General features: G+C 49.7%; 42 protein-coding genes and 2 tRNA genes (1 of these 44 running past the window's edge). 28 read left to right on the top strand and 16 right to left on the bottom strand.

Annotation, left to right across the window (positions count from 1 at the left end; genetic code table 11):
• A protein-coding gene (locus tag B7988_RS10660) for a cellulase family glycosylhydrolase (RefSeq protein WP_088657921.1) crosses the window boundary here: on the bottom strand, positions 1-787 show its 5' end (the start). 1442 nt of this gene lie to the left of the window's left edge; only the first 787 of its 2229 coding nucleotides appear in the window; it begins with the start codon at positions 785-787; the stop codon falls past the left edge of the window.
• Between the two features lie 95 nt (positions 788-882).
• Positions 883-3006 (bottom strand): glycosyl hydrolase family 8, encoded by a 2124-nt coding sequence (locus B7988_RS10655; RefSeq protein WP_212668316.1) that lies wholly within the window; start codon positions 3004-3006, stop codon positions 883-885.
• 318 nt (positions 3007-3324) lie between these two features.
• Between B7988_RS10655 and B7988_RS10650 the strand changes: the two genes are divergently transcribed.
• The 3 genes from B7988_RS10650 to B7988_RS10640 all read left to right on the top strand — a co-directional run bounded on the left by B7988_RS10650 (position 3325) and on the right by B7988_RS10640 (position 6899).
• Positions 3325-4251: a T9SS type A sorting domain-containing protein gene (locus B7988_RS10650; RefSeq protein WP_088657891.1), complete on the top strand. Its 927-nt coding sequence runs from the start codon at positions 3325-3327 to the stop codon at positions 4249-4251.
• A 165-nt stretch (positions 4252-4416) separates the two neighbouring features.
• Entirely contained in the window at positions 4417-5898 is a 1482-nt protein-coding gene (locus tag B7988_RS15405; RefSeq protein ID WP_088657890.1) for a glycosyl hydrolase family 8, read from the top strand.
• A 113-nt stretch (positions 5899-6011) separates the two neighbouring features.
• Positions 6012-6899 carry a BatD family protein gene (locus B7988_RS10640; protein ID WP_088657889.1) on the top strand — a complete coding sequence of 296 codons (888 nt, stop codon included), beginning with the start codon at positions 6012-6014 and terminating at the stop codon, positions 6897-6899.
• 19 nt (positions 6900-6918) lie between these two features.
• On the opposite strand, the gene B7988_RS10635 is transcribed toward B7988_RS10640, so the two are convergent.
• Together B7988_RS10635 and B7988_RS10630 are read right to left on the bottom strand one after the other, a co-directional pair.
• Positions 6919-9003, bottom strand: coding sequence for a hypothetical protein (locus B7988_RS10635; protein WP_088657888.1), 2085 nt, complete (start codon positions 9001-9003; stop codon positions 6919-6921).
• A gap of 442 nt (positions 9004-9445) precedes the next feature.
• Entirely contained in the window at positions 9446-10513 is a 1068-nt protein-coding gene (locus B7988_RS10630; protein ID WP_088657887.1) for a Fic family protein, read from the bottom strand.
• Between the two features lie 269 nt (positions 10514-10782).
• Here B7988_RS10630 and B7988_RS10625 point away from each other — a divergent pair, with 269 nt between their 5' ends.
• The gene (locus B7988_RS10625) at positions 10783-11121 is read left to right on the top strand and encodes a TfoX/Sxy family protein (protein ID WP_088657886.1); all 339 of its coding nucleotides are present in this window, start codon (positions 10783-10785) and stop codon (positions 11119-11121) included.
• 51 nt (positions 11122-11172) lie between these two features.
• Here the strand turns inward: B7988_RS10625 and B7988_RS10620 are convergent, their stop codons facing one another.
• On the bottom strand, positions 11173-11469 hold the full coding sequence (locus tag B7988_RS10620) for a type II toxin-antitoxin system YafQ family toxin (RefSeq protein ID WP_088657885.1): 297 nt from the start codon (positions 11467-11469) through the stop codon (positions 11173-11175).
• A complete protein-coding gene (locus B7988_RS10615) occupies positions 11463-11744 on the bottom strand; it encodes a type II toxin-antitoxin system RelB/DinJ family antitoxin (RefSeq protein WP_163453639.1) in 282 nt (93 codons plus the stop codon). Before B7988_RS10615 ends, B7988_RS10620 begins: the two co-directional genes overlap by 7 nt.
• Before the next feature lie 183 nt (positions 11745-11927).
• On the opposite strand from B7988_RS10615, the gene B7988_RS10610 reads away from it, so the two are divergent.
• From B7988_RS10610 to B7988_RS10540, 15 genes are all read left to right on the top strand, one after another.
• Positions 11928-13118, top strand: a complete 1191-nt coding sequence (locus B7988_RS10610; protein WP_088657883.1) for a hypothetical protein — start codon at positions 11928-11930, stop codon at positions 13116-13118.
• 93 nt (positions 13119-13211) lie between these two features.
• Complete coding sequence (locus B7988_RS10605; protein WP_072807678.1) at positions 13212-14195, top strand: MoxR family ATPase; 984 nt, start codon at positions 13212-13214, stop codon at positions 14193-14195.
• Positions 14196-14577: 382 nt separating this feature from the next.
• The gene (locus B7988_RS10600; protein WP_072979041.1) at positions 14578-15861 is read left to right on the top strand and encodes an adenylosuccinate synthase; all 1284 of its coding nucleotides are present in this window, start codon (positions 14578-14580) and stop codon (positions 15859-15861) included.
• A gap of 26 nt (positions 15862-15887) precedes the next feature.
• Positions 15888-16598 carry a Crp/Fnr family transcriptional regulator gene (locus B7988_RS10595; RefSeq protein WP_073055298.1) on the top strand — a complete coding sequence of 237 codons (711 nt, stop codon included), beginning with the start codon at positions 15888-15890 and terminating at the stop codon, positions 16596-16598.
• Positions 16599-16637: 39 nt separating this feature from the next.
• On the top strand, positions 16638-17411 hold the full coding sequence (locus B7988_RS10590; protein ID WP_088657882.1) for a PASTA domain-containing protein: 774 nt from the start codon (positions 16638-16640) through the stop codon (positions 17409-17411).
• Positions 17412-17418: 7 nt separating this feature from the next.
• Positions 17419-19347: a hypothetical protein gene (locus B7988_RS10585; RefSeq protein ID WP_141225640.1), complete on the top strand. Its 1929-nt coding sequence runs from the start codon at positions 17419-17421 to the stop codon at positions 19345-19347.
• A gap of 124 nt (positions 19348-19471) precedes the next feature.
• Positions 19472-20248, top strand: coding sequence for a hypothetical protein (locus B7988_RS10580; RefSeq protein WP_170930634.1), 777 nt, complete (start codon positions 19472-19474; stop codon positions 20246-20248).
• A 27-nt stretch (positions 20249-20275) separates the two neighbouring features.
• Positions 20276-21736: an FISUMP domain-containing protein gene (locus tag B7988_RS10575; protein ID WP_088657879.1), complete on the top strand. Its 1461-nt coding sequence runs from the start codon at positions 20276-20278 to the stop codon at positions 21734-21736.
• A 39-nt stretch (positions 21737-21775) separates the two neighbouring features.
• On the top strand, positions 21776-25156 hold the full coding sequence (locus B7988_RS10570; RefSeq protein ID WP_088657878.1) for an FG-GAP-like repeat-containing protein: 3381 nt from the start codon (positions 21776-21778) through the stop codon (positions 25154-25156).
• 24 nt (positions 25157-25180) lie between these two features.
• A complete protein-coding gene (locus B7988_RS10565) occupies positions 25181-26089 on the top strand; it encodes a formylglycine-generating enzyme family protein (RefSeq protein WP_088657877.1) in 909 nt (302 codons plus the stop codon).
• Positions 26090-26135: 46 nt separating this feature from the next.
• Entirely contained in the window at positions 26136-26660 is a 525-nt protein-coding gene (locus B7988_RS10560; protein WP_249268960.1) for a copper resistance protein NlpE N-terminal domain-containing protein, read from the top strand.
• A gap of 1 nt (position 26661) precedes the next feature.
• Positions 26662-27429, top strand: a complete 768-nt coding sequence (locus B7988_RS10555) for a LytTR family DNA-binding domain-containing protein (RefSeq protein WP_073319119.1) — start codon at positions 26662-26664, stop codon at positions 27427-27429.
• Positions 27430-27481: 52 nt separating this feature from the next.
• Positions 27482-28885 (top strand): signal peptidase I, encoded by a 1404-nt coding sequence (lepB, locus tag B7988_RS10550; RefSeq protein WP_088657876.1) that lies wholly within the window; start codon positions 27482-27484, stop codon positions 28883-28885.
• A complete protein-coding gene (locus B7988_RS10545) occupies positions 28885-30666 on the top strand; it encodes an Ig-like domain-containing domain (protein ID WP_088657875.1) in 1782 nt (593 codons plus the stop codon). Before lepB ends, B7988_RS10545 begins: the two co-directional genes overlap by 1 nt.
• A gap of 33 nt (positions 30667-30699) precedes the next feature.
• Entirely contained in the window at positions 30700-33426 is a 2727-nt protein-coding gene (locus B7988_RS10540; RefSeq protein ID WP_088657874.1) for a helicase C-terminal domain-containing protein, read from the top strand.
• A 12-nt stretch (positions 33427-33438) separates the two neighbouring features.
• Here B7988_RS10540 and B7988_RS10535 read toward each other — a convergent pair whose 3' ends face one another.
• Both B7988_RS10535 and B7988_RS10530 read right to left on the bottom strand, forming a co-directional pair.
• Entirely contained in the window at positions 33439-34590 is a 1152-nt protein-coding gene (locus tag B7988_RS10535) for a GGDEF domain-containing protein (RefSeq protein WP_073319126.1), read from the bottom strand.
• Between the two features lie 100 nt (positions 34591-34690).
• The gene (locus B7988_RS10530; protein WP_073319128.1) at positions 34691-35851 is read right to left on the bottom strand and encodes a GGDEF domain-containing protein; all 1161 of its coding nucleotides are present in this window, start codon (positions 35849-35851) and stop codon (positions 34691-34693) included.
• A gap of 71 nt (positions 35852-35922) precedes the next feature.
• Here B7988_RS10530 and glmM point away from each other — a divergent pair, with 71 nt between their 5' ends.
• Positions 35923-37263, top strand: coding sequence for a phosphoglucosamine mutase (gene glmM, locus B7988_RS10525; RefSeq protein WP_088657873.1), 1341 nt, complete (start codon positions 35923-35925; stop codon positions 37261-37263).
• Between the two features lie 254 nt (positions 37264-37517).
• On the opposite strand, the gene B7988_RS10520 is transcribed toward glmM, so the two are convergent.
• The 3 genes from B7988_RS10520 to B7988_RS10510 form a co-directional block, all read right to left on the bottom strand.
• Positions 37518-39038: an esterase gene (locus B7988_RS10520; RefSeq protein ID WP_088657872.1), complete on the bottom strand. Its 1521-nt coding sequence runs from the start codon at positions 39036-39038 to the stop codon at positions 37518-37520.
• Positions 39039-39241: 203 nt separating this feature from the next.
• A complete protein-coding gene (locus B7988_RS10515; RefSeq protein ID WP_088657871.1) occupies positions 39242-40783 on the bottom strand; it encodes a carboxypeptidase regulatory-like domain-containing protein in 1542 nt (513 codons plus the stop codon).
• Between the two features lie 247 nt (positions 40784-41030).
• On the bottom strand, positions 41031-41402 hold the full coding sequence (locus B7988_RS10510) for an Hsp20/alpha crystallin family protein (RefSeq protein ID WP_073319137.1): 372 nt from the start codon (positions 41400-41402) through the stop codon (positions 41031-41033).
• Between the two features lie 274 nt (positions 41403-41676).
• Between B7988_RS10510 and B7988_RS10505 the strand changes: the two genes are divergently transcribed.
• The gene (locus B7988_RS10505) at positions 41677-43398 is read left to right on the top strand and encodes an MATE family efflux transporter (protein ID WP_088657870.1); all 1722 of its coding nucleotides are present in this window, start codon (positions 41677-41679) and stop codon (positions 43396-43398) included.
• A gap of 18 nt (positions 43399-43416) precedes the next feature.
• On the opposite strand, the gene B7988_RS10500 is transcribed toward B7988_RS10505, so the two are convergent.
• Positions 43417-44718, bottom strand: a complete 1302-nt coding sequence (locus B7988_RS10500) for a TolC family protein (RefSeq protein WP_088657869.1) — start codon at positions 44716-44718, stop codon at positions 43417-43419.
• Positions 44719-44845: 127 nt separating this feature from the next.
• Positions 44846-44918 (bottom strand) — tRNA-Val (locus tag B7988_RS10495).
• 120 nt (positions 44919-45038) lie between these two features.
• Here B7988_RS10495 and B7988_RS10490 point away from each other — a divergent pair.
• On the top strand, positions 45039-46073 hold the full coding sequence (locus B7988_RS10490) for a site-specific integrase (protein WP_088657868.1): 1035 nt from the start codon (positions 45039-45041) through the stop codon (positions 46071-46073).
• Positions 46074-46975: 902 nt separating this feature from the next.
• Here B7988_RS10490 and B7988_RS10485 read toward each other — a convergent pair.
• Positions 46976-47836 (bottom strand): zincin-like metallopeptidase domain-containing protein, encoded by an 861-nt coding sequence (locus B7988_RS10485; RefSeq protein WP_088657867.1) that lies wholly within the window; start codon positions 47834-47836, stop codon positions 46976-46978.
• A gap of 781 nt (positions 47837-48617) precedes the next feature.
• Here B7988_RS10485 and B7988_RS10480 point away from each other — a divergent pair.
• Genes B7988_RS10480 through B7988_RS10455 form a run of 6 tightly spaced genes read left to right on the top strand, consistent with a single transcriptional unit; the run spans position 48618 to position 56151 of the window.
• Complete coding sequence (locus B7988_RS10480) at positions 48618-50168, top strand: type I restriction-modification system subunit M (protein WP_088657866.1); 1551 nt, start codon at positions 48618-48620, stop codon at positions 50166-50168.
• Between the two features lies 1 nt (position 50169).
• Positions 50170-50766 (top strand): HEPN domain-containing protein, encoded by a 597-nt coding sequence (locus tag B7988_RS10475; protein ID WP_141225638.1) that lies wholly within the window; start codon positions 50170-50172, stop codon positions 50764-50766.
• On the top strand, positions 50763-51932 hold the full coding sequence (locus tag B7988_RS10470; protein WP_088657864.1) for a restriction endonuclease subunit S: 1170 nt from the start codon (positions 50763-50765) through the stop codon (positions 51930-51932). The genes B7988_RS10475 and B7988_RS10470 overlap by 4 nt, the downstream gene beginning before the upstream one ends.
• 38 nt (positions 51933-51970) lie before the next feature.
• On the top strand, positions 51971-52555 hold the full coding sequence (locus B7988_RS10465) for a restriction endonuclease subunit S (protein WP_088657863.1): 585 nt from the start codon (positions 51971-51973) through the stop codon (positions 52553-52555).
• Positions 52556-52572: 17 nt separating this feature from the next.
• Complete coding sequence (locus tag B7988_RS10460) at positions 52573-55752, top strand: type I restriction endonuclease subunit R (protein ID WP_088657862.1); 3180 nt, start codon at positions 52573-52575, stop codon at positions 55750-55752.
• Between the two features lie 54 nt (positions 55753-55806).
• Positions 55807-56151 carry a hypothetical protein gene (locus tag B7988_RS10455; RefSeq protein WP_088657861.1) on the top strand — a complete coding sequence of 115 codons (345 nt, stop codon included), beginning with the start codon at positions 55807-55809 and terminating at the stop codon, positions 56149-56151.
• Positions 56152-56221: 70 nt separating this feature from the next.
• Here the strand turns inward: B7988_RS10455 and B7988_RS10450 are convergent, their stop codons facing one another.
• Complete coding sequence (locus tag B7988_RS10450; RefSeq protein ID WP_170930629.1) at positions 56222-57268, bottom strand: tyrosine-type recombinase/integrase; 1047 nt, start codon at positions 57266-57268, stop codon at positions 56222-56224.
• Between the two features lie 330 nt (positions 57269-57598).
• Positions 57599-57671: transfer RNA gene (locus B7988_RS10445), tRNA-Val, on the bottom strand.

Raw genomic sequence — 57671 nt, 5'->3', positions numbered from 1 at the left:
CGGTAATGAACACGGCGTTACCGGAGCTCTTGGCCTGGGTAGCGCGTCCACCGTAGGTTCCGACACCATGGGTGCCTGCATAGAAGTGGAGCACGTAGCCCACGTTCGTGCCGCTGACGCCACCGTACTGGGTCATCTGAGACCAGCTCGGGGTGCCGACCAGCACCAGGTTTTCGGTGCTTGCGCGAATACCGGGGATAACGGCATTGGCATAGCTCTGGATCTGGCTCCAGCCCTGGTTCACGGGTTCGTTAAAGATTTCGTAAATGACGTTAGGAACGTCTTTGTACTTTTCCGCCATCTTCTTGAAGAAATCCTTGGCGATGCTTTGTTCGCTGTCGGCGCGGTGGCTGTGCCAGTCGAGAATGATGTAGATGTCGTTTTCGATAGCGGCTTCCACCATTTGGTCGATCGTGGTCATGTATCCTTCGGGTGCGCCCGCATAGGAATAACTCTTGTCGAGGGCATTGCTAGTACCGCCATTGCTGTCGTAATAGTTAATACCCATGGCGAAACGGAAAACGTCCATGGGCAGGTTTTCGGCTGCCCAGCTAATGACGTTCTTGTTGTAGTAGGGTATACCTGTAGCGTCGGACCAGAAAAGGCTCATGCCGCGGATCACGGCTTCTTCGTTGTTCTTGGAACCGATGATTTTACCACCACTGGTGTGAAGTGCTCCGTAGTAGCTTACGGGGCCAATACGTTTTGGGGTTGCATTTGCTGCAGCGGCCATTGCAGGAATGGCTGCGAAGGCGAGCAGGCAGGGGAGTAATTTTGTAGCTTTCATGAGTTTTCCCTTATAGATTCCCATACTTTTTCCCATCGATGTTAAAGATACCTTAATTACGGAGAAATTGGGGCTATTAACCCTTAAAATAATGTTTACCTGCGAATACGGAGACTTTTTTGGATGCCTTCGCCCTTGATTTGGGCGATGTAGTTGCCCTTGGCGTGAACAAGCTGGTCAATAGCCAGGGAACCGGACTTCTGGAGGCCCGTCGAGGCGATTTTGTTGCCGTTCATGTCGAAGATTTCGAGCTTGGCGTTGCCTGGCATATTGCTGAAAACGATGTTTTTGCCCTGAATTTGGGCATTTTGGGCGTTTACGGCACGTTTGGGGCTAATGGCGTCGAAATTCCCGTTCGTAAGGCGGGTAATCACCTGACCCTGGGCGTCCAGGAGCTCGAGGGCGTAAATGGTGATGGCACCGAAGCCGCCCTTGCTCATTTTGGGCTCGAATTTGAGTCCGCGGACAGCCTTCATGACCATATCGCGGTCGTTTCCGCCGCCGCTTACCCAGGAGGGCGTTACAAACTTGTCTTTCAGGTAGTCTTCGTAGCTATAACCGAAATCGTTTTCGGTGACACCGATGTTCACGGTCGTGCCTTCGGCTGACGGGTGCAAGAAGAACCCGGGTTCGCCCCCTTCGTTTTGGTCAATGATGGTCTGCTGGTCCAAAATGGCCAAGCGGATAACGCCCTGGCTCGTGTAGGTGAGCCTGATGGCGGCAAGGTCGGAGAGGTCGTAGTAACCGTCCTGCTTGTCGAAAGAAAGGGCGACCCCTGCAAAGGGGTAAATCAAGTCGGCACCGGCTTCGTAGGTGGGTTCGGAGGCGATTCGCATTTCGGCGCTCACGATGTATCTGCCATCGGCCATCTTGTAAACGCCCGAGCTGCCGGAATCGGGAACCATGACCGTGACGCCGTACTTGTCGGCGTAGGTGCCCCAGTTTTCGTAACCCCATACGGCTGCGCCGGAATTGACCGGCATCAAGGTGGCGTTCGGGGCGGTTGGCATGCGGGTCTTGGTCAGGGTGTACTTGGTAAGCCCCGTCATGTCGTATAGGTTGGGCATGTTGCCGCTCATGGAGAGCATGTACAGAATATTGAGCGTGGCGGGGTAGTACTTTTCGCCCTTGTAGGCGCCGGCCTTCTTAGCGCCTTCGGAGTTTGCAAGAACCGTGTAGACGGATTCCAGGTAATTCTTGGGGTCGTCTGCCGAACCCATGGCGAGTCCGAGGCCCCCGACATAGGTAGATGTGGTAAAGAAGGCGTAGGGGCAGCTTGCTCCGTCAAGAGAGTAGCCCGGCCAAATCATATTGGCGTCGCCGTAAGTCGATTTTTCGAGCCACGGGACAATCTTGTCGTTTACCTGCTTTGCTTCCTTGATTCCGTACCAGTTGTAGGCCATGGCCATGCGCCAGGGGGTGCGTGCGGCGTCATCGAAGAATCCGCCCTTGCCGCCCGAAACGGCGGCTCCCGTATTGTCGGCGGCCTTGTGGCTGCTCCAATCGCACCAGTCGGGCATCAGGCCCGAGGTTGCATTCTGGCACTGCGAAAGGTGTTTGAGGTTTGTGCTGACGGCGGTTTCCCAGAAGGAATCTCCGGTGACGTCGGCAAAGAGCTTGAATGCGGCGGGAATCACGTAGCTGGGGTTCAATGCCGGGTTCCAATTGCTGCCGGCCTTGACGCGACCGTCGCTTTCCATGTCCTTGGATTTCATCCAGCTGATAAGGGTCTTGGCGTCGTTCAAGTAGGTGGTGTTGTTCCACTGCTTGGAGGCCATGATCAAGGCGAATGCGGCATCGATGTCTGCGTCAGAAGCTGAACCGTTGTCGGCGTTTCCGTTCTTGTTGTTCACATGCCAGTTCATGCCCGCGGCAGAACCGCCGGCGTACTTTTTCCAGTAGGCCCACAGTTTGTCGAATTCGCTTTGGTGGTCGGCTTGGGTGCTCGACATGTAGACCATAATCATCATGCCGTAGGCAATACCTTCGGACACCGACATTTCGGTACTGTCGTTGGGACTGATGATTCGTGCGGTTCCGTTGCCCATGTCTTCGTACCAGGCACTTTTCCAGTCGTTGAAATGAGTCTGGATGACGTTTGGGTCGACATACGTTGCGGTGTTGCCGTACTTATATGTCATTTGCTGGGGGAATGGGTATTGAGGTGCTGCAAAAGCCTGCGTTGCAAGGAGCGTGGCGATAGATGCTGCAGCAAGCATATTATGTAGAGTCTTTTTAGGCATAGCGGTAAAAATAAGTTTTTTTCTCTTTTTGGCACTTTTATGAAAGAAATAAAAAAGTTGAGCATGTGCCAAGTGTGATGTAGCTAACATTTGGAATTTGAACGAATTTAGGGGGTTCTTGTAAATTTTTGTAGACTTGTTTGCGTTTTTCGCGAAAATTAGGCGTTTATTGCAAGCCTAGTTAACAAATGCCGTAAAATGAGAAAAAATCTTTGACAAGGGGGCGAAAAAAAAGATATATTAAGGGGCAAACCGCTCATTTTGAGCTATCACATTAAAAAAAGAGAGAGAATTATGAACAAGAAAATTCTTACTGCTTCTGCCTTCCTGGCCGCAGCTTCGATGTCTTTCGGCTTCGAAACTTGGATTGGTGACTCTATGGTCTACCAGGTCAACACCGAACTCGACGCCGGTGGCGAAAAGTCCGGTTACTGGTTCAACTACGGTGACGATGCCGATGGTGGTGCTTCCACTGTTACTTGGCCGGTTCCGAAGGGTACTGAATGGTCTAAGGATGCACTCGACCCGATTATCGACCACTGCGCCGGTGTTTGCGGTACTTTCAAGTTGAGCAAGGGTACCTTGACTTATGACCCGTTCGTTGGTATCGGCTTTAACGTTGCCGGTAGCACGGACGCTGATTCTGACGTGATGGTCGCTGCTGACGCTACCGCTATGGGCGGTGTTTGCATCGGTTACTCCGTTGACGTGGGCGCAACCCTCGAAATGGGTCTCGGCGACGCAGAAGACAAGGTTATCGGCTACGATAACCCGTTTGTGACTCTCGCTAAGTCTACTGCCGGTACCGTGAAGGAATTCGCTTGGTCCGGCTTTAAGCAGGCTGGCTGGGGCGACGGCAAGATTACCGGTGAAGAAGCTGCCGCTAAGCTCGTTGCTTTGAAGTTCAAGATCCAGGCTAAGGATGGTACCTCTGGTAGCTTCAACATCATGTCTATCGGTGCTAATGGTGGTGGCTGCGTTACTACGGTTCCGGGTGAAAACGCTATCCGCGCCAAGGCTATCGCTGGCTCTCTCAAGGCTCAGCTCTCTGGCCGCACCCTCTCCTTCGGCAAGACTGTTGCCAAGGCTGAAATCGTGAACCTCCAGGGCCAGGTCGTGATGGCTGCTTCCTCCGTGAAGACCATGGACCTCTCCAAGCTCCAGGCTGGTGTCTACATGGTTCGCGCTGCGGGTCTCTCTCAGCAGATCATGCTGAAGTAATCTTACTTCGGTAAAATCTTAAGAAAAGGTCGCGCATAGCGCGGCCTTTTCTAATTGTATACGAAATTGTGATTTAGACCATACCTATTATAATTTTTGAGGGTTATTTTTCCGTATAGGGGGAATAAAATATATATTTAACTCAAAACTATAAATGAGGCTATTATGCAGATTAAAAAACTTTTAGCTCCGATGTTTGCCCCTCTGGTTTTAAGTGCGGCATTTGGTTTAATGGCTTGTGGCGATGATTCGTCGGCAGCTCCTGCTAATCCGGTTGTAGATCCTTCGACCGCCCCTTCTTTGATTCCGACAGACCCCTCCACGAATCCGTCTGTGAATCCGACGGATCCCAGCACGAATCCGACTGTGACTCCGACCGATCCGACGCCGCCGCCGGTGGTTGTTGATCCGACGGCTCCGTGGACTCCGACGGTGGCTCTTGCCTCTACCGCCAATACGGCTTATCCGGCAACGGTTTACCAGGCTTGGAAGCCTTTCCACTTTGTCACGTTTGAAGAAGAATCTGTTTATTATGCTGACATTGCCCAAGACTATGCGGACATCTTCCTCCCTGAATTTCTGCCTGCGGGTCGTGTCATTTGGTCTTCCCAGACTACGGGCTATTATGCCAAGCAATGCCAAGACAAGAACTCTACTGTTCCTGGCATGAAGGCCCGTGGTTGCACGGTGTCTGAAGGTACGGGTTACGGCATGTTGTTGACCTACTTCAACGGTGATGAAGATGCATTCATTCGCTTGTGGAATTACTCCAGGGCTTATCGTGCGTACAATTCTACATCGACAGTTCCGGTTTATTTGACTCCGTGGATTACGTTCAGTTTCCACTATAACGAAATCGACAATTCCAGCGCGACAGATGCCGACTTGGATATCGCGACTTCGTTGGTGTTGATGTACTACAAGACGCTGAACCAGGCATACCTTGCCGATGCCTTGAATATCATTGGCGCTATTTGGGATCACGAAGTCAACAAGACAAGCCTGCTGCTCTTGTCGGGCGACACTCCCATGTGGGACGGCTCCACGGGCCCGATTGTCTACAACTTGAGTTACTTCTCTCCGGTGGCGCTCCGCTTGTTCGCCATGGTTGACCCGAACCACAACTGGGCTGGCGTGCTTGATGCCATGTATAACTACATGGCTACGGTGCAGGCTGCGGGTACCGGCGTGTTCCCTGACTGGAGCGATGCCGCTGGCGCTGCTGCAAAGCCGGCCAATGGTTCTGCCGATAATACTTACTGGACGTTCAACAAGGAATCGGTGCGTATTCCGTGGCGTATTGCGTGGGACTACTACTGGTTCCAGGATCCGCGTGCTCTCAGTGTGCTGACCACGCTGAATACCTTTATTGTCGGAAAATCCGGTGGCGACCCTTCCAGTGCGGCTCTTGCAATCAACTACTCGTGGGATCCGGCCAAGAAAGATGCTAATACTTCGACAGTTCCGGCCCATTGGCTTTCGGCTTGGTGCGCAACTGGCCTTGGCAACAACCCGGCTTGGCTTGAGTCTTGCACGGCCTTGGTCAACGCGAAGGTCCCGAGCAACAGCGGTAGCAGCTACTTTACCGATATTTTGCTTGGAATGTATAGCGCCTTGCTGAACGGAGCCTTTGTAAGACCGTTTTAAATAGAGATTCGGGGACGGTTATAAGATTGCATTGGCGTAAGCCAGCGTCCCCTCATCGGCATAAGAAGCCCTTGACTAAACGTCAAGGGCTTCTTTTTGTATATTCTACATGTATGGAAAACGATTCTTTGAATGTGGAAAGTGTGGCGGCGGATTCGGTACAGTCTGCTGGTGCTGGCGATAGCGTTGTCGCAGCGCCGGAGATCGAAATGCCGACGCCGGAACAGCTCGGGATTTCGATTTCGGCAGGGCCGCAGGGTGGAATGCCCGCGGTGACCGTGGGCGACACGTTTGAATTTCCGGTGACTGTTTCATGGGGCGTGCAAGGGAGTGCGCTTTTGGTGGTGCCGACGGGCTCGGCGAATGCGAAGGGCCTGACACAGGTGGGCATGTCGCAGGAATCGGCGCGGTCGGTGAAAGACGGCAAGGAAGTCGCCTCGATTACGTTTACCTACAAGATTTTGGCTGCCGATACGGGCGACTTGCATATTCCGGCGATGCGGTTTGAAATTCCGACGCAAATGGGGCAACCGCTCGATTTGCGCAGCGAAAGCGTCGATGTGCGTGTGAATGAGCCTTTTAACCCGCTTCCGCTTGGTGTGGGGCTTATTGTGGCTGTTTGCGTGCTTTTAGCGGGCCTGTGGCGCGTGAAACGCCGTGCTGCCGTGCGAGAGGCCGTTGCGGCGAAAAACGCCGCAGAAAACGCCCTGCGCGAACAAATGCTGGTGCTCAAACAGCGCGTGAATACGGCCGACAGTCGCGAATGGCTCCTGGAGCTCGAAAGCATCTGCAAGGAATACGTGGCCGATAAATTCGGAATGGCCGCCTCCGCGGTCAACCTCGATACGCTTGTAAAAGATGGCAAACTCGAAGGCTGGGAAACCCTTGTAGAAGAATTCGCACACGCCCGCTACGGCGGCGGCAAGCGCGATGGATTCGAGAATCGTGAAACCTGGAAAGGCGCCATGACGCTCATGGGCATTTCCGAGGAAGAAGATTAGCGCTAGAATAGCGCGCGAATTATTCGTGAACCTTTATCGGTATTACCTGGTTGTTCAAGCGCAAAATATAAGAGCCTGAGCAGGGTACGTTTATGAAGTCGTTCGGACGGATTGTCTTTTCAAGAAGCAGGCGGCCCTGCATGTCGAAAAGTTGCGTCTTTGCAACCATGCTGTTTTGGATGCTGATGGTGCGGCCTGCGACATGGATGGCGGGCTTGCTTGTTTTCAAGGTGGCGAGTATTACCGGCTGCTGCGTCGTGTCGATTCCAAGAACGTTATAAAGCTTGGCAAGTTTGCCGTCTTGGGTTAAGAACTTGATGTCCTGGATTTCGATAGAGGCGTAGCCGCCCGGAGTCATCATGGGTTCGAAAGCAAAGCCCTTGACTTTGCCCATGGTTTCTTTTTCTATTTCATGGTTGTCGATCCAGAAGCTTAAGGTTGTAAAATTTTCGCTGGGGTTAATGGGGCCCCCTTTCCAACAGGGAATCCCGAGCCCATCTTCGTTTTTGCCGTAGCAAAGTGCAGAAACTTCGATTACGCCTTGCGTCTTGAGTGTCATGCGGATGGTATCTACATCGCTCAGGTCTTGGTACTTGTCGTCCAGATAAAGAGCGAGTCCGCTAAAGACGTAACAATCTGCTCCTGTGCAATCCTTGCCTACGCTAGACTCCGCACGCATTTCGGCTTTGACAAAAGCCTTTCCGTTATCGGCAAAGAGCGGTTTCTTGGTGGAATCGGGGAAGATGGTGATTTTGTTAAAGCCGTTCGATTTGGTAACCCAGTTTCCGAAACCGGAAACCTTGAGCGTAGAATCCTGCGTGCCTTTGGGCATTTGTGGCTGACGCATAACCGATGCGGTTACGATGTTTTTCGTATTTTCCATATGTGTCAAGTCCGGCATGTTTCCGGTCAAGAGTAACAGTTCCAAAATACGTTCCGTCTCCGTTCTTGCCGTTTTGGAATTCAGGTTCATCAGTGATTCGTAGACCGTCTCCAAATAGGGATCGTACTTGTCTGTAGAACTAAATGCTAGACCGACACCGCTAGCTTCTGCGACATCCTTCTTGCCGTAAATCGAGTTTGATCCATCCAATTTATAATAGGTTTTGATATAGCTAGCATGTCCATACGATGCAGATGACAACCACTTGGCAAGTTTATCATTAACTTTCTTGGCGTTTTCGTCGCCGTACCAATAATACGCCGAAGCCATTCTCCATGGGACCAATAAAGCGTCATAATTGAAACCAGGATCTTCTTCATAAGAATAATCATCCATAACCTTCACCGGTTTATGCGTGCTATAATCACACCAGAGCGGAACGAGTCCTGTTGCGGAATCCTGACAGAGGACGAGTTCTGCAGCGGTATTCTTTGCCAATGTATTCCATGCATCCTTGAGTGCCGCTCCAGATTCAGCAAAAAATTTAAAGTTGGCAAAGGCGGAATAACTAGGGTTAAATGCGGGATCATAGTCCGAATAAGCCTTGATATGTGTCTTTTCGCTGGCATCTACATCATTGTTGTAGATGTCCTGCAATAGCGTTTCTGCATAGGTCGCGTATTTTTCTGCACCTTCGGAACCCCACTGCTTGTCGGCCAAGAGAAGTGCAAGAGCGGCATCCATGTCGGCAATGGGGTTGGACACGCCCATAAAACGAACTAAACTGGAATCATTTTCGGAAACCTCGCCTGCCATAATTTTGAAGAAAGGGCTTTTGCAGGTTTTCGGTTCTTTGTTCTCGAGGGCGAAGCAACGGTAGAAGTTCATGAATTGGTTGAATAGCGATTGGGCGTCGTTGGACGCATCGGCCATATAAACCGAAACCAACATACCGTATGCAATGTCTTTAGAAGAAATTCGGAAAATTTTGGAATCAGACATTTTAATGTATGCGGTCGGAACGCCATCGACCATGACATTCTCGGTCACCCATTTTTTGCGCCAGTCATCGAACTTTTGGCGGATGGCGGTTTCCGTCTTTTTCAGGTCGGGGTTGAAGATATGCCCGTATGCATACTGTTTGTTCTGGGGAAACGGGTACTGCGGAGCGGCAAATGTGATTGTGGATACGACGAGTGACACCAAAGCGAGAATTTTCATATTTCCTCCTTTTCTCTGTTAAATATAACTTTTTTAAGGTGATTTTCTATTGAAAATAAATTAATCTGTGCGAGGGGGGGGGGCTTTCGCCTTGTATCATTTGGTGCTTTGTTTGTATCATTCGTGAAAATTTATTTCGTAAGTGTTTCCGACTCGTTAATACATAAGTACCTGAACCTGCCCGACTCAGTATCCGTAGAACCCTTTGAAACGGACTCCATTCCCGAAAGCTGGCTGGAAGGGTACTCGCTCAGCAAAATGATCATGGTCGATTCGCCGAAATGGTTATCTCCCCCTGCAGGATAAGACCACAGATAGAACCTATCGAATAGAATATCCTAGTGGAGATCCATTTTCGAAAATAGATTCAGTACGGCAACGCCTGAAATAATCAGGACGAGTTCAGAGAAGTTTCGTGACCATGTTTTTAGGGGTGTTTGTTCTACGTAGAAGGAACGATAATCACTCGCCATTCGTTTTCCGACCGCAGGATATACCCCTTGTCGGTCATATTTTTTAACTGTTTTTGAATGGCTGACATGTTGATCCCGATTTTTTGTTGTAGTTCTCGGTATGTAATGGATGGGTTATCCAATAAGCTTTCGAGAATTCTTGTCGAGTTCTCGCTGCGGAATGTTATCCGTTCCCCATCGTACCACCAAACATCGGGTGAATGCTCCTGAACAAAGCCTATGTTGTATGCGATTTCTTCGGCATAAATTTTCTTGAAAGAATTCTTGAACGCCCTGATTTGTCGAAGAGTCGCTTGTGCTCCATCAGAAGGGGCGTCGCCGACTTCCAAATCGGATTGGTGTAGAGCGTCAAGGTATTCGTTTTTCTTGCGGCTACGGACCACCATCATCGGGTAGCCGTGCCTGGCTAGAATGTAGTTGACGAGTAATCGTGCAATTCGTCCGTTTCCATCTTCAAAGGGGTGAATGCGGATATAACGGTAATGGAACAAAGCGGCGAGATCGACAGGATTTATTGATTTTGACGATTCCGTTTCGTTGTACCAATCTACAAGGTCAGCCATTAAGGCAGGAGTTTCTTCTGGGGATGCGTAGGTGAAAATATCCCCATAACGTGTAATGACGCTGTTCGGGCGCGTTTTGTATTGCCCCGCATGAATTGTATATGCTGAGTGGTTCCCGTCGGGAAGAGTGTAATGGACTTGATAATCTTCTCGAATCAGCGTCCTGTGCAATTGGCGGATGAAATTTTGGGTTAATGGTGAGAGTGTGTCCTGCGATTTTTCTGAAGTCATTTTAAGACAAACTTCGCTGGCCTTCATCTCTTCGCAATCCCTAACCTTCGCGATACCTTCCACCTTGCCAAAAAAGAGCAGCAGTTCCGTTTGTCCGTACGTTAACGTATTGCCCTCGATATGGTTGCTGTTGTAGTTGAAATCCACCGAAAAACGACGGCTCAGGCGAAATTGGTCGTGCTCGCTAAGGGGCTGCATTGCCTGCCATTCGGCAAGGTTTTTTTCGAGATTTGGGCGCTTCATACCCTAAATATAACAAAATTTGCTTAAAAGGTGGTATTATACCACCTTTTAATGTGAATTTTATGCTTAATCTGTGCTTTTTTTTTGTGAAAAGGTGGTGTTTTACCACCTTTTCGGTGCTTTTTGGTGCCAGCGGCTTCTGCGACAATGGCGAGGATGAGGAATAGATAATTGGACATGAGGAGAATATACAAATTAATTTTTTATATTGTGGGAAGACGTCATTGCGAGGCCCAAACAAGGGGCCGAAGCAATCTATTGAGGAATCCATGCCGAGTTCAGAGAAGTTTCGTGATCACGTTTTGGAACAGTTCAACGGAAAGCTGCTTGAAGGTGGTTTCCGCGTGACGACCCGCAAGATGATGGGCGAGTACATCTTGTACGCTGACGGGAAAATCTTCGGTGGAATTTACGATGATCGCTTGCTGGTAAAGCCTGTGCCCGCGGCCTTGGCGATGCTCCCCGGCGCAAAGAAGCAGTTGCCCTACGAAGGTGCAAAGCCCATGCTCCGTGTGACCAACGAGCAAATTGAAGACGGCGATTTGCTGGTTCGCCTGCTCGATGCGATGTTGCCGGAACTGCCCGCCGCGAAAGCGAAGAAGAAATAGGTTCCGACGGATGTGCTTATCAACGGGGTGAGCGCCGGCCGCGGTTTGATTTTATTTGTCAAACAGGTCCGAGTGCGTTCCTGTGCGGACAAGTTCCAATATCAATACAACGTCTTGTTTACGGTAAACCAAGAGCCAATCCGGCTTGATGTGAAGTTCTCTATGCCCGGACCAATTTCCTCCAAGAGCATGATCCCGATACTTGTCTTCAAGAGGGTCGTCATTTGCGAGCTTTGAAACAACGGCGTATAATTCCTCCATATCGTAATTCCGTTTCTTTGCTCGCTTGACATCTTTCTTGTATTGTGATGTCCATAGGATTTTGTATCTAGGTCCTTTCTCTACCAAGATTTCATCTCCCGAATGGCTTCGTTGACCGTATACGTCTTCATCTTCGAGGGGTTCTTCTGGTATTTCGCGTAAATTTCATCTGACTCTTCCATCGCCTTGATAGTTTCCCGATTCGGACGGTTGATGGAAATTTCAAAAGGGATTCTTCCTTCGCGTAGAACCTGCTTGGTAAATACGTTGTATAGCCCCGAGATGGTCATTCCCACCTTTTCGCAAAAATCGGCGATGCCCTTTTTGTCGTCGTCGTCCAGTGTAATCGTCAGATTTGCCATTGTGCCCTCTTTGGGATGGGTGAAATACATGTTAAATATACATAAAAATCACGTAAAAATCAATGTTTTATGTGTGTATTTAACTGTTTTGACATTGTTTGGCTCTATTTTATTTGATAAAGCCTGCAAATTGGCTGATGGGATGAATCTAGGTTTTTCATGTAAGAAATTATATTAAAGTGTATGAAATTTCTTATTGGGATAATCCTCTTTTTGAACGTGTGGCTTTTTGCAGGCCAGAAAATTTCGTATTCTGCGGAATCCGTATCTCAATTCAAGACGTATCGAAGCGCTTTACTTGAATCATTAAAAAACAATAAAAAAGATGATGTCATTTCAATTATCAACTATATAAAAGAACGGGCTCCGGATGAATTTGCAATAGATAATCTGGAAATGCTCCAAATCTATTTGTTGATTGAACGCTATGACCTTGCTGTTGATTTGTGGGTGGAAATGTATGAAAAGTGCGGACAAAAGGTGCAATACTCATTTGCTACTGATTCTTTGCAGGATTATCTCGATACGAATATGAATTTAGATGATTCTAGTGTCGTGGAAAAGAAACTTAAAGAAATTGTTTTGTTTAATATTGATAATGAACAAAAAAGCTTGTACGAAATTCTGCTGAGAATGAGACCCTTTTATGAAATAGAAAATAAGTTCCATGTGATGCATTATCAAACATGGGACCATGAAAAAAGAAAATTCGTTTATGAATTGGCAAATAGGTATAAGGGAGACTCGTTAACCAATTCAACTTTTGGCCGGTTGATCTATGATCGTCGTGTATATGATGCTTTTTATTATAGGGCGGGAGTGGATCCGGAACGCATAAAAAAATTAATAGTATCGCTCAAGGAATTTGAGCAGCGTTTTCCGGATTCAAAGCATTTGTCATGGGCGAAATATGAACAGAATCGATTTGAAAAAATATTGGAAGATTACTTGGAGTTCCTGAATTATTACAGGAAAAAATTATATACGGGCGGTTTGGGTATCGAAGGTTGGATTACGAATAGTGGTTATGAAATCGGAATCCCTATTCAATTTCAGAGGTTCTTGTTCGTACCGACTTTTGATACGGATGAAAAACTTAATGATGAAGGGTGGATATTTATTTTTGGTTTTGATTTGTTTGAAATGAAACATTTAAAGATTGTTCCGTTTGTTGGTTTGTGGGACCCTTATGTGGCAGGAATGCAGATTGAATTTCGTCCCTGGCTCGAAAAGTATCCTGATACTAAACTTGGCGGTGCTGCTTATATTTCGCTAAAAGCAAAATACATGATGAAATATGGAGAGCTGGCAGAAACGGGAAAAAAAGATATTGCGCATACGTTTTATGTCGGTCTAGGATTTCATTTTTGGTAACTTGGGGGAGACATCTCCCCTTTTTATAACTCCATTTGCCTTTTTTCGTGGAATTTTGTATCTTAAATCGCGAAAACAGAAGAGGTTAACTAAATGGATATTCAGGAACTTTCGGAAAAGGTGAGGCAGCAGAGTGCTTTTTGCATGAACTTGCTGCGTGAAGTGGAAGGGACGGTGATTGGCCAGAAGGCTCTGGTGGAAAGCATTCTGACGGGTATCTTGGCCGACGGTCACGTGCTGCTGGAAGGTCTTCCGGGCCTTGCCAAGACGACTGCGGTGAAGGCTTTTGCCGATGCCGTGTCGCTGGATTTCAAGCGCATCCAGTTCACGCCCGACCTGCTCCCTGCCGACTTGCTGGGTACCACGATTTACAACGCGAAGGAAGCGAAGTTCGAAACCCGCAAGGGCCCGCTGTTTACGAACCTGGTGCTGGCCGATGAAATCAACCGTGCTCCCTCGAAGGTGCAGAGCGCCCTCCTCGAAGCCATGCAGGAACGCCATATCACCATCGGTGACGAGACGTTCAAGCTGGACGAGCCGTTCCTGGTGCTTGCCACGCAGAACCCCATCGAGCAGGAAGGTACATATCCGCTGCCCGAAGCCCAGGTGGACCGTTTCCTGTTGAAGGTGAAGGTCAGCTACCCGAACAAGGCCGACGAAATGAAGATTCTTGACGCCGTCGCCGGTGCGGGGCTCCGCCAGCCGCAGGCCGTCGCCACGAAGGAAGATATCCTCGCCGCCCGCCAGCTGGTGAAGCAGGTGTACGTCGATGAACGCGTGCGCGAATACATCGTGAACTTGGTGCTTGCGACCCGCGATCCGGGCAGCATCAAGCGTAGCGATCTGGTGGGCTTTGTGGAAGTGGGCGCCTCTCCGCGTGCATCCATCGGCCTTGCCCAGGCTTCGAAGGCCCATGCGTTTATCCAAGGCCGTGCCTACGTGACGCCCGAAGACGTGAAGGCCGTCGCCATGGAAGTGCTCCGCCACCGCATTATCCTGAGCTACGAGGCCGAAGCGGAAGAAGTTTCTGCCGAAACCGTGGTGCAGAAGATTCTGGATTCTGTGGAAGTGCCGTAACAATTAGGTTGTTGTGCGATTAATTTGTTCTAAACGTGCTATAAAAAGGGGACTTGTTGCAAGTCTCCTTTTGCTTATTCTGTGTGCATGCAGCCATTCGTCTTCGGACCCGTGCGAGAGCTCGATGTATGACGAATGTATGCGACGGACGGATGATACGCTTCTCGCTGATGTCGTCTGTTCGGAATACGCTGTGTCCGAGTGCAGTGATTAAGGGCTGATACGCACCAACAATGCCATTTTTTTCTTTTTTGGGGCATTTACCTAGACAACGGCATCCTAAAAACATGCCATTTTTTTATCTTTATGGCGAAAAAGGGCTCAGGGAAATTCCCTGGGTAGCTTATTTTCGTGTTTAACTAGAAAGAAAAACGAAGGATATATGGCAAATCGTGTTGTAATCGGTTCCCAATGGGGTGACGAAGGCAAGGCCAAGGTTGTTGATTTTCTGACTCTGGACGCAGACTACATCGTGCGTTTCCAGGGCGGCGCAAACGCTGGCCATACCGTAGAGGTGGGTGACAAGAAGTTTGTGTTCCACCTGATTCCCTCGGGCATTATGCATGATGACAAGATTTGTGTGATCGGTAACGGCGTGGTGCTTGACCCGGTGCAGACGCTCGCCGAAATCGCCGACTTGCATACCAAGGGAATTAACCCGGAAGGCCGTTTGTTCATTGCCGACAACGCACACGTGGTGCTCCCGTACCACTCTACCCTCGACAAGGCCAAGGAAAAGAAGGCTGGCAAGGGTGCTATCGGTACTACGGGCCGTGGCATCGGCCCCTGCTACAGCGACAAGGTGAACCGTATTGGTGTCCGCGTAGGCGACCTCATGGACGAACGCGAACTGCGCCCCCGTGTCGAAGCGATGGCCAAGGTCCACAACGAAGAATTCAAGGTGATGTACGATGTTCCCGAAATTGATCCGGAACAGGTCATCAAGGACTACCTCGAACTCGGCCAGAAAATCAAGCCGTTCGTGCGCGACGTGAGCGCTATGCTTTATGCCGCCGTGAAGGCCGGCAAGCGCTTGGTGTTCGAAGGCGCCCAGGGTACCATCCTCGACGTGGACCAGGGAACTTACCCGTTCGTGACCTCCAGCAACACGGTTGCAGGTTACGCAAGCTGCGGTGCTGGCATTGGCCCCACGGCGATTGACCAGGTTGTGGGCGTGGTGAAGGCTTACACGACCCGCGTGGGTAACGGCCCCTTCCCGACTGAACTTCTGGACGAAACGGGCGACACGCTCCGTAAGATTGGTAACGAATACGGTGCAACCACGGGCCGCAACCGCCGCTGCGGTTGGTTCGATGCTCCGGTGGTCCGCAAGGCTGCCGTGGTGAACGGCCTCACTCACTTGGCTATTACCAAGCTGGACGTGCTTGATACCTTCGATACCATCAAGATTTGTACTCACTACGAATGCGACGGTGAAAAGATCGAAAACTTCCCGAACCAGCTTTCGAAGGTTGGCCGTTGCGTGCCGGTCTACGAAGAAATGCCGGGCTGGAAGTGCGATACCACCAAGTGCCGCAAGCTCGAAGAATTGCCGGAAAATGCCCGCAAGTACCTGAACCGCATGGCGGAACTCGTGGGTGTGAAGATCGGCATGATTTCGATCGGTGCAAAGCGTGACCAGAGCATCATCGTAGATTTGGACTAGGAATCTAACCGAAGGAGAAAGAAGAAATGGACAACAATGTATGTGGACTCTTGAAAGGGGTTGACCTTTTCTCTGAATTGACGGAAGAACAACTTGGCTTGCTTGCCAATTTGGTTGTTGTCCAGGACTTCAACCGCGACGAAACGGTGGTGCTCGAAGGCGACTGCTCGATGAAGGCGCTGTACCTGATTGCGTCTGGGACGGTGCAGGTCTATATGACCGGCGTCGATGGGCGCGAGACGATCCTCAGTTTCTTGGAACGCGGTGACTTCTTTGGTGAAATGTCGCTCATCGACGGCGAACCGAGGTCCGCCTCGGTGCGCACCGTCACCGATGCGCAGCTGATGATCATTCACCGCGAACCGTTCTTGACGTTGATTCGCCAGACTCCTGAAATTGCGATGTCTCTTTTGTCCGAAATGAGCAAGAGACTGCGTAAGGCGAACAAACAGATCGGTTCCTTGTCGACTATGTCCGTAAGTGGCCGCGTGGCAGGCACTCTCCTGAATTTGATGGAAGAACGCGGCATGCGTATTCATACGGACAACGGCCAGATGGTGACGGTGATTCACAACCGTCCGACTCAGCAGCAGTTGGCAGACATGTCGGGTACCACTCGCGAAACGGTGAGTCGCATTTGCTCGATGCTTGTAAAGGCAAACGCCATCGCCATGACCGGAAAAGACATTGTCATTTTCGATGAAACCGCTTTGCAGGAGAAAGCTACTAAAGGGTAGGTGAATTCGGAGTTCGGATTTCGGAATTCAGAATTAGTTATGGATAAAGTAAAGTCTGTTTTGAATAAAGTTTTGTCCTGGGCTAAAAAGGCGCCTGTAGTGAAGGCTCTTTGCGTCTGGATTGTATTACTGGTCCTGTTGGCGTTCTTTGTGGACAAACTTGTCATGCCGATTTTTTCGGGCCATTTTGCCTCTACAGGCGAAGTCCCGAATTTGGAAGGCATGAGCGAAGATGCCGCCCAGAAGGCTTTGGAAGATGCCGGATTCAAGTACGAATGGCTTGAAGAAGGCCGCTACAGCGCGCAGATTCCGGCCGGCATGGTCCTTGTGCAGATGCCTGCCGCTGGCCGTACAGCAAAGCTTGGCCGCACGGTCAAACTTACCAGGAGCTTGGGACTTCGCGAAGTGGAAATTCCTGATCTGCGCGGCAAGAGCCAGAAACAGGCTTCTATCTCGCTTGCTCGCGCTGGCCTTGTGCAAGGCGCTATCGTGAAGGGCGCTCACCAGAGCATTCCCCGCGGTGTCGTGATTCGCACGATTCCTGTGGCCGGCGAAAAGGTCCGCATTGGCGACACGGTGAAGGTCGTGATTTCGGCTGGCGCTACCCAGGGTAAAACAGTTCTGCCGGACTTTAGCGGCGAGCAGATTGATAACGTTTATATTAAACTTGAAACTCTCGGCTTTAAAGTCGGAAAAATCAAGCGCAAGAAAGACGAAGAAGGCCGTGCGCCTGGTACGGTGATCGAGACTTCGCCGAAGCATGGCGATTATTTGCCGCCCGACACCAAGATTAACTTCGTGATTGCGGACTAAAAGGCTCATGAGGGCATTGCTACTTTCACTTTCTTTTATAGCGACTCTCTTTGCGATGTCGCTTTCGCTCGGGGCGTGCGCTTCGTCAAAAAAAGGGAGTGCCTTGACCGCTGCTGATTCTGCGGCTATTGCGGCTGCTGTCAATGCAAAAATCGATTCAATCAAATTTGCAGAAGAACAGGCTTACGCGCTGAATGTAGATGCGGCGCATGAATCGTTCATTCGCGCCCAGGAAATGGAACTCCGCGGCGAAAAGGCCTTGGCAAATGTGTTCTGGCAGCATGCTGCAGAATCGGATACCAAGAACCGCTTTTTGGCGTTCAAGCTTGCTGAAATCATGATGGCTCGCGGAGCGGATTCTGCCGCCTTGGTGCAGGCCCAGCACGCACAGACTTTAAAGGGGCGAGCAACGGCTTCGCAGCTGGGAATTCTTGCCCATTTGTACGTGAAAGACGGCCGCGCCGATTCGGCCCGCAAGTATTTTAATGCGGCGCTCGATTCTTCGCGTTACCAGGACATGACGCTCTTGTACGATTACAGCCTGTTCCTGGAAGCGATTCAAGACGCCAAGGAATTGGTTCGCATTTATGACTTGCTTTTGCCGCAAGTGAATTACATGCCGTCGCTGTTCCAGCGCCAGCTAAAGCTTTTACTTGACTTGGGCAAGGATTCTGCTGTCGTGGAACTCTTTGAAAAGGGCCATGAGGCGACTGGCGACAAGAAGATGCTTTTGCAGATGGTGCAAGGGCTTGTGTTCCAGAAACGCATGAAAGAGGCTCAGGCGATTGTAGATACGCTAACGGAATCGACGGAAGATGATGAATCGATGGTCGTTCTTTTGATGAGTTCGCTTGCCGAAAGCAACAAGCGCGATTCTGCCTACGCCTTGCTCAAGAAAAAGTATTCGGTGGACCAAGTGCGTACTCCGCTCCTTGCAAATTTCTTGGGCCAGTACGAAAACGTGTACGGTGACTATGACAGCGCCAAGGTGCACTTGAAATATGCCGCAGAGAATATTGCTGACCAGCGCATTTATGTGACGGGCGCCTACCACACGCTTTCGGCCATTGCCTTTAAAGAAAAGAAGATTAAGGATGCCGTGCGCTACGCCGAAAAGGCGGACTCTGCCGCCATGGGTGGCGACAAGGCCTCGCTCGCGTTGACTTACGGCTCGGCCGGCATGTACCCCAAGGCTTACAAGATGCTCGACTCGGTGATTGCCGTGTGGGACAAGTGGACTCCGATGGAAGGAATCGCTGATTCTGCCTCGATGATGCGCATGAAGATGGATGTCGAACGTAACAGGCGCCAGTTCCGCAACGTGTATGCCCGCCTTTTGAGTGCCGAAGCCCAGGAAATCTGGCAGAAGGATATCGGGGATCCGGCAAGAATCAAGAAGTCGATGGCTTTGCGTGAACGTGCCGACGAATTCTACAAAGATCTTGCCTCGAAGGATTCTTCGGACTTGCAGACCCGTGTGCTGCGCGCCATGAACCTGGAACGCCTGGAACGCTACGATGAAGCGTTTGCCATATTCGAGTACGTGCTTCGCTTTGAAAAAACTTCGATTGACCGCGCCGAAGTCTTGAATTACTATGGCTACACGCTGATTGACTTGAACCGCAGCCCCGAAGAATTGGACAAGGGTATTGCCATGGTTGACAAAGCCCTCTTGATGGAACAGGGCGGCGAACCCTCGGAAGCGTACCTTGATTCGAGAGCCTGGGGATTTTACCGCAAGGGAAAATTCGAAGATGCGCTCACGGTGATGAAACTCATCAAGAGCCCGCATTTTGATGACGACTATGTTTACTGGGAACACATGGCGGCCATTTACGAAGCGCTTGGCATGAAGACTGAAACCAAGGCCGCTTACAAGAAACTGAAAAAGCTGCAGCCGCATCACCCTGCCGTGAAAAAGTTTTTTAAGAAGTAGGCAAGACGGTAGGAAGTAAACTGAGGCTAATGTGAGATGTGAAATGAGAAATGTGAGATGATAAATCACACATTACACATTGCATGTCACAAGTGTCAAATTGATCAAATCGAAGGATCTTTTGTTGAAGTTTTTTTGTTCTATATCTGTCATTCTACTTGCGTTGTGCATTCTTGCCGGATGCGCGGGTAAAAAGCCTGTGGTGGAACCGACTGCTGCGGCCGATAGCAATGCGACTGTCGAAGCTCCGCGCGATAGTCTGCGCGCCAAGTTCTTGCTCACGATATATCAGCAGGATTCTGCGACACAGGAATTGAAAACCCAGGAGTTTGATGCGGTCTTGTTCTCGGTGCCGGGCAAGCGTTACCGCATGGAACTTACGGGCCCGCTGGGTATTGGCGTGGCCTCGCTCCTGTGGCAAGAAGAAGGCTGGCAGATGACTTTCCCGACTGAAAAACTTTACATGAAGGGTGCGGGCTACATGGTGGGGCTCTTGAATAACGACGGTCTCCCGATGGTGCATATTCACCAGGTGGCCGACATTTTTGATGGCCGCCTGTTGCCTGAAGTCTACGAAGAAGTGGCTCCGCCCGAAGATTCGACGCGTGTAGAAGGCGCGATTTATGCCCGCGAAAAGACAGGGCGCTTTTTCCGTTTTGCAAAAGAAGGCGAACATGTCGCCTGGCTTTCGCGCATAGGCCGCGGCGGCAAGACCGAAACGATTCATTTTAATGATTTCAAGCAATTCGAGGGCGTAGAAACTCCGTCGAGAATTGTTTTTGATCTGGATGGAGTCCGCTTTTTGGAAATACGCATCAAGAAGGTGACTCGCAACAAGTCGTTCAGTTCTGGAACTTGGCGTTTGAACATTCCCAAGAGCTTCAAGCGGGTTGGGGAATAGCCTTGATTCTTCCAAGGGGGAGGAACAATGAGAAAACTGTTTTACACGATCGTGATGTTGGGCCTTGTACTGGCTGCGTGTAGTGGCGATGGCTCAAATACAACTTCTGCTAAGCAAGATGATGAATCGGAAGTCACCGAGAAGAATCCTATGAAATGGAATCTGTCGGTTGCCTACGGGAACTTGGTTGACCGTCGCGATGGGAAATCATACAGGACGGTGATGATAGGCAGCCAGACTTGGATGGCGGAAAATTTAAGGCTGGAAGCGGGTGATTCTTTTTGCTTTGATGACAAGTTTGAATATTGCGATACGTATGGAAAACTGTATCCGTGGTATGTTGCCGTAGGTAGGCCTGACTGTGCCGAAAAAGATTCCTGCGACTTGGCTCCAGTAATGCGTGGCGTTTGCCCTGAAGGGTGGCATTTGCCATCGCTTGCGGAATGGGATACTCTTTTTGCCTTTGTTGGAACGGATATTGTGCATAAATTAAAATCGCAGAGTGAAGAATGGTGCGATTTTGATGACGCTTGCCCTAAAGGGGGACTTGATACTTATGGCTTTGGAGCTCGTGCCGGGGGATATAAAAGCTGGGATGCCAACTATGTGGATAATCGGGATGCTGGATATTTCTGGGCGTCTTCGCTGGCGGATCGGTGCGGGATGAAAGTCATTATTGGAGATGGTTTTGACGTCGGGGATTATGAATGCGGTGACGACCAAGGTGCAGCTTCTGTTCGCTGCGTTATGGATTCCGAAGGGTTTATGCCCGATTCCATGGAACCGTCTTTTGATTATAAGGATAATGCGCGCCGCAAATCCGTTGAATTTGAAATGGGGACAATGACAGATTCCCGCGATGGACATGTCTATAAGACGGTGACGATAGTTGGCTTTACCTGGATGGCCGAAAACTTGAATTACCGTTATACGCAGAAAACGGCTGAACTGGATTCGTCGAGTTTTTGTCCTTTTAACGAGACTGACAGTTGTGACGTGTATGGGCGCCTGTATCTGTGGAGTGCCGCGATGGATAGCGTAGCCATGTTTAGTGAAATGGGTAAAGGCTGCGGTTATGACGTTTATTGTTCCGAAAAGATATATCTGAGTTCTGTGGTGCGTGGGGTATGCCCCGAAGGGTGGCATTTGCCTGATAGGTATGAATGGGAATATCTCGCCCGAGAGATAGGAGGGGTGTCCGTGGCGGGGACGCTCCTTAAATCGAACAAGGGGTGGAACGGACGCGGAAACGGTACGGATGAGTACGGATTCTCGATATTGCCGGTTTCTACCTACCAGTATAGTTTTCAAGCCAATAAATATTATACCGGTTTTTGGTCGTTTAGAGAGGATATGTATGCCGGACTCGCGTTTGAAAATGAAATGGCGGAAATCGCCTACTTTGATGCGTATTCGACGCGTTTGTCAATGTCTTCCGGACTGAAAAATTCGGCGAATCCAGTCCGTTGTGTCAAAAATCTAGAATGAGTCGCGTCTAGGTTTTCGTCTATTTTGTAAATTATGGTTATGAAGTTAAATGCTAAGATTTTTGCATTGGTTTTTGGGCTATTCGCTTTAGCGACGTCTTTTGCTGCGGATACGCTACAGATTTTTGCCATTCGCGTAGAATTTGCCGAAGAAAAAACAGATAATAGCCTGACAACCGGAACGGGGCTTTTTGATTCTGACAAGGCGAAAAAAGACGCCTATAGCCTGGACCCGCAGGGGGTGCGAAACAGCACGCCTTACTGGAGAAAACATTTTGAGTTTGCCAACGCCTATTTTAACAAGGCGAGTAATGGCAACGTAGTAATTGATGCGCATGTTTACCCGAAGGAATCGAGTGCCTACAAGCTGAAAAAGCAGATTATCGACTATAACCGCACGAGCAAGATGAAAGGCGAAAAGACGGCGGAATTCGACGATGCCCGCAGTCGCGACTACTTGCAGTTTATTTATGATGCCGTGATGGCGGCGCACGAATCGGGTGATTCTCCGTTTAACGAACCGCTTTCGGAAAACCCGAATACCAAACGTGCCTACATGATCATTCATGCGGGCGCAAGCCGGCTGGTTGACGGCGGTAGCATGGGGACGCGCGGCGCCGATACGCCGGGCGACTTTATGGATGTATACATTGACAAGTCCGCCTGGCAGTACTTGCCGGATTCAATCAAGAATGCGGCCTTCCGCAAGGAGGGCAAGAAGGCGAACGGCAAGGATTCGCTGGTGGCCGAGGGCTTGATTTTGAAGGGCTCCGCCATCGATACGCTGAAATCGATTATGGTCACGAGCGAAACCGCGTCGCAGGACGGCCTGAACTGGGGCGTGAACGGAATCATTGTGAACCAGATCGCGCGCGAACTCGGGCTCCCGAATACATACGATGTGGTGAAGGGCATTAGCCGCCTGGGTTATTACGACGTGATGGACTTTGCGGGCTACAATGCGGGCAACGGGTTCTTGCCTTCGCTGCCTGCTGCATGGGAACGCGCCTACATGGGCTGGACTCCGGTAAAAGAAGTCCGCCCGGTGGCCGGCAAGCCCGTGACGGTTGAAATTTCGGCGGCGGGTACCGGCAAGGGAACCGAGATTGTGAAAGTCCCGCTTTCTGCAAGTGAATATCTGCTGATTGAAAACCGCCAGCGCAGCTGGAATAAAGAGGGCGAAGTCAGCGTGTCGCTAAGCGGTGCTGGCGAAAGTTCCGATACCACAATCAAGACTGTGCCTGTAGACAGCTTGCACCTGGTTTTTGAGGATAGCGTAGATTGTGCGAAAAAGTGCAAGGTCAACAAGAAAAAAGCGAAGGGCGTTATTGTCGACATCAGCAGCTACGATGCAGGTATCCCGGCGAGCGGCATTGTGGTCTGGCGCGTGAATGACTGGTACTTGCGACAGACGCTGGAATACGGCATTGCAAACTTCTGGGGTGGCGATACTTTGCGCGATCACCAGTTCGGTATTGCGATGGTCGAAGCCGACGGAATCTTGAGCATCGGTAAGACGTTCAAGAATGCGCTGGGCGAAGATACTTACGACTACGGTTCGGGTACAGACTTGTTGCCGCACCTGCGCAAGCCCGCTAAGGATTCCAAGCAAAAGTTCGATACGGTCAAGACGATTGGTTCTACCGGTTATGCAAACACCATGACGACCCAAGGTGGCTATACCGGAATCAAGATTGCGGTGAATGTCCCGAAGGGCGCCCGTACCGAAAAGACCGCGAATTCGTTCATGGGCGATAGCGTGGTGAATTTTGGTGCGCAGAAGATCAGTGTGACCATCAGTATTGACGACGGAAGCATCGACGGTGCTGCATTCCCGCGCAACATTGGCCTTGCCTCTGCCGTGCGTGGAGCTGTGTTTGTGGACAATCCTGAAAAGGATGGCGAAAAGCTCTTGGTTGTGGGCGCCATGGATGGTACGCTCCAGGTGTTTGACGCTTTGGGTGACACCTTGTTCGCGGCAGATACGGTCATCAAGCAGAATACGTTGAACCGCGATAAGGCGGAAAGCGAAGTCCCGCTGTACCGCGTGGGCGCAAGCTACGGTCCGCTGGTGGGCATGGCAAGCGACGGCAAGGACGTTTATAGCCTGCATGCAAACAAGCTGGTAAGGACCCGCTTTGTGGGCGGTTTGCCGACGCAGGAACCGGTTAGCGTTGATTCTGCGGTGGCGGGGCCGATGATTGTTGATGGCGACGTTTACTTTACGACCAAAAAAGGCCTCTTTGCCTACAATGTGAATGAAGGCAAGATTGCCCCGCGTAATGAAGGTTCTAACGGCGACTATTCTGATATGACAGATATGGCTTATTGCGGAACGGCTGATGGAAAGCCTGCAATCGCTTATTATGTGGCTTCGGTGAATTCTGTTTTCTTGAATGGCGCCGAGTTGAAACTGAATGGCCGTGCTGATGAAAAGTATCGCATTGCATGTACAGATTTAGACCGTGACGGTAAAGAGGATGTGGTCGCTGTCGGTAGTCGCGGTACGGCAATTGCGAAGGGCAAGTGGAATAAATTTTACAAGCGCGGTGCTGCAGGCATAAGTGGCCTGAAGGATGAAACCTCCGGCATCGCCATCGGCGATATCAACAATGACGGCTACCCTGAAGTCGTGTTCCTGGGCGATAACATGGTTTATGCGCTTGACCGTTCGGGACTCCCCATTGCCGGATTCCCGGTGAAGATTAGCCGCGGAGCACCTGTTTACGGATTCTTTAGCGACCCGATTCTCGTAGACGTCAATGGCGATGACGTGCCTGAAATTCTGGTGCCGAGTAACAATGGCCTGGTTTACGCGGTGACCGGCAAGGGAAAGATGCTTACTAGCAAGGACGGCTTCCCCATTGCGGCGGGCAGCTACGAAGATATGGATTCTACGAGCGTGATTCAGCCCATGAGTATCTTTGTGGCGAATGCGGTTTCTGACAAGAAGTCTGCGGGTCCGGAACTTTATGCATTGCACCGCAATAACGTGACTGCATTCCGCCTGCGCAAGGCTTCTAGCGCCGCGGCAGAATCGGAGGCGGCATGGACGCTCCCGGCCGGCGGTAACGAACGCGCGGGTTACTTTGATGCCTCCAAGCTTGCCGACGTAAAGAAGGTGACCGCAAAAGATGAAATTACGGAATTCTTCATGTTCCCGAACCCGGTCCGTGGAGGCGTGGCGAAGGCTCGTTTTGAAGTCGGCGCTGCGGCGCAGAATGCGACCCTTGAACTTTACGACATTACAGGCCTTTGTGTATTCAAGAAAAAGGTAACTGGCGTAAAACAGGGCCGAAACCAGTTTGAAAACCTTGACTTGAAGGATTTGGGTTCTGACGTTTACACTGCACGCCTCAAGGTGAAGTTTGAAAGCGGCAAGACCAAGCAGAAGCTCTACCGCGTGGGTGTGGTGAAGTAAACGCTTGAAAATGTGAGATGGGGAATGATGAATAAGTCTGCACTTTCTTCTGCCTTGTTTATGGCTTTGCTTGCGGCCATGTTCACATTCGGAGCTTGCACGGCGAACGGGGATTCTGCCGATACATCACCGACATCTCATCGAGGGGGCAATGCAAGTACGGATAAGGGTTCCGGCGACAAGGAAACTTCCAGTTCTTCGACGGATTCGGGACCTTCGGAATACTCGATTCATGATCTTGTCGAGATGGTAAGTGTTCCCGCTGTTGCTTTTTCTCGCGGGACGGTTGAATACAGTGTGGACGCATTTGCAATCGGGAAAACCGAGGTCAGTCAAGGCTTGTACCGAACTGTAATGGGAAGCGTGCCTGAAGATGATGCCTTGGGTGACGATTATCCGATTTTTAATGTGAGTTGGTATGATGCGGCCCTCTTTTGCAATGCGCTTTCTAAAAAGGCAGGGCTAGATACGGCCTACGTTTATGATTCGGTCAACGATGGTGGCGAATTGATTAATTTGTCTGTGAATTACGCTGTGGCGGCAGTACGCCTCCCGACTGAAATGGAATGGGAAATTGCGGCCCGTGCAGGTACCTTGACCACTTACTACTGGGATACCGATGTTGCCTCGAAATATGCGTATTACGCACAAGATAAGGGCCCTGTGGCGGTTGCCGGCTTTACCCCGAATGCGCTCGGCCTTTATGATATGGCGGGCAATGTCGCCGAATGGGTGAACGACTGGTATGGTTCGTATCCGACGGTTTCGCAAGAAAATTACACTGGCCCGGAAGAGGGTAAGTACAAAGGAATTCGCGGCGGAGGCTGGTCAGACAAGGCTCCGGCACTTGCCTCTGCTGAACGCGAAAAGAAAGTCCCCTCACACCGTAGCCAGACTATTGGCTTCAGGGTTGTTTATTCCGCCGGATTTTAGGCCCTATAAAAGCTTGTTTGAAACTTTTATTGCTAAATTATGAACCATGACGATATTGAAAAACATGGTTCTCCCTGTCGCAAGAATGGCTATGCCGTTGCTTGCTGTCTTTGCCCTGATGGCTTGCGAAGAAGAAAAGTCCGCGCCCCTGCCGGATTTGCCTCCGATTGAAATCCCGAAGGATGTACCGGGACTTTATTCTGGCCGCTTGCCGTGTGACGATTGCACCAGCCGTATGGTGCGTATGACTCTTGGTGAGGATAGCTCTGTCGAAGCAATCCAGCTGGTTTTGAAGGATACGATGGAAACGGACTCCCTGAAGGGAACTTATTCAATTACCGACAGTACAATCAAGGTGACGCTCGCTGGCGATAAAGGCCATTGGAACTTTAAGCGTGCCAAGTTCGGCAATTTGCAATATATGACGGCCGCAGGCACGGTTTATGAAGATGAAGACGGAATGAAGGCCGAACTGATTCGCATTTTCAAGGTAGCGCCGAAGACGCTTACGAAGAAAACAGATTCTGCCGCTGCTGATTCAGTCAAGAAGGAAGAACAGCCTAAGGAGTAATATGCAGTGTACTGCACTAGTCATTGACGACGAACCGCTTGCCCGCAAGCGCATGATTTCGCTTTTGGAACCTTATGCCTCCGAGATTGAAATCTTGGGGGAGGCGGGCTCCGGTGCGCAGGCCGTCAAGATGATTCACGAGATGATGCCTGACGTGGTGTTTTTGGATATCCAGATGCCTGACATGGATGCGTTTGAAGTGTTGCATTCTTTGCAAGGGGACGACGTCCCGCTCGTGATATTCACGACGGCGTTTGACAATTTCGCGCTTAAGGCGTTCGAAGAAAATACGGTGGATTACCTTTTGAAGCCGGTGGCTCCGGAACGTTTGGCCTCTGCGATTGAAAAACTCCGCAAGGTGATTCCGCAAGTGGACGACACGACAATCCCGTCCGACTTGAACTGGGAAAAGCTGCGTAACCTGGTGGACATGAGCGGACTCTACCTGCAGCGCTTGCAGGTGAAAGTGGGCGACCGCATTGTATTTGTGAATATTGACGAGGTGATCCGTTTCCATAGCGAAGAAAAGTACACGACAGTTTACACCGTGAACGGTCAGTACGTGATTGATACCCCGCTGGTGGAACTGGAAAAGAAACTGGACCCGAAACATTTTACCCGAGTCCACCGTTCCCATATCGTGGCGATCGACTACATTGCCGAATGCCGCAAGGGTGATGCGGGCCGCATGGTGATGGTGCTCCGCGACAAGGCGGCAACCCAGCTGGTGGTGAGCCGCTCCTTGGTCAAGAAGATTAGAACACTGTAGAGTCATTCGCGTTTTTCTAAATTGCACTTGTCATTCTTTAACGTTGAATTTTATGGAAAAAGATAAACAGCCGTTTTCGTGGAAAAAGTTTGTGAAAGGCCTGCTTCGGGAAATCATTGTCCCGGTGGCGCTTGCCTTGGTTGTAATCCAGTATGTGATTCAGGCTTTCCAGATCCCGAGCGGGTCTATGGAAGATACCTTGCATACGGGTGACTTTTTGCTGGGCCTCAAGTTCACTTACGGTTCGCCGATTCCGTTCAGCAACCAGAAATTCCCGGGGTATGCTTATCCGGCCAAGGGCGACGTGGTGATTTTCCGCTATCCGGGCGAGCCGGAATATCCTGATGGCAATCCAGAACGTTATACGCACTTGTTTAACGCGCTCATGTTTGGAAACTTCTACTGGGATCACGAACCGAAGGCTGGCCAGCCGCACTTAATCCACTACGCCGACGGTCCGAAGGACTACATCAAGCGTTGCGTGGCGGTGAGCGGTGATACGGTCGCTGTCCACAAGGGTCGCCTTTTCGTGAACGGCAAAATGCAGGAATCTCTGCCCGGTCGCGGCAAGTACACGGCTTCTGCCCGTACGTTCTCTCCGCGCGATGAACGCGATGAATTCGTAGTGCCGTCGGTGGGCGATACGTTTACGATTGAATCGATGCCGCTTGAAAAATTGTGGTGGCTGCGTTCCCTGGTGGCGCAAGAAAACCCCGATGAAACGGTGGAACTCGATATTTCGCTGTGGAAGGATTCTGTTGAAATTAATAATTACGATTTCGAGGAATTCAAGATTCCGGTGGAAAACGATCGTGGCCTTGCGCTGAACGAACTGTTCCGCAGAAACCGTACAGTGCTGCAGCAACGCCTTACGCAGGGCGATACGATTTCGGGCGTGATGTCCTTTGCCTACTTCAAGGAACTTTCGCGCATGGCGTATTTGCCCATGATCGATCCGAACATTCAAGGCGGATTCACGCGCCCGGTAAGCTACATGGCGTTTGAAGGCTCGCTCTTGCGTGACCTTGAAGGTAACGTGGCTTTGCTGAACCAGGCCGAAGAAGATAACGCAGGAACCGTGGAACTTGTAGAAGTCGATGCCCCGCAAGATGGCGGCTCGACCGTAGAGGGTGTGGCAGGCGATACTCTTGATGCTCCGGCAAAGTCGAAGTTTGAAATCCGCCGCAGGCTGCTCGTGGGCGGCAAGCCAATTGATACTTATGTGGTCAAGACTCCGCAGTTCTTTATGATGGGCGACAACCGCGACAATTCTGCCGATAGCCGCTACTGGGGCTTTGTGTCGCTCAGGAATATTCGCGCCAAGGCGTTCGTGATTTACTTCTCGTTCGAAAATGACGACGAAGCTTTCGCCTTGAAGAATCCGTTTACCTGGTGGCGCCTGCCGTTTAGAATCCGTTGGGGCCGTCTTGGCAAGATTATCCAGATGATTGACTGATGCGTTCGTTGTTGAAAAAATATGGCGCTGCTTTTGCGGCTTTGTGTACGACGGTATTCTTGTCGTGTGCAACGCAGGTGGCGCCTAGTGGCGGCCCCGAAGATAAACTGCCTCCGCGCATTGCGGGCGTTTATCCGGCCCCGAATACGACGAATCACCCTAACGAGCTCATGATCAAGCTCGAATTTGACGAATGGATTAACGCTTCGGTTCCGCGTAGCGCAGTCTCCATTTCGCCTCCGATTGACAAGAAGTTGCGCTTTGAGGTGAGTGGCAAGACGCTTGTGCTCACATCGCGTGCGGTACTTGATACCGGAACGACTTACACCGTGACTTTTGCGGGCGGCATCAAGGACTTGCATGGTAACGCCTTGTCAAAGCCGTTCCATGTGGTGTTCTCGACGGGTTCGATAATCGATTCGCTCACGCTTTCGGGCCGCGTGCTTGTGGACCAGGCGATGGCACGCAAAAAGGAATACCCGAGTATCGGTTTGTTCTTGATGGGCGAGGAGCGAGAATCCAAGCATTACCTGGACAAGTACCGCGATACGACAACGAAGGAACTGAGCAAGGAACCGATGCTGTTGAAGGAACCGCCGCTGTACCTGACGCGCGCGGACAGCGCCGGCCACTTTACGCTTACCGGGCTTAAGGCGGGCCATTACCGCGTTGTCGCCTTTATGGATGGCAACGGCAACCAAAAAATCGAACTTTCGACAGAACAGGTGGGCCTTTGGACGGGTGACTTGGAGTTGACCGCCGAGACAAAGGATGCGTTATGGCTTGCCATTGCCGACATGGACACGACCAAGCTCGAACTTTCTTCGGTGACGCAGCCTTACGCCAACGTGCTCGAGGCGACCTTTACGCGCAACGTGTACTTTGATTCCGCCTTTGCTGATACGTCGAATTGTTACCTGGAATCTCCCGAAAGTAAGAAACTCTATCCGAAACTGGTTTATCTGGGTGCAAGCACCAATCGCCCGCAGTTCTATTTTGATCCGGCGCCGAAAAAGGAAGTGCTTTACAAGTTCATTTGCTCGGCGGCGAAGGATTCCCTGTTCCGTACACTCGATACGCTTCGCAACGAAGTGGAGTGGGAATGGAAAAAGATGGAAGGCGATACGCTTCCGCCAAAGGTGGCCGGCGTGAGGACGAATTCCAAGGCGAAGACCCTGTTCCCGGATGATTCGCTGGTGGTGTACTTCGACAAGCCCAAGCTCGATTCGCTGGAGCAGACATTCTACATCGCAATCAACAAGGACACGACTCAAGTTCAGGTGAAGCAGATGGACCCGGTGCGCTTTGCGGTTGAAAAGCCTGCGCCGTGGGGCACTGACGTTTCGGTGATTTTCTTGATGGGCTATATGGATACGACACTTGCCGCGGCCGACAGCAACGGAAAGCGCGATACGGTTATAGAACTCAAGTACCAGCGCCTGCAAAAGTTCGAGACGGTAAGCAAGCTTAAACTTGCCAAGTTGAACGGCAAGATTCCGGGTGGCTCTACGAAGACGGTTGTGCGCTTGCTTTCGGCAGAAACCAAGAACTACTATTTCGAAAACTGCAAGGCCGACGGAAGCTTCAGTTTTGGCGATCTGGTTGAAGGCGCTTACCTGATGGATTATTATTTGCCCGAAGAAGGCAAGATGTTGCCGGATGGCGGCTCGGTGAACCCGCTGCGTTATGGTTCTCCGTGGCGAGCCATTAACGATACGCTCAAAGTCAAGAACGGCGAAAACCTGTTGGACAGCTTGACGGAAGTGGTACCCGCGCTTTAGCGATGACGGCAAAAAGTTTTTAAGAGGATTCAAATGGAAATGAAATCATTCGTTGCAATTGACCTGGAAACGACGGGCCTCGATTTTGAAAAAGACGAAATCATCGAGGTGGCGCTGGTGCGCTTTGAAAACGGAGTAGAAGGCGAATCGGTCGATTATTTGGTCAAGCCGACGAGTGTGACGCTCCGCCCTTTTATCGAAAGCCTGACGGGCATTAGCAACTCCGATCTTGAAAATGCGGAACCCTTTGCGGCTGTCGCCCAGAAGATTTATTCGTTCATCGGGGACTTGCCGATTGTCGCACACAATGCGATGTTCGATTCCAAGTTCCTGAAACAGACTTTTGCCAAGGTGGGCATTTCGTTCGACAATCACCCGGTTTGGGATTCGCTCACGGTTTCGCGCATTGCCTACCAGAATGTGCCGAATCACCGCCTGGATACCTTGGTGCAGGAACTGGGTATCGAGCGGAGCCGCGCGCACCGCGCCTTGCCGGATGCCATTGCGTGTGGCGAGCTCTTTGTGATGGCGCTTGAAAAGATTGCAAGTGCGGACCCGTGGCTTGTGAATGCCCTTTCGAAGGTGGCCAGGGGTTCGGACTGGTCGCTGGTCTGGAACGAATCGGACGGGGCTTGCGAACTTCCGCAGTACAGGCTACCGGATGTCCCGCTTGAAGATGCGCCGGCCAAGGAACGTGCCCCGCGCGTTAGTGAATTCTTTAAAGAAGACGGTCTTCTTTCGACGAAGGTGGAAAATTTCCAGGTCCGCCGCAATCAGCAGGATTACGCCTCGGTGGTGGAACGCAACATGCACAAGGGCGGCCTCTGCGTACTTGAAGCTCCGACCGGTTCGGGCAAGTCGCTTGCCTATCTGGTATCTGCCGCCTGCAAGGCAGTGTCGGGCGAGCGCGTGGTGATAAGCACCGCGACCCGGGCGCTGCAGGAACAGCTTTGGAATAAAGATGTTCCGCTGGTCGCAAGCCTGTTTGACGGCAAGCTGAAAACGGCTGTACTCAAGGGTCGCGAAAACTACCTGTGTCTTCGCAAGTTTGAAGAAATTCTGAATGCACCGCAAAGTCTTTTGCTAAGCGATGAACGCGATTCCTTTATGGCGATTGTGCCGTGGGTGTTTACCACCGAAACGGGCGACGTAAACGAATGCAATTCCTTTAGCCAGGGCCGCAATCGCGTGCTGTGGTCCAAACTTGCAAGCTCTGCAAAGTCTTGCCTCGGCGAAACGTGTCCGCATTACAATAAGTGCCCGGCCCTCGCCGCCAAGCGCCGCGCCATGAATTCCAACCTGGTGCTGGTGAACCATTCGCTGTTCCTTGCCGACATGGGCCTCGATTTCGCCCTGCTCCCGCTTTATGAACACATCGTGTTTGACGAAGCGCATAGACTCCCGCAAGTGAGCCGCCAGGCATTCGGCCGGACCATTTCATTCTTTGCGCTCAGAAACATCATCAAGACACTTGTTCCGTCGAAGGGGCGTGAAAACGAAAATCGGGATGGTCTGTTGGCCGAAATCGAAAACCGTATTCCTGTCGAAGAAACAGAAATCCGTGCGCTCTGTGTCAACCTTGCGGAATCGCTTTCTGAAACCGAAAAGGCCCTGCACCGTTTCTTCATGAAGATTGGCAAGAAACTCGCAAAGCAGAAAAATTCCCGCAACGGCTTCACCTACACTTCGGGCATTCTGGCCGAATACGAAGCCGACCCGAGCGCCTTCATTGAACAGGGCCTCAATGCAATCAAGCTTGCCGATACCTTGGCCGCCTCGGTGCGTGCACAGCAGGCTATTTCGGGCTTGTTAAGCGACGTGAGCGGCCGCATGACCGAACTTTCTCGCTTCTTGCAGGACTTTGAATTCATTACCAAGGCGGGCCGCGAAGATTGGGCCTTCTACATGGAAGAACCTTTCAACCCGCACACCATCAAGCTGCATGCAAGCCCGCTCGATGCGAGCGCCACCTGGAAAGAAAAATTCTATCCGTGGATCAAGTCCGCTACGTTTACCTCGGCAACGCTTTCTGTTCAGGGAGACTTGACTTATTTTGTGCAGAGAATGGGTATGGACGCTCTGGGCGGAAAGAAGTCCCCGTTCTTGCGCGTGTATAACGAATCTGCAAAGAACGCCGAAAACCGCTCGGTGATTGTCGCAAAATTCTTGCCCAAGCCCTCGGTTCCGGAATACAACGACGCCGTGAACGATACGCTTGCGCATATTCTGCCCGAAGTCGAAGAAAATACGATGGTCCTCTTTACCAGCGTATCTGCCATGATGAAGGCGCAAGCGGCCTTGGCTCCGCTCTTTGCCGAAAAGGGCAAGCTGCTCTTGTGCCAGCATGTAGACGGCGCCCTGGATGGCCTTGTGGCGATGTTCCGCAAGTCTCGCGGCGCATGCCTGCTCGGCTGCCAGAGCCTGTGGGAAGGCGTAGATTTCCCGGGCGATGCCCTTAAGCTGCTTGTCATTCCGAAACTCCCGTTCCCGAATCCGATGGATCCGCTGGTCGCCGGCATCACCAACAAGATGAAGTCCGAAGGCAAGAATGCTTTCAAGGAATTCTTTGTCCCCGAAGCGTTCATGGAACTCCGCCAGGGCCTTGGCCGCCTAATCCGCTCCGAAGAAGATTCCGGCAAAGTGCTTATTCTCGATAACCGCGTGGTGGTCGAACACTATGGCAAGACTTTCATGCGCATCTGGAACAACAAGCAAAAAGTCGTCGGCTCCGTCGACGACATCAAAGCGGCACTGAAGTAGTTCAACCGAAAATTATCCTTCGTTATCGCGGCGACTGTATTGCAGTTGCGTGTAATAACTGGTCTTTTCTTCTTGCATGGATCTGGAGATTTCGTCGATGAAATCGTCCATGCTCTTGGAAGGATCGTAGCATTGGCTGCAAATGCAAGTGGTGAGCTTGTAGGACTTGCTGAAGGTGTTGAGTTCGTTGAGGCTTGAGCGGATGCGCGTAATACACATGCTCACGGCCATTTCGTTCGTGGTATTGATGAATGCGATAAATTCATCGCTGGAATAGCGGATGATGAGCCCGAGCTCGCCGACAGCACGGTTCAGAATCTTGGTCATCTGCACAAGCACCTTGTTGCCTGTGACCCTGCCGTAGTCGTTGTTGATTTTCTTGAAACCGTTGATGTCTACGAGAATGCCTGTGACATGCAGTTCTTTCTTTTTCTTGTATGCGCGGCCGAGAATGGCGAGGTAGGCGTAATTGTAAACGTTGGTGAGCTTGTCCCTATAGACGCGTTCGCCGTGAATGGACGAGAACACTCCCGCAATCGCAATGGCCGTGCACGAAGAAATCGCGGAGATTCCGTAAAAGAGGGATTGGGCGACAGTGCCTGCAATTATCGGGGCGAAGAAAATCCAGATGGGGAAGGACTTGAGAGGACCGCCCTTGTGCTTGCAAATGAAGTAGATGATAAGGCTGTCCAGCATGAGCCCGTAATCTATAATGGTGTAGATCCAGAAGTATCTGCGGGTATAGACATTGTTTGCAGAGATGTCAAAAATAATCGGGACGAAATTGTTGATGATGACAAGGACTACCCCGAGCACGATGATGAAACCGAGAATGTTTCGGTGGGCGTTCGAAAAGCGGTAGTTCAGGTGTTCTGAAAGAAACAGAAGCCAGAAGAAACTGCTGAACATATTGGTGAGGTAGAGGAGGTCGTTGCCGCCGTATACGAGTATGCGGGCGATTGTTCCGGGACGACCGTCGGCAGTGTAGGCGATAGGGTCAAGGACACAGGTGCAGAACGTGAAGAAGAGTAATAGCTGAAGGTAGGCGTTCTCGGATCCTTTTTCACGAAAGCGCCAGGCGTTGCCTGCCATCAGAACGGCAAGTAACACAATCCCGAAAATATTAGTTGCGTAAACCGCTGTAAGTTGAAAAGTCGGTTCCATACGATTCCCCACCCTTAATATAATATCTTTTTCGCAAAAAAGGTAATAAATATGTAAGAACCCGCGTTCTTGTGATGCGGTGTAATACAAAGAGAGCTTTTTAGTGCTTTCTGCGGTCTAGAACCCTATGAGATGCGTAAAAAGCCTTCTTGTTCTCGTACATACGGAAATCGATAGTGTTGATAAAGCTATCGACGCTTTCTTTCTTGAGGTTAAGCTTGTGTGAACCGATAGATGCGCTTAGCTTGTATGGCTTTTCATTAGCTTGGTTATATTGGTCAAACAGGTTCTGTATTCTGTCGATGTGGGTCTGGATTTCGTCATCGTCTTGCGTGTTGATGAGGAGAATGAATTCGTCGCCCGCATAGCGTGTGACGAGCCCGTGGCTGCCTATGGCCCTTTGCAGAATTTTTGTAGTGGCGATCAGGGCTTCGTCGCCGACGGAGTGTCCCAGGTCGTCGTTGATCTTCTTGAAATCGTTCAAGTCAAGCATAAGGCCCGTGATGCTTTGCTTGTTAGGATGCTTTGCGAATTTGTTGAGCTTGTAGTCCAGATAGGCTCGGTTGAAAACGCCTGTAAGAACATCTCGGTATATCATTTCGTTTTGCAGGCTAGCGAGAATTCCTGCAATAGAAATGGCGATGCTTGTCGGGATGACGGAGATTCCATAAAAAAGAGTCTGGACGACTCCGCCTATAAAAATGGGAACGATATAAACCCAGATAGGGAAGAATTTTAGAATGCCGCCGTTTCTCTTGCTTTTGTAGTAAGTAACGAGACTGTTGATGACAAGAAGGTAGTCGGCAATCAAGAAGAACGAATAAAACTTTTCGCGGGAATAAAGGTTGTCGTCGTCGATCGAGAATACGATGGGATAAAAGAAGTTGATGACGAGGAGAAGCAGACCGAAGGATACAATCGCGTTCAACATACGCCGGGATTTTTTGGACAAGCTCCCGTTCAGGTAGTAGGCGAGGAATCGGTTCCAACAGAAAACGGCGAGCATGTTGGCTGCAAAGAGCCAAGTGCTAGATGCATAGACGGCGATTTTCGGGAGAACCCCTGGCAGGCCTTTCATGGTGTAAGAGATGGGGTCGGCAATGCAACTGACCAAGGTAAGGAACATCATCGCCAATAGGTTCATGTTTGCGTGAGTCCTACTTTGCAGGCGCCAAAGGTTGCAGACAATCATGACGGCAAGCAAAATAATGCCGATGATATTTGCGACGTAGATGCTCTCTAGATTGAATAAAGGATTCATAGCATTCCCCCCGACACCGCTTTAATTATAGATAATATTTTTGTATCTTTTGGCAAAAATTGGAGTAAATCATGTCTAAACTGATGCGTTCTATTTCGGGTATCCGCGGAATCGTGGGCGATACCCTTACCCCCCAGGTTTTGAAGAGCCATGTAAGTGCCTTTTTGCAGATTACCAAGGCCAAGCGTGTGGTGATTGGCCGTGACAGCCGTCCTACCGGCGATGCGATTAGCCAGTACGTTGCAGGCATTTGCCGCCTGTCGGGCGTGGATGTGGTGGAAGTCGGCCTTTCGACGACGCCTTCGGTTGAAATCCTCACGACCGAACTCAAGGCAGATGCCGGTATCATCATTACCGCAAGCCACAATCCGCTCGAATGGAACGCCCTCAAGTTCCTGAATAACAAGGGTTTGTTCCTGGGGCCCGATGACGTGAAGAAGTTGTTCGAATTGGCCGATGCCGATAACTTCCAGTATCCGGATTACCGCGGCATGGGCAAGTATGAATTCATGAAGGATGCCGATGGCGTTCACGTCGATGGCACCTTGAAGATCCCGTTCGTGGATGTCGAAGCCATTAAGGCCAGGCATTTCAAGGTGGCTGTGGATGCCGTGAATGGTGCAGGGTCGTACATTGTGCCGCGCTTGCTGGAACAGCTCGGTTGCGAAGTGGTGCGCGTGCACTGCGAACCCGATGGCACCTTCCCGCGTGGCGCCGAACCGATTCCCGAAAACCTGGGCGACTTGCGCAAGGCAGTGAAGGATAACGGCTGCGCTGTAGGCTTTGCCGTGGACCCGGATGCGGACCGCTGCGCCCTTGTCGATGGCCTTGGCCAGAGCATTGGCGAAGAATACACGCTCGCTATTGCAACCGATGAAGTGCTTAGCCAGAAGAAGGGCGGTGTTTGCGTTAATTTGTCTACAAGTCGTATGAACCAGGATGTCGCCGAAAAGTACGGCTGCGAATTCAGCCGTGCCAAGGTCGGCGAAATCAACGTGAGCCTGCAGATGATCGAAAAGGGCTGTGTCATCGGTGGCGAAGGTAACGGAGGCGTGATTCTGCCGGCGCTCCACTATGGTCGCGACAGTCTCGTGGCGGCAGCACTCGTGCTTAGCTGGATGGCTCACCATGACGGCGGCCCGGAAAAGTTCGTTGCCGAAAATCCGTCTTATGCCATGCCCAAGAAAAAGTTTGAACTTGGCGACAAGAAGGTCGCAGACATCTTGCCCAAGGTGAAGGCCGAATTTGCCGGCTGGACCATGGATGAACGCGACGGCCTGTGGCTCGGTTCCGAAAAGTCCTGGGTGCATGTGCGCGCAAGCAATACGGAACCCGTAATCCGCGTGATTGCAGAAGCACCGACTGCGGCTGAGGCCGAAGCCCTCTGCTCTAAAGTCGAAAAACTTATATAGTCTTCGCTATGCGGCGTTACTCGCCCCCTCACGTACGACTTAGTACGCTACGGGGGCTCGCGCCTGGCCTAGCTTGACTCTCTAAGTTTTTCTTTGATTCATGTATGTGATAATTTAGAGCCCGCTTTATGCGGGCTTTTTTGCGTTAGGGCTGAGCGGTCTTCTGTGAGCAAAAAGCCCCAGGCGTTAAGCTGGGGCTGTTGCGAGAGCGAGGCGATATCACATTCTGGTTTATGCGATAGAGCTGAGCGGTCTTAGAACTGTTCAAAGAATTTGTGTACCTCTTCCGGCACCCACGTGCTTTCCCAGTTCCAGCCCACGCCCATGTTTCCGGTGTCATGCGCAGTCCACTGGTGGTCACCCGGCCAGCTGCACCACTTGACGGGGAAGCGTTCGTCGACCGTCGTAAAGTCGTAGCAGACGTGTCCCGTATTGCCGCTGACTTCCTTGGGTTTTTCGCTACTTGCGTCGGTGAAGTCGCCATTTGCGTCGGCCTTGCCGTTACGCTTCAAAATACGCGGGAGGGCGCTGTTTTTGGCACGGTTGTAATCGCAGCGGCCGTCGTTTACACCATGGACGTTCATCCAGGCGATAGGCAGGTTCTTCATGTTGTTGCCTTCGGGGAGCCAGATGTTGTAATCGGCTACGGCGTAGGTGGCCGCGGCACGCACGCGGGTCTGCATGTCCTGCATCAGCGAGTAGCTGAACATGGCGCCGTAGCTGAAGCCCGTGATGAATACGCGGCTCGTATCGATACAGTAGTTCTCGTTCAGGGTGGTGAGCGTCTGGGCGAAGAAGTCATGGTCGGCCTGGCCCTTGCTCCACAGGCCTCCAATCGCATCGAGAGAGACAAAGATGTAGTCGCCGTTCTTGTCAAGCACCTGCTGGCCGTAGTACGGAGTAGGGTGATCGTAGTCGGCCTTGTGGTGTACAAAGTCCTCGCCATTGCTGCCGTAGCAGTGCAGCGCGAAAAGCACCTTGTGCGGCTTCTTGTTGTCGTAGTTTTTGGGCAGGGTGATAAAGTATTTGCGGGAGTCGCTGCCGACCTTAATTTCGAACTGGTCGCCATTTTCGACGCTCTTGACTTTTTGCAATTTGGAATTGGCGCCGCAGCCCTTACTCGGGGTCGGCGAGTTGCCGAGAGCGTAACCGAACTTGAAAGTTTCTTCGGTAGACACTTCGTTCATCTTGATTGCGACAGTCGTATCGAGATTCGGAAGGTAGACCTTTACGGTTTCGTAGCCTTCGAACGCGACACTCAAGGTGTCTTTATCGACGCCGTCGACCTTCATGAGGGCATTCCGATTCTGCCTGAAAGATCCCGAATAGTTGCCTGTGGCGTTAAAGCGGATGGATTCTTGCGCCGAGCCGAGCTTGACGCGGGCGAGGTAGGTGCCCTGCGACTCGATGACGGAATTCAAGTCCATGGAGCCGGAACCCTGCAAGGTCTGTGCGAATACCTGGTTTCCGACCATGTCGAAAATCTTGACCTGCACCGGGGAGTACCCGTTTTGGGAGAAATTCAAGACACCGTTGCTAAGGCTGAAACTTCCGGCGCTACGGACCGCGTTCAAATGGGCCGATTCTTCCTTGAAGGTGAATTTGCCTTGTTCGTCGGTGGTGGTGGCCTTGTTCTTCTTGACGAGCTTTACGTCGGCCCCTTGAATGGCCTTGCCGTCTTTAGTGGTAACAGTGCCGTTTAATGTATAGGCAGAGGCGTAACCGCAGAAAGCCAAAAGGCATGCGGCCGTAAATAGATTAGGTGTATTCATCATGACTCCTTTTTTTTCACCAGACCTTCTTATAAATTAACCTGAAATGTGATGAATGTCGCATGGATAAACTCCCTGCCCGTGGATGATTTATCTACAAAATGTTTTTTACCGAAGGGTGCCCGTGGGCTGCTATAACAAGTTGTACCAAAAGGGTTCGCCGTTGATGGCGAACCCTTGAGGTTGGAGTGTGTGTGTAGGAAATTCTAGAACTGTTCAAAGAACTTGTGGACTTCTTCAGGAACCCAGGTGTTCTGCCAGCCCTGTCCGGTACTCGTGTTGGAACCGTCATGCGCTGTCCATTGGTGTTCTCCGTTCCAGCTGCACCACTTGACCGGGAAGCGTTCGTCAACAGTTTTGAAGTCATAGCAGAGGTGGCCTGCTGTGCCGTTGAATTCTTGCGGCTTTTCGCTGCTGGCATCGGTGAAGTTGCCATTGGCGTCGGCCTTGCCGTTACGCTTGAGGATTCTCGGGAGGGCGCTGGTCTTTGCGCGGTCGTAGTTGCACACACCGTCTCTCTTGCCGTGCACGCCCATCCAGGCGATCGGCAAGTTCTTGGCGTCATAGCGGCCCGATCCTGCAGACGGGAGCCAAATGTTGTAGTCGGCGGTTGCATAGACTGCTACAGCGCGGAGTCTTTCTTGCAAGTCCTGAGCGAGAGAGTTCGTGAACATGGCGCCGAAGCTAAATCCTGTGGCGAACACGCGGGTGGTGTCAACGCAGTAGTTGTCGAACATCGCGGTAATCATTTCGTCAACGAACTGGTGGTCTTCCTTGCCGTTCCAGGTTCCGTTGTCGTTACCCTGAGGTGCTACGAATATGTAATCGCCGTTCTTGTCGAGCACTTGCTGGCCATAGTACGGAGTCGGGTGGTCGTAGTCCGGGCTGTGGTGCACGAAGTCTTCGGCCTTGGAGCCCATGCAGTGGTTTGCGATGAGGAGCTTGTGCGGCTTGTTGTTGTCGTAGTTATTCGGCAGGGTGATGAAGAATGTGCGGTTCTTGCCGCCGACATTCAGGTTGTACTTCTTGCCGTTTTCGACGGTTCCGGTCGAATTGAGGGATGAATTCTTGCCGCATCCTTTACTCTTGCGCGGTTCGTTCTTCAATGCGTAACCGAAGGCGAAGGTTTCTTCACCCGAACTGGAGCCAGCTTCTGTGAGTTTGATGCTCACGGTTGTGTCGAGGTTCGGAAGGTACGTCTTGTAGGTATCGAAGCCTTCGAAAGCGACACTCAAGGTGTCCTTGTCGTTAGACAGTCTTGCGAGAGCCTTGTGGCCCTGCACGGCGGAACCCGAGAAGTTGCCGGAGGCGTTAAAGCGGATTGTTTCTTGTGCGGAACCGAGCTTGACGCGGGCGAGGTAGGTGCCCTGGGCTTCGATAACGGAATTCAGGTCCACGGCGCCGGAACCCTGGAAGGTTTGGGCAAATACCTGGTTACCGACCATGTCGAAAATCTTGACTTGAACCGGATTGCTGCCGTTCTGGGTGAAATTCAAGACACCGTTGGTGACGCTGAAGCCGCCGGCGCTACGAGCCTGCGTAAGGCCGATCGTTTCTTCCTTGAAGGTGAATTTTCCCTGGGCGTCCGTGGTGGTGGACTTGTTTTTCTTGATGAGCTTGACGTCTGCACCCTGGATAGCCTTGCCATCCTTATCGGTAACGGTTCCGCTCAATGTATATGCTGATGCTGTGCCGCACAATGCAGCGACAAGTGCTGCTGACAACAGCGTAGAGAACTGCTTTCCCATACTTACTCCTTTTTTGGCCCAAATACACTCTTTAAGCCTCATTGCCCTTAAAATATATTCCGCGGGATATATTGTTCCGAAAAAAGCAAAGGGCTCATTGACAAACTGTCCATAACAAAAAGTTTACACAAAAAAGACCCCTTTCGGGGCCTTTTTTTGGGAAGGAGTATGATGAAAAAGAGAAATTTTTACACGAATTGCGCCCATTTTGAGGGCGTTTTTCGCGTTTTTGGCCCCGTTTTAGGCCTTAGTCGACCGTCAATTTACGGGCAGCCGCCTGCTGCTTTTTGGCAAGCTGGAATGACAACACGCCGTTTTCAAGGGAGACCTTGATGTTTTCGGTGTCGATGTCGTCGGTCAGGCGGAAGCTGCGCTCGTAAGTGCACTTGCTTTCCTTGCGGGCACGGGTTGCCTTGACGGTGATAATGTTCTTTTCGACCTGGATGTCCAAGTCTTCCTTTTTAACGCCCGGGAGTTCCACTTCAAGCATGAAGCCGTTGTCGACTTCATAGTAGTCGGCCTTGGGCGTGTAGCAGCATTCGTTCTGGGCGTTGCAGGCGTTCAAGTTGTCAAGGAAGTTCTGGATACCATAGAAAGTGCTCGGAATAAACTGTGTCATAATTTTAACCTCTTTGGATGTGGGGCCAATCTTTGGCGGTTTGCCTCGGTTTGGCGCCCTGTTTTTGTTTACACCCACCTAATAGCAAAGACCGTGCCAATTCTGCAGGAGTTTTGGCCGTGAAAGAAGAAACGGGCTTTTCTGGGGCGAAAAGGAGGTGTCGTCCCCGCTCCGGCATGACTTTGGGTACAAAAAGAAACGCCCTCTGTTTCAGGGGCGCAACATCGGGTGTTTATTTTTGGAAATTTCCCGTTTTTTGTTAAATTAGGGATGAATGCTTATCAAGAAGACATTCTCCGGGCAGCGGTTCCGCGCAATGCTCATGACGGCCTCGATTTCGGTGTGTGCCGAAATCGCGAACGTTTTTATTGATAAAATTGTAGCCGCCCAGCTTCTTGGCGAAAAGGCGCTGGCCTCCATTTCGTTTTTCTCGCCCCTGTTCTCGTTCATCTTTTTCCTGAACGCGCTTGTCGCCGTGGGTAGCCTCGCCTGCTATTCTATAGAGCTTGGCCGCATGGATCGTGACTGCGCAAACAGGTTCTTTGGACAGAGCATTCTGCTGTCGTTTGTGGTTGGGATCTTGATGGTGCTCCTCTTTACCTTCGGAAAGGGATTCATGTTCCGCTTTATGCACGTGGATCCGGAACTGTTGCAGTATGTCGACGAATTCTATGTCTGGTTCCTGGGAATCGCGTTTTTCATGCCGCTCTGCAATGTCTTGCAAGAGATGATTTTTGCCGATGGCGACACCAGGATATGCAACGCGTCGTATGCCATGCTTCTTGTCGGAAACATTGTGCTTTCCTGCTTGCTCTGCACGCGCATGGGCATGTCGGGAATTGCGCTTGGCACCCTGCTTTCGATTGTGTTGAGTATCGCGGTACTCTGCCTGCACTTCTTCAGGAAGAACAACAGCCTTCGCTTTGTATGGCATTTCAAGATTGCCGACGTGGGGCGTACGTTCCGTTTTAGCATGGCGGAGGCCTGCGAATACCTTTATTTCTCTTTGCTGACGGCCTTGTTGAACTTCTACTTTGTCGAACACTTCGCCGTTGAAAAGTTGACGGTGCTTTCCATTGTGTACGAAATCGTGGAGATGAGCGTCATATTCAACGGGATCTGGCTTGCGGCTGAACCGCTCATCAATATTTACCGCGGCGAAAGGAACGACAAGGGTATCTTGCAGACCATGCGGTTTGTCAACTGGGCGCTTGTCAAGGAGGGCGTGTTCTTTACCGCGTTCCTGGTGATTTTTGCGCCCGTCATGACGCATCTGTTCGGCATTCATTCCGAATCGCTTGCCGACGAAACCGCGTTTGCCATTCGTGCTTGCGCGGTGGGGCTTTTCCCGCTCGCCCTGGTCAAGACTTACGCCAGTTACCATGTGCACGAACTGCCGCTGCTTTCGTTCGTCTTTATTTCTTTGGTGATGTTCATTTGCCCCTTCGCGGGTGTTCTCGGCATACATGCCTTCGTGGGCGAACAGGCCATGTGGAGCGCCTTCGGTGTCGCGCCCTATGTGGCGCTTGGCGCGAGTGTCGCCGTCCATTTGCTGCTTCATGGCAAGAGGCATTTCCCGCTTGAACTCGAGGAATTCTCGATCGAAAATTACTGGTTCATGCATGACATGGAACTTACGCCCAAGAACCTGATTCTTTACCGAAACAGTATCAGCAAGCTCTTGACTCACCGCGGCGTGAGCGGGGACGTTCGAATCAAGGCCATGCTGATTCTAGAAGAATTGGGAATGGTGGTTTACGAACGGAACAAGGGCAAGAAGGTCTTTGTCGAAATCGACGTGAACCTGAAACCCGATAGCCTGACGATGGTCATTAAAGACGACGGAGTCCTGATGGACTTGACCGACTTTGAACAGCGCGTGACCGATTTGCGCATGTACCTTGTCAATATGTTTATGACGGTGCAGGAAGACAAATGCTACCTGCTGACTTCCAACTACAACCGTCACGTTTTCCGTTTTGACCGGAACGCATGACTAGTCCGGAACGCGAGACTAGTCCAGCTTGCCCTGATAAAGTTCCAGAAGCTTGCGTGAAAGCAGGCTCGTGTACTTGGCGTTGGTGAGCGTGATCTGGGCTTTTTCCAGATTGTTCTTCTGGGTCAAGAAATCCGTGTAGGTGAGCGCGCCTGCATTGCGCTGTTCTTCGGCAACGACGAGGGCTTCGGATTCGGCTTGCACTTGGAGGATGGCTGCCTTCCATTGCATGTCGGCGCTCATGGCGTTCAGGTAGAGCTTTTCGAGGTTGTTCTCGAGGGTTTTCAAGTCTTCCTTGAGGCTGACCTGCGATTCGGTTTCGCTGACTTGGGCCTGCAGGACCTTGCTTGCGGTGGCGCCGCCATCGATAATCGGGATGTTGATGCCGAGCGTAATGGAATTTTGCCAGCCGTACTTGAGCTGGTCCTTGTAAGCCTTGGACTGCCAGGCCTGCAAACCCGTGCTGGAATTGGCGCCCAGGGTCACGGTAATGGAACTGCCCTTGCCGGCGACTTGCGTGTTCTTTTGGGCGGCGCGAATGGATACGCTGTCGGACTTGAGTCCGGGGTGTGCGTTCTGGGCGTCAGCCTTCAGCTGTTCGTATGTCGGGAGCGCTTCGAGAGAGTCGGGACTTTCGATATTGGTTTCGGGAGCGGAAATCTGGAATTCGACATTGTCGTCCAGTTCCAGAAGCTGGCGGAGCGTTGTCTTGGCAGTGCTGACGGAGAGCTGGGCCGTGAGCTGCGAGGTCTGCTTTTGCAGCACGTTGGACTGCGACTGGGTCAGGTCCTTCTTGGTGATGGATCCCGCTTCGTAAAGCTTGGTGTAGTGCTCGAATTCGGCTTGCGCCAGTTCGACCGAGGCGTCTGCGGTGCGTAGGTTCTCGCTTGCGGCCAAAAGGCTCATGTAGGCGTTCAGCACGCTTTCCTGTACGCTGCGTTCGGTCTGCTGGGTGGCAAGGGCCGTCGCTTCCTTGGTGAGCGTCTTGGATTCTACGTTCAGGCTCGTGGCGCCGCCGTCCCACAGGGTGTAGGAACCGGAAATGCCGAGGTTCAAACGGTAATGGTCTTCGTTATAGACGTAAGGGTGGTCGTAAAGCGTATTCTGGATGTTGGCGCTTACGGTGGGGTAGTTGCCCGTCTTGGCCTGTTTAACGGAAATGTCGGCGGACTGCTCGCGGAGCTTTGCGGATTCAAGCTTTAGGCTAGACTTTTTGGCCTGCTTGAGGCAGTCTTCTAAGGTCCAGGTGCCTTCGGCAAAAACCGTCGTAAAGGCGGCCATGGCGAAGAATGCATTGATGAGGACTTTGGTGTTAATCATGCCTTTTAGATGCCTACAGGCTTAAAAAAGTTGCGTTGTGGAGACAAGATAACAAAATTACTCGCCCGGAGTGCCCAGGAAACAAAAAAGACTTCCGGGGTAGGAAGCCTTTCTAAAACCTTGGTAGTGGACGGTACTGGATTTGAACCAGTGACCTCTGCCGTGTGAAAGCAGCGCTCTAAACCAACTGAGCTAACCGTTAAATTCGAACAAAAAGGCCAAAATGGTATCGGTAAAGACAGAAAAGATGACAAAAAAGCCGCAATCCGTTTGTTGTAAACGGGCTGTTTGTCACCTTTTTTGTCACCTCGAGGTTCACCATGTTGGAAACCATTCATTTGAGAAAAAAAGCCTTAAAAACAAAAGGAGTATACGCACTATACCTCGATTACCAAGTTGAGGGTAAAAGAGTTCGCAAATACACCTCACTTCACTGGATAAATGGGGATAAAACCCATAATAATGCGGTGATGGCTAAAATTGAACGGCTACGGCAAGAAATAGCCGATTCCCTGAGGGGTGGGATATTTGTCGATGATGAAACCACCCTTGTCCAATACGCAAGACTTTATAACAATGGTTTCGCAGAGGAGACCATAAGAAGTCGAGAGAAAACGGTCAAAACAATCATCGAATTTTGCAATGATGTCAAATTGCGTGATGTCAACCGACAGTGGATGCAACGCTATGTCCAGTTCTTGAAAATGCGTAAGAATGGCACCAATACGATAAATTCCCGTTGCGCATTCATTAAGACCCTGATGCATCGGGCTTTTGCCGATGGTGTTATATGTCGCCCCATTGACTTTAGCGGCTTAATGCCAGCAGCTCAACGAGAAAATGCCTGTGCATTGACTTTGGATGAGGTGAAAAAGCTAATTAGGACTCCTCTATATAGAAGTGATGTTTCCAATGCTTTCTTGTTTTCATGCTTTACGGGGTTAAGAATATGTGATGTGCGGCGGTTGAAGTATTCCGATATGCATGAGGGTGTTCTTGAAGTAGTTATGCAGAAAACGAAAAAGCCCATAGTTATCCCCCTAACACCAAATGCGTTAAGGTTTCTGCCGCCTAAAAAACCAGGTGAGTCCTTGGTTTTTCCTTCTTTGCCCAAACAATCGGGGCATCTAAACAGAATCCTGAAACGCTGGACGAAAGATGCTCTAATCAGAAAGAGGGTGACTTTCCATACTGCTCGCAGAACCTTTGCCACAATTACAATGGAATACTCGGCAAATATCTACACCGTTTCCCAGTTGCTGGGACATTCACGCCTCAACACTACCCTACTGTATGTGAATTGTGCTTTAGGGGAGAAAAAGAAAGCTGTAGAAAGTGTCCCCGTAATAGCGTAGAGGCTCGCTAGTTGGTGGCAAGTGTCACGTCCTCCATATACCTAATTAAGTGAATCTATCAATGCAAGGTGGACTCCCCTTATATAAGGGGGTTCTTACCCATTGCGGGCCCTTTTTTGTACGTCTTGGTGTTTTTATAAGGTATAGATTATATGCCTTTGCTGTCTATAAAGGGCTTGTTGTTGATGCTGTTCGCCCTGATAAGCGTGTTTTGCATTTTTTTTATAGTTCAATGTCAGAGTAGCTTTTTAAAAATATATAATAGTAGTATAAGTCATTCGATTGGATTTTTTCTCAATTGGTTGATGTTATAAACATATAGTAGATGATGACAATACGATTCTAACACGGTTATTAACTCAGAACTTAACACAGCTATTAACACCAGTTCCTAACACCGTTCCTAACATCAGTTTTAACGCTTTCATAAAAATACCTTGCTCGGAATCCTAAGCCAATCCAATGGACGTAGGTGCTGTAGCTCAAAGAACGGACAAGGTCGTGATGCCAGAGAGGTTTGTCTGGCTTCTGCTGTTGTAGTATAAAAACGAATTAAACTAAAAGATATGCAGATTTCGTCAGCATCCTAGTTGATGGATTCTGTTCGCCCGCTGTTGGCCTTCAAGGATGTAGTCGGAGTACAGGATAGCCGCTTCGCAAGCCTTGATTAATGGTGTAGCAACCAGCCGCATTGACGTTGATGTTCCCGATTACCCGACTCACTAGGTATCAGTTCCCACGTCAGAAGTGCTCCTAACAAGGGCATTTCTGTCTCCGAAGCCCTCTAAACCCCTCGCCTACGTAGGTAGTCGGTTCCCACAAAGAGTTTAACAAGTGAAAAGAACTGATAAAAAAGAGATAAAAAAGGGGAAAAAAGGAAGGCATTGCCTTCCTTTTCATTTTTACTCGGTTTTAACACCCATGATGAAGTTCGCTGCCTTTTCAGCCTTGGCGGCTGCACTTATAACCAGTTGAGAGTTTCCCTTTATGTGGTCAAGCCAGTTCTTGATGTATGCGGCATTACTATTGTGAGTGGTTTTCGTGTCTAGCCCAAGTTGAGCAAGTGCGAAAGATGCAACCATTTCCGCCACAAGTTCTTCCTTAGAATAAGAAGCACTTCCGAACGGCTCAGGAGCGTCTGTGAATCGGTTGAGTCTGTTGGGGGTTCCTGTGCTATGCCCTAGTTCGTGGAAAAGGGTTTCGTAATAGGAATTGCTAGACTTGAACATGTTGATGGGCGGTAATTGAACCATGTTTCTACTGGGTGAGAAAAAAGCAATGTCTTCCGCTTTATGGGTGAGATTGATGTTTTCTCTTCCAATGTAATTTTGAACAATTCTTTCGGCATTTTCGTCTATCTTGTTTTCGGATTCTTCTTTAGGTTCCCTTTGCCAGCGGGGTTTCAAATCGGTGCAGCTGCTGATGTGAAAAACACAGTAAGCCTTGAAAATGAAATTAATTTTCGTCTCTTTTGTAATTACTCCGTCTTTCTCCACCTCAAACTCCTTGACAAGGGGTTTACAGAAGTAGATTCGGCTCGCTTTGGCGCCTTTACGGATGCGTCCTCCAGCCTTTTGAACTTCCAAAAAACTTGCGTACTCCCCAGGCTCTGCCAAAAGCATCCTGTTGAGTAAGCTATACTGCTTGCCAGTTGCATAGCTTAAAATTTGACCGTTGCAGACCCATGGCTTACACCAAGGGACAACACCTTGTTCAAGCTGGTTAATGATTGTGTTGGTTATCTGTTCGTATATGCTATTCATGGTCTTACCCCTTTTTGTTTTTAGTTGTGGTTGTTTTGGTTGCGTATATGTTCACAAGCCCCATTTTATGAGCTGTTATAATTGCCTTAATCCGCTGTTGCTTTGTCATTGCCATGTTGCCGTCCTTTTTTTGTTGGAGTGTTGTTTGTGCTGTATCTCAGCGCCTCTACCAAAACCATATAGGGTGGTAGCCTCTTCTTGATATAGGGGGGGATGTCAGAGACCTCTTCTTTGACGTTTCGTAATATGGGGAGGTATCATGGTCGCCCCAAAAGACCGCCAAAACAAGGCCAAGGAGGGCAAAATAAGGCGAGGCCAATGCAAAGCAAGGCAAGGACAAATAAAGCCTATGCAAAGCAAGGCAAGGGGGTGTTTTTGGGGAGGCGCCCTTAAGGGGTGTATAGGGGAGTCGAAGTAAAAAAGTATAAGCCCCAGGGGGAATCCAAATTCCTATTGGGAGTCCGAACTTTATTGAGAGGGGGGGGCAAAAAAAGAGAATGTAAAGTTTGACCAAAAAAACAAGAATTAACTAACTGCTTGAGCACTCGATTTTGAAAACCATCTGATATAGGGGGGTCTGAAAAATTTTTCAGGGGGGCGCCTGATTCAGCTATCTTCAGGGTTTCCGCCTATCTAGGTTGCCCCTGTGGAGCGAAATTGGCTCTATGCCCTTTAAAAATGCGAAGTGCTGCTAAAGTCAAGCTCTTCTTTGGGGAAAACTTTAATTAAGTTTAAGGTGTTAAGAAAGCCAAGACTTTTGGCTGTTTCAAGGATATACTTTATGGCTGATAACAAGAAAGAGTTGGAACGGAACGAACTCCATCGTGCGATTTGGGCGCTTGCCGATGAAATGCGTGGGGCGGTTGATGGTTGGGATTTCAAGCAGTACGTGTTGGGAATGCTCTTCTACCGCTATATATCCGAGAATATCACCAACTACATCAATGCCACGGAAGCCAAGGGCTTTGATTATGCAAAACTTTCTGATAAGGAAGCGAAACAAGCCAAAGATGATTTGGTGAAGGAAAAGGGTTTCTTTATTTTGCCGAGCCAACTTTTCTGCAATGTCTTGAACAAGGCAGACAAGGACGAGAACTTGAATGAAACCTTGGAAAGTGTCTTCAAGGGGATTGAAGCCTCAGCGAAGGGAACTCCCTCCGAACCTGACCTTGACGGACTGTTTGATGACTTCGATGTGAACTCCACCAAGTTAGGCAAGACAGTTGCCGACAAGTGCAAAATGCTCCGTAAGCTGATGCATGGCATAGCCGACATGAAATTGGGCGATTACAAGGACAATACGATTGATGCCTTTGGTGATGCCTACGAATACCTGATGGCCATGTATGCGAGTAATGCGGGCAAGAGCGGTGGAGAGTTCTTCACTCCCCAAGAAGTGTCCGAACTGTTGGTTCGCATTATCACCATCGGCAAGAAGTATTTGAACAAGGCTTATGACCCCGCTGTGGGTTCCGCTTCATTGCTGTTGAAGTTTCGCAAGGTGCTTGGCAAGGACGGTGTGCGTAAGGGCTTCTTCGGCCAAGAGAAAAACTTGACTACCTACAACCTTGCAAGAATCAATATGTTCTTGCACGATGTGAACTACAACAAGTTCAACATTGCTCATGGAGATACCCTTACTGACCCGCAGCATTGGGACGATGAACCGTTTGACGGAATCGTGTCAAATCCCCCGTATTCAATCAAGTGGGACGGGGATGACAACCCGCTGTTAATCAATGACCCACGATTTGCCCCAGCTGGTGTTCTTGCTCCGAAATCCAAGGCGGACTTGGCTTTTGTGATGCACATTCTTTCGTGGCTTTCTACGGACGGAACGGCTGCTGTAGTGTGTTTCCCTGGCATTATGTATCGTGGAGGCTCGGAAAAGAAGATTAGGCAATACCTCGTAGATAACAACTATGTGGATGCCATCATTCAGATGCCTGACAATTTGTTCTTCGGTACGAGCATTGCTACTTGCATTATGGTCTTGAAGAAGTCCAAAAAGGACAATAAGATTCTGTTTGTAGATGCAAGCAAGGAATGTGTCAAGGTCACGAATGCCAACAAGCTCTCGGACGAGAATATCGAGAACATCATCAATCGCTTAGTGGAACGCAAGAACAAGAAATACGAAGCGAAACTGGTCTCCATTGACGAAGTTGCCGAACAGGACTTCAATCTTTCTGTTTCAACCTATGTGGAGCAGAAGGACACTAGGGAGAAGGTGGACATTGCGGTTTTGAATAGGGATATTGCGGAAATCGTCAAGAAAGAAGATGCTCTCCGCAAGGCGATAGACAAGATTATAGCCGATTTGGAGAAGTGATATGAGCAAGTCATTAGAGAAATTCTCCAACGGCATTGAAGATGCTAGGAGTATGTTGGCGATTTACGATTGCCACAATTCAAGCGAAAATGCGGAAACAATCAAGGGCTTGTATAAAGACAAATTGCCTGACATAGATGTGTTGAAACGGTTCAGCTTCACCTTGGCTTTCACCGCATTCGAAACCTACATTGAAGACCTTGTGAGGGAAATTGAGCAAAAGCAGATAACTCCTAATTCCACTGAGAAGAACGAGAAAATGCTGGAGCGGTTTCACAACCCCAATACCGAGAACATCCGCAACCTTTACAAAAGTTGGTTCTGCATTGAAGACGTGACATGCCGTTGGTCTTTTGACGGAATGAACAGGGAACAAGTTTGCAAGAAACTTGATGACTATATCCGTAACCGTGGAGAAATCGTACACCGTCTGAAAGAAGACAATGTGCCAGATGTTGCCAAGAGGGACAATGTGGTCAAGTGTGTCAATTTCCTTGACAAACTCGCAAGATGTATGGATGAATATATTGCTAGTGACGAATGGGTTGAAGATGCTCGCAAGAAAAGGGCCGAAAAGGCACAGGGGGGCAACAAATGAGCAAGATAGATGAATTGTTGAAGAAGTATTGCCCCAATGGTGTTCAGTTCATAACGTTTGAAGAAGTCTGTGACTATGAGCAACCAGGCAAATATATTGTCGAAAGTACAAATTATTCCGATGACTATACAACACCTGTATTGACCGCTGGTCAAACATTTATTCTTGGTTATACCGACGAAACAGAAGGGATATACCAAGCATCCAAATCAAATCCCGTAATAATTTTTGATGACTTTACTGGCGCCTTCAAATGGGTCGATTTTCCATTCAAAGTAAAATCATCGGCGATGAAATTACTTACACCAAATGGTAAAGCTTTACTTCGCTACATATTCCATTATATGGGATGTTTGAACTTTTCTTCCGATGAACACAAACGTCTTTGGATAGCAACCTATTCAAAATTCAAAATCCCTGTACCTCCTTTGGAGGTGCAGCGTGAAATAGTCCAGGTACTGGACAGTTTCACGATGCTCACAGCGGAGCTTTCAGCGGAGCTTTCAGCTCGCAAAAAACAGTATGAGTATTACCGAGACCAGTTGCTGTCCTTCAATAATGTTAGGGGGGGGCTAACTTTTGCGAACCCCGAATCTGTAAGGTGGATGACATTGGGCGAGATTTGCGATATGAAAGCTGGTAAGGCAATCGCTGCTGTGGAAATAAATGCAGAACAAACAAAGCAATTTCCATATCCTTGTTATGGAGGAAATGGTGTTCGTGGTTTTGTTGCGAACAGTAATCAAAATGGTGAATTTTGTTTGATTGGAAGACAAGGGGCTTTGTGTGGGAATGTTTGTTTTGCGACTGGGACTTTTTATGCGACTGAGCATGCAGTTGTTGTGAAAAATGATGCAAGATTAAATAATCGTTATCTATATCATTTGCTTACTGCAATGAACCTGAATCAATACAAATCGCAAGGTGCTCAGCCTGGATTAGCTGTAGGAAACCTAGAAAAATTAAGTATTCCTGTTCCTTCAATTTCGGTTCAACAAAAAATTGCAGAAGTCCTTGACAACTTTGATTCCATTTGTTCTGACCTTCAAATCGGCTTGCCAGCAGAGATTGATGCACGAAAAAAGCAGTACGAATACTACCGTGATTTGTTGTTGAGTTTTGAGCCGATTGGCACGGTTCTTGCTAAGCAAGCAAGCAAGCAATAATTAGTCTCTATCAGTATGTTTATGGTTATGTAGAAGTGATGTTAGGTGAAGTGGCAACTATAAGTCGTGGCGGAAATTTTCAGAAAAAGGACTTTGCCGAAAGCGGAGTCCCCTGCATCCATTATGGGCAGATTTATACACGCTACGGACTGTATGCCGACAAGACCATATCCAGCATCAGCAACGAAGCCGCTCAGAAACAGAAGTTCGCACAGCCAAACGACATCGTAATGGCCGTAACAAGTGAAAATGTGGAAGATGTCTGTAAGTGTGTTGCCTGGGTAGGCAATGAACCCATAGCGGTCAGTGGACACTCTGCCATCATCCATCATAATCAAAATGCAAAGTTCTTGACCTATTACTTTCATACATCAATGTTCTTTGAACAAAAACGAAAGCTCGCCCATGGAACAAAGGTGATAGAAGTGACTCCAGACAAGTTGAGTGACATCAAAATCCCGCTCCCATCCCTTGCTGAACAAGAACGGATTGTGGCTGTCCTAGACAAGTTTGACGCATTGGTGAACGATTTGAGCGAAGGTCTGCCAGCTGAAATAGAAGCCCGCAAAAGGCAATACGAATATTACCGAGACAAACTGCTATCTTTTAAGAAGATTGCGTAGTTAAAGGGAAATGGTTTATGATTTACTCTACGATAGCCGAAAGCAACGAAGCGACCGTGGTTGCGGAATACACTCCGACCAAGTCCAAGTCTTCTGCGTACCAGAGCGAAGCCGACTTGGAGAAAGAATTTATCCGCTTGCTTTCCAATCAGGGCTACGAGTATATCCAAATCCATTCCCAAGACGATTTAATCGCCAATCTTCGTACACAGATAGAAAAACTGAACGCCTTTAAGTTCACTGATAATGAATGGGAACGGTTCTTCAACGAGTTCCTGGCAAACAAGAATGAAGGTATTGTTGAAAAGACCAGGACGATTCAAGAAGATTACGTCAAGACCCTTATAACGGACAAGAAGAAGTCCAAGAACATAAAGCTGATTGACAAGGACAACATCCACAACAACTCTCTCCAAGTTCTTAATCAGTATGAAGAGGAAGATGGCTCGCACAAGACGAGATACGATGTCACCATTCTTGTCAATGGATTGCCGTTAGTTCATGTGGAGCTGAAAAGGCGTGGTGTCGCCATCCGTGAAGCATTCAACCAAATCAACCGTTATCAAAGGGATAGCTTTTGGGCGGGGTGCGGACTGTTCCAGTATGTTCAAATCTTTGTTATCAGCAATGGAACGCACACCAAGTATTACTCAAATACCACCCGTAACGCCCATATTAAGGAACTAGGCTCTAGCAAGAGCGGTAAACTCAAAACGAGCAATAGCTTCGAGTTTACGAGTTTTTGGGCGGATGCCAACAACAAGAACATCTTTGACTTGGTTGACTTTACCAAGACCTTCTTTGCCAAGCACACCATACTGAACATCCTTACCAAGTATTGCGTGTTCACATCGGAAGAACTGCTCTTGGTGATGCGCCCATACCAAATCACTGCTACCGAGAAAATCTTAAACCGCATCGTCATTGCCAACAACTACAAGAAGATGGGCACTGTGGGGGCGGGCGGTTACATTTGGCACACAACGGGTTCGGGCAAAACCTTGACCTCGTTCAAAACCGCTGTATTGGCTAGCAAGCTGGACTATGTGGACAAGGTGTTATTCGTGGTTGACCGCCAAGACCTTGATTATCAGACGATGAAGGAATATGACCGCTTCGAGAAGGGGGCGGCAAACGGCAATAAGTCCACGAAGATTCTTCAAGACCAGTTGGAGAATAAGACCGCAAAGGGCGCCTTCAAGGACTACCGCATTATCGTTACCACCATCCAAAAGCTCGGCTGTTTCATTACCAAGAACAAGACCCACGAAATTTACAACAAGCACATCGTTTTTGTATTTGACGAATGCCACCGCAGCCACTTTGGGGAACTGCACCAAAAGATAACCAAGGCTTTCAAGAACTACCACTTGTTCGGCTTTACGGGAACTCCCATATTCCCGCAGAACGCAGGGAGCAGCAAGAATCCGCTGCTGAAGACAACCGAACAAGCCTTTGGCGATAGATTGCACCATTACACGATAGTCAACGCCATCAAGGATGGAAATGTCCTTCCGTTCCGCATAGATTACATCAATACCGTCAAGAAAAAGAACGGTGTGGCGGACAAGAAAGTTTCAGCCATTGATACTGAAGAAGCCCTTGGCGACCCGAAGAGAATCACAGAGGTGGTCAAGTATGTGCTGGAACACTTTGACCAAAAGACCAAGCGAAATGCCTACTATCAGTTGGCGGATAAAAGGCTTGCGGGCTTCAATTCCATCTTTGCCACATCGTCTATCCCGATGGCGAAGAAGTATTACTACGAGTTCAAGAAGCAAATTGAGGAAAAGCCGTTCCCCCTGAAGATTGCGACCATATTCAGCTTTGCTCAGAACGAAGAGGAAAATGGCGGTATTCTGACCGAAGAAGACTTTGAAACAGGCGCCTTGGATGCAACATCCCGTGACTTCTTGGACAAGGCGATAGCCGATTACAACAAGATGTTCAAAACCAACTTTGATACATCGGGCGACAAGTTCTTGAACTACTACAAGGATATTTCGCTCCGCATGAAGAAGCGGGAAATTGACTTGCTGATAGTGGTCAATATGTTCCTCACGGGGTTTGACGCCACCACACTGAATACCTTATGGGTGGACAAGAACCTTAAACAACACGGACTCTTACAAGCCTATTCACGTACGAACCGTATTTTAAATTCGGTCAAGACCTTCGGCAATATCGTCTGTTTCCGCTCTTTACAGCAAGAGACGGATGATGCCATCGCCTTATTTGGCGACAAGGATGCGGGTGGAATCGTTATTCTTCGCACATTTGAAGAATACTACAACGGTTTCAAGGATGAAAAGGGCAAGAAACAACCAGGCTACCAGCAGCTCTTGGATGAATTGCAGACCCTTTATCCATTGGGCGAGGAAATCATAGGCGAGAAGAAAAAGAAGGACTTTGTAGCCCTGTTTGGTGCGATTCTACGGCTTCGTAACATCTTGACATCCTTTGACCAGTTCAAGGATGATGAAATCGCTGAAAGGGATTTACAGGACTATCAGTCCATGTATATTGACATTCACGATGAACTGAAGGGTCATAGGGATGGAACAAAGGAATCCATCAAGGATGATGTAGAGTTTGAACTGGAACTTATCAAGCAAGTTGACATCACCATTGATTACATTCTCGCCTTGGTTGCCCAATACCACGATGGTCATTGCAAAGACAAGACCATTCTCACGAAGATTACCAAGGCGGTCAATAGTAGCCTGGAACTCCGTAGCAAGAAGGACTTGATTGAAGCCTTTGTCGCACGGGTCAATACCAAGACCGATGTGGACAAGGATTGGAAAAAGTTTGTATCGGAAGAACGGGAAAAGGACTTGGTAGAAATCATTTCCGAAGAACGGCTCAAGGAACCCGAAACAAGGGCTTTTGTCGCCAATGCTTTCCATGATGGCGAACTAGACGAGAACGGCACGGAAATAGCCAACATACTCCCCCCGATGTCTCGGTTTGGCGGTGGCAACCGCTCTGAAAAGAAAGCCACGGTCATTGAAAAGTTGCAGCGCTTCTTTGAAAAGTATTTTGGTTTGGGCGATTTTGAAGAAGCTGAAACGGTCGATTCTGATAATGTAGATAAGGCAAGGAACATTTACAAGTTGCCGCAAGCAGAGAACCCAACCCGTTACGGTATGGTAGCTGAAAAGCCTGTTCCTTTTTCTGCCAAGAAAGAAAAGTAAGAACCCATAAAAGATTCACCCTATAAACTAAATGTGAAATATGGGTGAGCGATTATGGATTTCAAAAATATAGTGTTTGAATACGAACTGGACGGTTGCATGCGAATGCTTCGTCTTCAACAGATGTTGGAACAAAATGGCGTGGTTAGTGTCCTTGATTCCAAAAAGGCGCTTATAACGGTTTATGTTGAAGAGCGAGACAAGGAAATAAACAACCCGTTTTTTTATGTCCTTTATGGTTATAACGATATTGGACTCCCATTTCTTGATATTAAGGCAATCAATCCGATTCCAATGTGGGAGGTGTTGCTTCTTCTATGGAGAGAATCGACACTTGATTTTAAGGCGAAGATGATTAAACACATCATTGATGATGTCCGAATAGAGACTGTTACTTAATCGCTCAAACTCAAAAAAGGGGTGGGTCTTTTCGACCCATCCCTTTAACGGTATAGATGCTTTATAAGCATCATATCAGATTTAACGTTTTCAAATAGGTTTCAGTGATGGAGATACAGCTGTGGTTGAGCATTTTTTGCAGTCTGTAAATGTCATTGCCACTCTTGATATAGAATGCCCTGCTGTAGTAATGGCGAAAGTCATGTGCGGAATAGACCGTGGGGATAATTCCTTGCTGATGGAGTTTCTTCATCCAGTAGGAAATTTGCATTTTCAGTTTGGGAGCATCCAAATTGGAGAAGGGCTTCTTCTTTCCCTCAAAGGTGCCAAAGTATTTAAGCACTGGGGTGGCGCCTATACATTCGGTTTCGTTCAGGTGACCGTTGTGTAATTTGCCCTTAGATTGCGTGGTAAATGCTTGTGAGGTGTAGTCGATGTTCAGGCTAGGCAGCCCCCCAATACGCAACCCTCTAAGGGCCATGATAGCGATGGCTGCTTTTAATTCCTTGGGGAGGTCTTTGGAGGAGAGGATTGCATTGACCTCCGTTTCTGTGGGAACCTCGATTTCCTTGGCGGATTCTTTCTTGGGGAGGCTCCTAGTACCTCGCATGGGGTTTACCACTTCATTGTCGGTTACACGTTGGGTGAATGCGTAGAAGCCGCCAATACAGGCGGCATCCCTACGGATGGATGCTGATGCCCTATTGGGGGCGGCTACATTAAGAAAACCCTTAGTGAGGGGCTTTCCTAGAAAGTTGCTTTGGATGAACTTGTCAGCATCGAGGGTGGTTAACTCTGCAAAGGACTTGCCCAGAGTGCTGAGGTACATTTCGAGGCGAGAGAGGGCAAGGGTGTACGCCTCTCTTGTGTGGGAGGACTTGGCGTTAGCAAGGAAGGTAGCCTTAAGGTCTGCGTAATTCAGCTTAGCAATCTTTGCCTTGTGCTGGAGCTCGTTGCTGTATTCGGTTGCAACTGTGATTTTAAGGATGCTAGCCTTGTCTGATTCGGGGAGATTGTCAAAGTTTGGCTTGTTGTTGATGATATTGACAACATTAGCCTCGGTGATGGGTAGATTTTTGGGATTGATGGTCTGGATTTGTTGAGTGGATTCGCTCATGTTTTTACCCCTATTTTTGTACCTGACATAAGACAATGTTATGTAAGGTTTCGTTTCTGCTAAATATACATTTGAGCAGATGTCAAAAGGTGACATTTTGGGGGGCGACCTAAAATGGTGGTCGGGGGGCGCCTGGGAGGGCGCCTGTATGAACGCGTTCAAGATGTGTAAAAAACTTTTAGGATGACAACATCGGTTGCAAAACCTATCTATGTAAACAGCTTATTTGTCACCTTTTTTGTCACCACTGATTTCGATGGCCCGTTTGAACTGGTTCAAAACCGCTTTTTTGAAACAAAAACGCCCTCCGAAGGAAGGGCGTTGTTTGAGTGGACGGTACTGGATTTGAACCAGTGACCTCTGCCGTGTGAAAGCAGCGCTCTAAACCAACTGAGCTAACCGT

The sequence above is a fragment of the Fibrobacter sp. UWB1 genome (assembly GCF_002210325.1).
GTDB lineage: Bacteria > Fibrobacterota > Fibrobacteria > Fibrobacterales > Fibrobacteraceae > Fibrobacter.
Note: the sequence above shows the minus strand (reverse complement) of the source record. Positions and strands in the feature narration are given on the sequence as shown.

Excerpts from the sequence above, each read along its gene's own strand:
- B7988_RS10655 (WP_212668316.1), bottom strand. The coding sequence starts at position 3,006 with ATGCTTGCTGCAGCATCTATCGCCACGCTCCTTGCAACGCAGGCTTTT.
- B7988_RS10650 (WP_088657891.1), top strand. The coding sequence starts at position 3,325 with ATGAACAAGAAAATTCTTACTGCTTCTGCCTTCCTGGCCGCAGCTTCG.
- B7988_RS15405 (WP_088657890.1), top strand. The coding sequence starts at position 4,417 with ATGCAGATTAAAAAACTTTTAGCTCCGATGTTTGCCCCTCTGGTTTTA.
- B7988_RS10640 (WP_088657889.1), top strand. The coding sequence starts at position 6,012 with ATGGAAAACGATTCTTTGAATGTGGAAAGTGTGGCGGCGGATTCGGTA.
- B7988_RS10635 (WP_088657888.1), bottom strand. The coding sequence starts at position 9,003 with ATGAAAATTCTCGCTTTGGTGTCACTCGTCGTATCCACAATCACATTT.
- B7988_RS10630 (WP_088657887.1), bottom strand. The coding sequence starts at position 10,513 with ATGAAGCGCCCAAATCTCGAAAAAAACCTTGCCGAATGGCAGGCAATG.
- B7988_RS10625 (WP_088657886.1), top strand. The coding sequence starts at position 10,783 with ATGCCGAGTTCAGAGAAGTTTCGTGATCACGTTTTGGAACAGTTCAAC.
- B7988_RS10615 (WP_163453639.1), bottom strand. The coding sequence starts at position 11,744 with ATGGCAAATCTGACGATTACACTGGACGACGACGACAAAAAGGGCATC.
- B7988_RS10610 (WP_088657883.1), top strand. The coding sequence starts at position 11,928 with ATGAAATTTCTTATTGGGATAATCCTCTTTTTGAACGTGTGGCTTTTT.
- B7988_RS10605 (WP_072807678.1), top strand. The coding sequence starts at position 13,212 with ATGGATATTCAGGAACTTTCGGAAAAGGTGAGGCAGCAGAGTGCTTTT.
- B7988_RS10600 (WP_072979041.1), top strand. The coding sequence starts at position 14,578 with ATGGCAAATCGTGTTGTAATCGGTTCCCAATGGGGTGACGAAGGCAAG.
- B7988_RS10595 (WP_073055298.1), top strand. The coding sequence starts at position 15,888 with ATGGACAACAATGTATGTGGACTCTTGAAAGGGGTTGACCTTTTCTCT.
- B7988_RS10590 (WP_088657882.1), top strand. The coding sequence starts at position 16,638 with ATGGATAAAGTAAAGTCTGTTTTGAATAAAGTTTTGTCCTGGGCTAAA.
- B7988_RS10585 (WP_141225640.1), top strand. The coding sequence starts at position 17,419 with ATGAGGGCATTGCTACTTTCACTTTCTTTTATAGCGACTCTCTTTGCG.
- B7988_RS10575 (WP_088657879.1), top strand. The coding sequence starts at position 20,276 with ATGAGAAAACTGTTTTACACGATCGTGATGTTGGGCCTTGTACTGGCT.
- B7988_RS10570 (WP_088657878.1), top strand. The coding sequence starts at position 21,776 with ATGAAGTTAAATGCTAAGATTTTTGCATTGGTTTTTGGGCTATTCGCT.
- B7988_RS10565 (WP_088657877.1), top strand. The coding sequence starts at position 25,181 with ATGATGAATAAGTCTGCACTTTCTTCTGCCTTGTTTATGGCTTTGCTT.
- B7988_RS10560 (WP_249268960.1), top strand. The coding sequence starts at position 26,136 with ATGACGATATTGAAAAACATGGTTCTCCCTGTCGCAAGAATGGCTATG.
- B7988_RS10555 (WP_073319119.1), top strand. The coding sequence starts at position 26,662 with ATGCAGTGTACTGCACTAGTCATTGACGACGAACCGCTTGCCCGCAAG.
- lepB (WP_088657876.1), top strand. The coding sequence starts at position 27,482 with ATGGAAAAAGATAAACAGCCGTTTTCGTGGAAAAAGTTTGTGAAAGGC.
- B7988_RS10545 (WP_088657875.1), top strand. The coding sequence starts at position 28,885 with ATGCGTTCGTTGTTGAAAAAATATGGCGCTGCTTTTGCGGCTTTGTGT.
- B7988_RS10540 (WP_088657874.1), top strand. The coding sequence starts at position 30,700 with ATGGAAATGAAATCATTCGTTGCAATTGACCTGGAAACGACGGGCCTC.
- B7988_RS10535 (WP_073319126.1), bottom strand. The coding sequence starts at position 34,590 with ATGGAACCGACTTTTCAACTTACAGCGGTTTACGCAACTAATATTTTC.
- B7988_RS10530 (WP_073319128.1), bottom strand. The coding sequence starts at position 35,851 with ATGAATCCTTTATTCAATCTAGAGAGCATCTACGTCGCAAATATCATC.
- glmM (WP_088657873.1), top strand. The coding sequence starts at position 35,923 with ATGTCTAAACTGATGCGTTCTATTTCGGGTATCCGCGGAATCGTGGGC.
- B7988_RS10520 (WP_088657872.1), bottom strand. The coding sequence starts at position 39,038 with ATGATGAATACACCTAATCTATTTACGGCCGCATGCCTTTTGGCTTTC.
- B7988_RS10515 (WP_088657871.1), bottom strand. The coding sequence starts at position 40,783 with ATGGGAAAGCAGTTCTCTACGCTGTTGTCAGCAGCACTTGTCGCTGCA.
- B7988_RS10510 (WP_073319137.1), bottom strand. The coding sequence starts at position 41,402 with ATGACACAGTTTATTCCGAGCACTTTCTATGGTATCCAGAACTTCCTT.
- B7988_RS10505 (WP_088657870.1), top strand. The coding sequence starts at position 41,677 with ATGCTTATCAAGAAGACATTCTCCGGGCAGCGGTTCCGCGCAATGCTC.
- B7988_RS10500 (WP_088657869.1), bottom strand. The coding sequence starts at position 44,718 with ATGATTAACACCAAAGTCCTCATCAATGCATTCTTCGCCATGGCCGCC.
- B7988_RS10490 (WP_088657868.1), top strand. The coding sequence starts at position 45,039 with ATGTTGGAAACCATTCATTTGAGAAAAAAAGCCTTAAAAACAAAAGGA.
- B7988_RS10485 (WP_088657867.1), bottom strand. The coding sequence starts at position 47,836 with ATGAATAGCATATACGAACAGATAACCAACACAATCATTAACCAGCTT.
- B7988_RS10480 (WP_088657866.1), top strand. The coding sequence starts at position 48,618 with ATGGCTGATAACAAGAAAGAGTTGGAACGGAACGAACTCCATCGTGCG.
- B7988_RS10475 (WP_141225638.1), top strand. The coding sequence starts at position 50,170 with ATGAGCAAGTCATTAGAGAAATTCTCCAACGGCATTGAAGATGCTAGG.
- B7988_RS10470 (WP_088657864.1), top strand. The coding sequence starts at position 50,763 with ATGAGCAAGATAGATGAATTGTTGAAGAAGTATTGCCCCAATGGTGTT.
- B7988_RS10465 (WP_088657863.1), top strand. The coding sequence starts at position 51,971 with ATGTTAGGTGAAGTGGCAACTATAAGTCGTGGCGGAAATTTTCAGAAA.
- B7988_RS10460 (WP_088657862.1), top strand. The coding sequence starts at position 52,573 with ATGATTTACTCTACGATAGCCGAAAGCAACGAAGCGACCGTGGTTGCG.
- B7988_RS10455 (WP_088657861.1), top strand. The coding sequence starts at position 55,807 with ATGGATTTCAAAAATATAGTGTTTGAATACGAACTGGACGGTTGCATG.
- B7988_RS10450 (WP_170930629.1), bottom strand. The coding sequence starts at position 57,268 with ATGAGCGAATCCACTCAACAAATCCAGACCATCAATCCCAAAAATCTA.